Annotated in this window: 59 protein-coding genes (2 of these 59 cut by a window edge); 34 read left to right on the forward strand and 25 right to left on the reverse strand. The window is 64.1% G+C overall.

What is annotated here, in order from left to right:
• A protein-coding gene (rsmI, locus tag FJ954_RS02475) for a 16S rRNA (cytidine(1402)-2'-O)-methyltransferase (RefSeq protein WP_015314717.1) crosses the window boundary here: on the reverse strand, positions 1-42 show its start. 855 nt of this gene lie to the left of the window's left edge; only the first 42 of its 897 coding nucleotides appear in the window; it begins with the start codon at positions 40-42; the stop codon falls past the left edge of the window.
• A gap of 167 nt (positions 43-209) precedes the next feature.
• Here rsmI and FJ954_RS02480 point away from each other — a divergent pair, with 167 nt between their 5' ends.
• Both FJ954_RS02480 and FJ954_RS02485 read left to right on the forward strand, forming a co-directional pair.
• Complete coding sequence (locus tag FJ954_RS02480; protein ID WP_015314718.1) at positions 210-395, forward strand: hypothetical protein; 186 nt, start codon at positions 210-212, stop codon at positions 393-395.
• A gap of 7 nt (positions 396-402) precedes the next feature.
• Positions 403-591, forward strand: a complete 189-nt coding sequence (locus FJ954_RS02485; protein WP_140660304.1) for a hypothetical protein — start codon at positions 403-405, stop codon at positions 589-591.
• A 104-nt stretch (positions 592-695) separates the two neighbouring features.
• Here FJ954_RS02485 and FJ954_RS02490 read toward each other — a convergent pair whose 3' ends face one another.
• The 4 genes from FJ954_RS02490 to FJ954_RS02510 form a co-directional block, all read right to left on the reverse strand.
• Positions 696-1,865 (reverse strand): PLP-dependent aspartate aminotransferase family protein, encoded by a 1,170-nt coding sequence (locus tag FJ954_RS02490; protein ID WP_140660305.1) that lies wholly within the window; start codon positions 1,863-1,865, stop codon positions 696-698.
• Positions 1,862-3,301 (reverse strand): pyridoxal-phosphate dependent enzyme, encoded by a 1,440-nt coding sequence (locus FJ954_RS02495; protein ID WP_140660306.1) that lies wholly within the window; start codon positions 3,299-3,301, stop codon positions 1,862-1,864. Before FJ954_RS02495 ends, FJ954_RS02490 begins: the two co-directional genes overlap by 4 nt.
• Before the next feature lie 842 nt (positions 3,302-4,143).
• Positions 4,144-5,487, reverse strand: coding sequence for an FAD/NAD(P)-binding protein (locus tag FJ954_RS02505; RefSeq protein ID WP_140660307.1), 1,344 nt, complete (start codon positions 5,485-5,487; stop codon positions 4,144-4,146).
• A gap of 31 nt (positions 5,488-5,518) precedes the next feature.
• A complete protein-coding gene (locus tag FJ954_RS02510) occupies positions 5,519-6,007 on the reverse strand; it encodes an Rrf2 family transcriptional regulator (protein WP_140619852.1) in 489 nt (162 codons plus the stop codon).
• Positions 6,008-6,639: 632 nt separating this feature from the next.
• On the opposite strand from FJ954_RS02510, the gene tauA reads away from it, so the two are divergent.
• The 4 genes from tauA to FJ954_RS02530 all read left to right on the forward strand — a co-directional run bounded on the left by tauA (position 6,640) and on the right by FJ954_RS02530 (position 9,603).
• Positions 6,640-7,653, forward strand: coding sequence for a taurine ABC transporter substrate-binding protein (gene tauA / locus FJ954_RS02515; RefSeq protein WP_140660308.1), 1,014 nt, complete (start codon positions 6,640-6,642; stop codon positions 7,651-7,653).
• 111 nt (positions 7,654-7,764) lie between these two features.
• Positions 7,765-8,538, forward strand: coding sequence for a taurine ABC transporter ATP-binding protein (locus FJ954_RS02520; RefSeq protein WP_140660309.1), 774 nt, complete (start codon positions 7,765-7,767; stop codon positions 8,536-8,538).
• Positions 8,535-9,395 carry an ABC transporter permease subunit gene (locus FJ954_RS02525; RefSeq protein ID WP_140660310.1) on the forward strand — a complete coding sequence of 287 codons (861 nt, stop codon included), beginning with the start codon at positions 8,535-8,537 and terminating at the stop codon, positions 9,393-9,395. Before FJ954_RS02520 ends, FJ954_RS02525 begins: the two co-directional genes overlap by 4 nt.
• 19 nt (positions 9,396-9,414) lie before the next feature.
• Complete coding sequence (locus FJ954_RS02530) at positions 9,415-9,603, forward strand: hypothetical protein (RefSeq protein ID WP_015314727.1); 189 nt, start codon at positions 9,415-9,417, stop codon at positions 9,601-9,603.
• A 51-nt stretch (positions 9,604-9,654) separates the two neighbouring features.
• Here the strand turns inward: FJ954_RS02530 and FJ954_RS31435 are convergent, their stop codons facing one another.
• Entirely contained in the window at positions 9,655-9,840 is a 186-nt protein-coding gene (locus FJ954_RS31435; protein ID WP_181177732.1) for a hypothetical protein, read from the reverse strand.
• A gap of 309 nt (positions 9,841-10,149) precedes the next feature.
• Between FJ954_RS31435 and FJ954_RS02540 the strand changes: the two genes are divergently transcribed.
• From FJ954_RS02540 to FJ954_RS02555, 4 genes are all read left to right on the forward strand, one after another.
• Positions 10,150-10,518: a septal ring lytic transglycosylase RlpA family protein gene (locus tag FJ954_RS02540; RefSeq protein WP_015314729.1), complete on the forward strand. Its 369-nt coding sequence runs from the start codon at positions 10,150-10,152 to the stop codon at positions 10,516-10,518.
• A 265-nt stretch (positions 10,519-10,783) separates the two neighbouring features.
• Positions 10,784-12,061 carry a polyhydroxyalkanoate depolymerase gene (locus FJ954_RS02545; RefSeq protein WP_140660312.1) on the forward strand — a complete coding sequence of 426 codons (1,278 nt, stop codon included), beginning with the start codon at positions 10,784-10,786 and terminating at the stop codon, positions 12,059-12,061.
• A 159-nt stretch (positions 12,062-12,220) separates the two neighbouring features.
• Positions 12,221-12,835 carry a transglutaminase-like cysteine peptidase gene (locus FJ954_RS02550; protein ID WP_140619860.1) on the forward strand — a complete coding sequence of 205 codons (615 nt, stop codon included), beginning with the start codon at positions 12,221-12,223 and terminating at the stop codon, positions 12,833-12,835.
• A 312-nt stretch (positions 12,836-13,147) separates the two neighbouring features.
• Positions 13,148-13,387, forward strand: coding sequence for a hypothetical protein (locus tag FJ954_RS02555; protein ID WP_140660313.1), 240 nt, complete (start codon positions 13,148-13,150; stop codon positions 13,385-13,387).
• Positions 13,388-13,433: 46 nt separating this feature from the next.
• Here FJ954_RS02555 and FJ954_RS02560 read toward each other — a convergent pair whose 3' ends face one another.
• The 4 genes from FJ954_RS02560 to FJ954_RS02575 are packed head-to-tail and all read right to left on the reverse strand — an operon-like array spanning position 13,434 to position 16,155.
• Entirely contained in the window at positions 13,434-13,802 is a 369-nt protein-coding gene (locus tag FJ954_RS02560; protein ID WP_140660314.1) for a helix-turn-helix transcriptional regulator, read from the reverse strand.
• Entirely contained in the window at positions 13,799-14,329 is a 531-nt protein-coding gene (locus FJ954_RS02565) for a Smr/MutS family protein (RefSeq protein ID WP_140660315.1), read from the reverse strand. Before FJ954_RS02565 ends, FJ954_RS02560 begins: the two co-directional genes overlap by 4 nt.
• Complete coding sequence (locus FJ954_RS02570; RefSeq protein ID WP_140660316.1) at positions 14,326-15,426, reverse strand: murein transglycosylase A; 1,101 nt, start codon at positions 15,424-15,426, stop codon at positions 14,326-14,328. The genes FJ954_RS02565 and FJ954_RS02570 overlap by 4 nt, the downstream gene beginning before the upstream one ends.
• Before the next feature lie 21 nt (positions 15,427-15,447).
• On the reverse strand, positions 15,448-16,155 hold the full coding sequence (locus tag FJ954_RS02575) for a Tim44/TimA family putative adaptor protein (protein ID WP_015314736.1): 708 nt from the start codon (positions 16,153-16,155) through the stop codon (positions 15,448-15,450).
• A gap of 200 nt (positions 16,156-16,355) precedes the next feature.
• On the opposite strand from FJ954_RS02575, the gene FJ954_RS02580 reads away from it, so the two are divergent.
• The 3 genes from FJ954_RS02580 (at position 16,356) to FJ954_RS02590 (ending at position 19,824) form a co-directional block, all read left to right on the forward strand.
• Positions 16,356-16,853 (forward strand): FxsA family protein, encoded by a 498-nt coding sequence (locus tag FJ954_RS02580; protein WP_140619896.1) that lies wholly within the window; start codon positions 16,356-16,358, stop codon positions 16,851-16,853.
• A 276-nt stretch (positions 16,854-17,129) separates the two neighbouring features.
• The gene (gene secB / locus FJ954_RS02585) at positions 17,130-17,630 is read left to right on the forward strand and encodes a protein-export chaperone SecB (RefSeq protein ID WP_015314738.1); all 501 of its coding nucleotides are present in this window, start codon (positions 17,130-17,132) and stop codon (positions 17,628-17,630) included.
• A 553-nt stretch (positions 17,631-18,183) separates the two neighbouring features.
• The gene (locus FJ954_RS02590) at positions 18,184-19,824 is read left to right on the forward strand and encodes an ABC transporter substrate-binding protein (protein WP_140660317.1); all 1,641 of its coding nucleotides are present in this window, start codon (positions 18,184-18,186) and stop codon (positions 19,822-19,824) included.
• Between the two features lie 941 nt (positions 19,825-20,765).
• On the opposite strand, the gene FJ954_RS02595 is transcribed toward FJ954_RS02590, so the two are convergent.
• Positions 20,766-21,149: a hypothetical protein gene (locus FJ954_RS02595; protein WP_246681006.1), complete on the reverse strand. Its 384-nt coding sequence runs from the start codon at positions 21,147-21,149 to the stop codon at positions 20,766-20,768.
• A gap of 210 nt (positions 21,150-21,359) precedes the next feature.
• Between FJ954_RS02595 and FJ954_RS02600 the strand changes: the two genes are divergently transcribed.
• Positions 21,360-22,265, forward strand: a complete 906-nt coding sequence (locus FJ954_RS02600; protein ID WP_140660318.1) for a DNA-processing protein DprA — start codon at positions 21,360-21,362, stop codon at positions 22,263-22,265.
• Positions 22,237-22,902 (forward strand): hypothetical protein, encoded by a 666-nt coding sequence (locus FJ954_RS02605; protein WP_140660319.1) that lies wholly within the window; start codon positions 22,237-22,239, stop codon positions 22,900-22,902. The genes FJ954_RS02600 and FJ954_RS02605 overlap by 29 nt, the downstream gene beginning before the upstream one ends.
• Positions 22,903-23,302: 400 nt before the next feature.
• Here the strand turns inward: FJ954_RS02605 and lepA are convergent, their stop codons facing one another.
• Positions 23,303-25,108, reverse strand: a complete 1,806-nt coding sequence (gene lepA, locus FJ954_RS02615) for a translation elongation factor 4 (protein WP_140660320.1) — start codon at positions 25,106-25,108, stop codon at positions 23,303-23,305.
• A 207-nt stretch (positions 25,109-25,315) separates the two neighbouring features.
• On the opposite strand from lepA, the gene FJ954_RS02620 reads away from it, so the two are divergent.
• From FJ954_RS02620 to msrA, 4 genes are all read left to right on the forward strand, one after another.
• The gene (locus FJ954_RS02620) at positions 25,316-26,398 is read left to right on the forward strand and encodes a pilus assembly protein TadG-related protein (RefSeq protein WP_140660321.1); all 1,083 of its coding nucleotides are present in this window, start codon (positions 25,316-25,318) and stop codon (positions 26,396-26,398) included.
• A gap of 179 nt (positions 26,399-26,577) precedes the next feature.
• Positions 26,578-27,282 carry a DUF1223 domain-containing protein gene (locus FJ954_RS02625; protein ID WP_140660322.1) on the forward strand — a complete coding sequence of 235 codons (705 nt, stop codon included), beginning with the start codon at positions 26,578-26,580 and terminating at the stop codon, positions 27,280-27,282.
• A 117-nt stretch (positions 27,283-27,399) separates the two neighbouring features.
• Positions 27,400-27,675, forward strand: coding sequence for a hypothetical protein (locus tag FJ954_RS02630; RefSeq protein WP_140660323.1), 276 nt, complete (start codon positions 27,400-27,402; stop codon positions 27,673-27,675).
• Positions 27,676-27,898: 223 nt separating this feature from the next.
• Entirely contained in the window at positions 27,899-28,624 is a 726-nt protein-coding gene (gene msrA, locus FJ954_RS02635) for a peptide-methionine (S)-S-oxide reductase MsrA (RefSeq protein ID WP_015314746.1), read from the forward strand.
• A 69-nt stretch (positions 28,625-28,693) separates the two neighbouring features.
• On the opposite strand, the gene FJ954_RS02640 is transcribed toward msrA, so the two are convergent.
• Together FJ954_RS02640 and FJ954_RS02650 are read right to left on the reverse strand one after the other, a co-directional pair.
• A complete protein-coding gene (locus FJ954_RS02640; protein ID WP_140660324.1) occupies positions 28,694-29,698 on the reverse strand; it encodes a cytochrome d ubiquinol oxidase subunit II in 1,005 nt (334 codons plus the stop codon).
• 241 nt (positions 29,699-29,939) lie between these two features.
• Complete coding sequence (locus FJ954_RS02650; RefSeq protein WP_140660326.1) at positions 29,940-31,301, reverse strand: cytochrome ubiquinol oxidase subunit I; 1,362 nt, start codon at positions 31,299-31,301, stop codon at positions 29,940-29,942.
• Positions 31,302-31,537: 236 nt separating this feature from the next.
• On the opposite strand from FJ954_RS02650, the gene FJ954_RS02655 reads away from it, so the two are divergent.
• Both FJ954_RS02655 and FJ954_RS02660 read left to right on the forward strand, forming a co-directional pair.
• Positions 31,538-32,464, forward strand: a complete 927-nt coding sequence (locus FJ954_RS02655; protein WP_140660327.1) for an ABC transporter ATP-binding protein — start codon at positions 31,538-31,540, stop codon at positions 32,462-32,464.
• Positions 32,461-33,240, forward strand: a complete 780-nt coding sequence (locus FJ954_RS02660) for an ABC transporter permease (RefSeq protein ID WP_015314751.1) — start codon at positions 32,461-32,463, stop codon at positions 33,238-33,240. Before FJ954_RS02655 ends, FJ954_RS02660 begins: the two co-directional genes overlap by 4 nt.
• 27 nt (positions 33,241-33,267) lie before the next feature.
• On the opposite strand, the gene FJ954_RS02665 is transcribed toward FJ954_RS02660, so the two are convergent.
• Positions 33,268-34,305 carry a phosphatidylglycerol lysyltransferase domain-containing protein gene (locus tag FJ954_RS02665; protein WP_140660328.1) on the reverse strand — a complete coding sequence of 346 codons (1,038 nt, stop codon included), beginning with the start codon at positions 34,303-34,305 and terminating at the stop codon, positions 33,268-33,270.
• A 158-nt stretch (positions 34,306-34,463) separates the two neighbouring features.
• Positions 34,464-34,652, reverse strand: coding sequence for a hypothetical protein (locus FJ954_RS02670; protein WP_140619882.1), 189 nt, complete (start codon positions 34,650-34,652; stop codon positions 34,464-34,466).
• 95 nt (positions 34,653-34,747) lie between these two features.
• Between FJ954_RS02670 and FJ954_RS02675 the strand changes: the two genes are divergently transcribed.
• Positions 34,748-35,935 (forward strand): NAD(P)/FAD-dependent oxidoreductase, encoded by a 1,188-nt coding sequence (locus FJ954_RS02675; RefSeq protein WP_140660329.1) that lies wholly within the window; start codon positions 34,748-34,750, stop codon positions 35,933-35,935.
• A gap of 32 nt (positions 35,936-35,967) precedes the next feature.
• Here the strand turns inward: FJ954_RS02675 and FJ954_RS02680 are convergent, their stop codons facing one another.
• Positions 35,968-36,192 carry a hypothetical protein gene (locus FJ954_RS02680; RefSeq protein ID WP_015314754.1) on the reverse strand — a complete coding sequence of 75 codons (225 nt, stop codon included), beginning with the start codon at positions 36,190-36,192 and terminating at the stop codon, positions 35,968-35,970.
• A 133-nt stretch (positions 36,193-36,325) separates the two neighbouring features.
• Positions 36,326-38,329, reverse strand: a complete 2,004-nt coding sequence (locus FJ954_RS02685; RefSeq protein ID WP_140660330.1) for a PhoX family phosphatase — start codon at positions 38,327-38,329, stop codon at positions 36,326-36,328.
• Positions 38,330-38,591: 262 nt separating this feature from the next.
• On the opposite strand from FJ954_RS02685, the gene FJ954_RS31440 reads away from it, so the two are divergent.
• Positions 38,592-39,089, forward strand: coding sequence for a hypothetical protein (locus FJ954_RS31440; protein WP_181177733.1), 498 nt, complete (start codon positions 38,592-38,594; stop codon positions 39,087-39,089).
• 117 nt (positions 39,090-39,206) lie between these two features.
• Here the strand turns inward: FJ954_RS31440 and FJ954_RS02695 are convergent, their stop codons facing one another.
• Entirely contained in the window at positions 39,207-39,869 is a 663-nt protein-coding gene (locus FJ954_RS02695; protein ID WP_140660332.1) for a response regulator transcription factor, read from the reverse strand.
• Positions 39,866-41,257, reverse strand: a complete 1,392-nt coding sequence (locus FJ954_RS02700) for a sensor histidine kinase (protein WP_140660333.1) — start codon at positions 41,255-41,257, stop codon at positions 39,866-39,868. The genes FJ954_RS02695 and FJ954_RS02700 overlap by 4 nt, the downstream gene beginning before the upstream one ends.
• Before the next feature lie 168 nt (positions 41,258-41,425).
• Here FJ954_RS02700 and FJ954_RS02705 point away from each other — a divergent pair, with 168 nt between their 5' ends.
• The 4 genes from FJ954_RS02705 (at position 41,426) to FJ954_RS02720 (ending at position 44,822) form a co-directional block, all read left to right on the forward strand.
• Positions 41,426-41,767 carry a hypothetical protein gene (locus FJ954_RS02705; protein WP_015314759.1) on the forward strand — a complete coding sequence of 114 codons (342 nt, stop codon included), beginning with the start codon at positions 41,426-41,428 and terminating at the stop codon, positions 41,765-41,767.
• An 8-nt stretch (positions 41,768-41,775) separates the two neighbouring features.
• The gene (locus FJ954_RS02710; protein WP_140660505.1) at positions 41,776-42,480 is read left to right on the forward strand and encodes a phosphatase PAP2 family protein; all 705 of its coding nucleotides are present in this window, start codon (positions 41,776-41,778) and stop codon (positions 42,478-42,480) included.
• Positions 42,481-42,751: 271 nt separating this feature from the next.
• On the forward strand, positions 42,752-43,030 hold the full coding sequence (locus FJ954_RS02715) for a helix-turn-helix transcriptional regulator (protein WP_015314761.1): 279 nt from the start codon (positions 42,752-42,754) through the stop codon (positions 43,028-43,030).
• 61 nt (positions 43,031-43,091) lie between these two features.
• Positions 43,092-44,822, forward strand: coding sequence for a SulP family inorganic anion transporter (locus FJ954_RS02720; protein WP_140660334.1), 1,731 nt, complete (start codon positions 43,092-43,094; stop codon positions 44,820-44,822).
• On the opposite strand, the gene FJ954_RS02725 is transcribed toward FJ954_RS02720, so the two are convergent.
• Together FJ954_RS02725 and FJ954_RS02730 are read right to left on the reverse strand one after the other, a co-directional pair.
• A complete protein-coding gene (locus FJ954_RS02725; RefSeq protein ID WP_181177734.1) occupies positions 44,812-45,417 on the reverse strand; it encodes a DNA-3-methyladenine glycosylase in 606 nt (201 codons plus the stop codon). The two genes, FJ954_RS02720 and FJ954_RS02725, sit on opposite strands and share 11 nt — an antisense overlap.
• 6 nt (positions 45,418-45,423) lie before the next feature.
• On the reverse strand, positions 45,424-46,320 hold the full coding sequence (locus FJ954_RS02730; RefSeq protein ID WP_140660336.1) for a LysR family transcriptional regulator: 897 nt from the start codon (positions 46,318-46,320) through the stop codon (positions 45,424-45,426).
• Positions 46,321-46,451: 131 nt separating this feature from the next.
• Between FJ954_RS02730 and FJ954_RS02735 the strand changes: the two genes are divergently transcribed.
• From FJ954_RS02735 to FJ954_RS02745, 3 genes are read left to right on the forward strand one after another with little or no spacing between them, the layout of a single operon-like run.
• On the forward strand, positions 46,452-47,645 hold the full coding sequence (locus tag FJ954_RS02735; RefSeq protein WP_140660337.1) for an MFS transporter: 1,194 nt from the start codon (positions 46,452-46,454) through the stop codon (positions 47,643-47,645).
• Complete coding sequence (locus tag FJ954_RS02740; protein WP_140660338.1) at positions 47,642-48,115, forward strand: cyclophilin-like fold protein; 474 nt, start codon at positions 47,642-47,644, stop codon at positions 48,113-48,115. The genes FJ954_RS02735 and FJ954_RS02740 overlap by 4 nt, the downstream gene beginning before the upstream one ends.
• A gap of 37 nt (positions 48,116-48,152) precedes the next feature.
• Positions 48,153-49,169: a zinc-dependent alcohol dehydrogenase family protein gene (locus FJ954_RS02745; RefSeq protein WP_140660339.1), complete on the forward strand. Its 1,017-nt coding sequence runs from the start codon at positions 48,153-48,155 to the stop codon at positions 49,167-49,169.
• 29 nt (positions 49,170-49,198) lie between these two features.
• Here the strand turns inward: FJ954_RS02745 and FJ954_RS02750 are convergent, their stop codons facing one another.
• Positions 49,199-50,059, reverse strand: a complete 861-nt coding sequence (locus FJ954_RS02750) for an ATP/GTP-binding protein (protein ID WP_140660340.1) — start codon at positions 50,057-50,059, stop codon at positions 49,199-49,201.
• 114 nt (positions 50,060-50,173) lie between these two features.
• Here FJ954_RS02750 and FJ954_RS02755 point away from each other — a divergent pair, with 114 nt between their 5' ends.
• On the forward strand, positions 50,174-50,977 hold the full coding sequence (locus FJ954_RS02755) for a helix-turn-helix transcriptional regulator (protein WP_140660341.1): 804 nt from the start codon (positions 50,174-50,176) through the stop codon (positions 50,975-50,977).
• Between the two features lie 22 nt (positions 50,978-50,999).
• Here FJ954_RS02755 and FJ954_RS02760 read toward each other — a convergent pair whose 3' ends face one another.
• Together FJ954_RS02760 and FJ954_RS02765 are read right to left on the reverse strand one after the other, a co-directional pair.
• Positions 51,000-51,944, reverse strand: a complete 945-nt coding sequence (locus FJ954_RS02760) for a CHAD domain-containing protein (protein ID WP_140660342.1) — start codon at positions 51,942-51,944, stop codon at positions 51,000-51,002.
• Positions 51,941-52,414: a CYTH domain-containing protein gene (locus FJ954_RS02765; protein ID WP_015314767.1), complete on the reverse strand. Its 474-nt coding sequence runs from the start codon at positions 52,412-52,414 to the stop codon at positions 51,941-51,943. The genes FJ954_RS02760 and FJ954_RS02765 overlap by 4 nt, the downstream gene beginning before the upstream one ends.
• Before the next feature lie 91 nt (positions 52,415-52,505).
• Between FJ954_RS02765 and FJ954_RS02770 the strand changes: the two genes are divergently transcribed.
• The 3 genes in view from FJ954_RS02770 to FJ954_RS02780 are tightly spaced (each overlapping or abutting the next) and all read left to right on the forward strand, a layout consistent with a single transcriptional unit that may run on beyond the window.
• Positions 52,506-53,225: a CerR family C-terminal domain-containing protein gene (locus FJ954_RS02770; protein ID WP_015314768.1), complete on the forward strand. Its 720-nt coding sequence runs from the start codon at positions 52,506-52,508 to the stop codon at positions 53,223-53,225.
• Positions 53,222-54,175 (forward strand): HlyD family efflux transporter periplasmic adaptor subunit, encoded by a 954-nt coding sequence (locus FJ954_RS02775; RefSeq protein WP_015314769.1) that lies wholly within the window; start codon positions 53,222-53,224, stop codon positions 54,173-54,175. Before FJ954_RS02770 ends, FJ954_RS02775 begins: the two co-directional genes overlap by 4 nt.
• A protein-coding gene (locus tag FJ954_RS02780; protein WP_140618109.1) for an ABC transporter ATP-binding protein crosses the window boundary here: on the forward strand, positions 54,172-54,493 show its start. It continues 599 nt past the right edge of the window; 322 of the gene's 921 nt are visible here — the first part of the coding sequence; its start codon is at positions 54,172-54,174; the stop codon falls past the right edge of the window. The genes FJ954_RS02775 and FJ954_RS02780 overlap by 4 nt, the downstream gene beginning before the upstream one ends.

The raw sequence follows: 54,493 nt of genomic DNA on the forward strand, positions 1-54,493 counted from the left end.
CTGCCCGACCACATAGCTGCGCTTGCCCGTTTCGCCAGTCACCGATGCCGTCTCCGTTCAGCCCTGTTTGGCCTGCCAAACCCATTTGGCATGGCTGGCGCCGGCTTGCAAAACTCACACCGATGTAAGGCAGTCGCCATTCCTTCGCCACAGTAGGGAACGAAACCGGTTTTGGCAGATTTAGCCCCTGATTCCCAAGGGAGGACAGGATGGACAGCCTGACGATACAGGACGCTTTCGAGCCCTACTATGCCGGCCGCGGCCGAATTGCCGCACGCCAGGACAAGCGGCTGCCAGCCCGGGACGACACCAGCCTGACCAAGCAGGCCGCGATTGCCTTGCCGACGGATGTCAGGCTTTCCGACAACAAACCCGACAGCACGACGGAGCACTGACCGGACGATGCCCAATCGCTTCGATATTTTCATCACCCGTCTCGAAACGAAAAACGCGCGCCACGGCGTGCCGCTATCTCCCATAGGCGACCAGCACCGAGGGCGCCGCGACAAGGACGACGCCAAGCCGGTGCGCTCCGGAGAGTCCCACGCCGAGAAGGATCGCGGAAAGCATCGCCACAAACACGACGCCTGATCCGGTTCAGATCGGCGAGACGACAGTTCATCGTCGTGGGCGGAGCAAGGCGCGACGCAGCGCATGCCCGCGAGCAACACGGGCCTCGGTCAGCCGAAAGGCACTCAGCCCCCCAGCGCCCGATCCAGATCGGCGATCAGATCGTCGCCATCCTCGATCCCCGCCGACAGCCGTACCAGCGAATCCGATATGCCGATCTCCGCCCGCTTCTCGGCGGGAATGGAGCCATGCGTCATCAGCGCCGGGTGCTCGATCAGGCTCTCCACCCCGCCAAGACTTTCGGCCAGCGTGAACAGCTGCGTGCGTTCGAGAAAGCGTTTGGTGCCGGCAAGATCGCGATCGAGCACAGCCGTGATCATGCCGCCGAAGGCATGCATCTGCTGGACCGCGATGGCGTGCTGGGGATGGCTGGCGAGGCCGGGATAGATGACGCGGCGCACATCTTTTCGCGCTTCCAGCCACTGCGCGATCTTCAGGCCGTTGGTGGAATGACGCTCCATCCTCAGCGCCAGGGTCTTCAAACCGCGCAACGCCAGAAAACTGTCGAACGGGCCCGATATGGCGCCGATGGCGTTCTGCAGGAATTTCAGCCGGTCGGCCAGATCCTTGTTGTCGCCGACCACGGCGACGCCGCCGACCATGTCGGAATGGCCGTTCAGATATTTCGTCGTCGAATGGACCACGATGTCGATGCCGAGCTCCAGCGGCCGCTGGATGTAGGGGCTGCAGAAGGTGTTGTCGGCGACGGACAAGATCCCCTTGCGCTTCGCCAACGCCGCGACGCCTTCGAGATCGACGATGCGCAGCAATGGATTGGTCGGCGTCTCGACCCAAAGCATTTTTGTTTCCGGCCGGATCGCGGCTTCAACCGCGGCCAGATTGGTGAAATCGACGAAAGAAATCCGCAGATTGGCCGAGCGCTTGCGCACCCGCTCCATCAGCCGGAACGAGCCGCCATAAATGTCGTCGGTGGCGACGATATGCGCGCCGGAATCGAGCAATTCGAGCACCGTGGCGATCGACGCCAGGCCGGAAGCGAATGCGAAAGCCGCCGAGCCGCTTTCGAGATCGGCCACGGCGCGCTCGAAGGCGAAGCGCGTCGGGTTCTGGCTGCGGGCATATTCGAAACCCTTGTGCAAGCCGGGCGACTGCTGGCCATAGGTCGAGGTGGCGTAGATCGGCACCATCACCGCACCGGTGAGCGGGTCGTGGCTCTGGCCGCCATGGATGGTGCGCGTCGAAAACGCCAGGCGGTTCTTTCCGGATGTTGTCATCGTGCGCGCCTCAGATGGTTGATCAGGTCGATGCGGGTAATCAGGCCGACGAACTCGTCGCCGTCGAAGATGATGGCAACCTCGTTGCGGTCGAACACCGGCAGCAGCGCGTCCAGCGTCTGGCTGGCCTGCAGCGTGTGCAGGTTCGAGGTCATGGCTGTGCGCACCGGGCCGTTGAAGCGCTCCCAGCGCCCGTCATAGGGGCCGTCGACATGGGCAAGGATGTCGCTCTCGTCGACGATGCCGACGAGTTTGCCGTTGTCGAGCACCGGCAGTTGCGAGACATCGGAGCGGCGCATGCGTCCATAGGCGTTGAGCAGGCTCTCGTCCGGCCCGACATAGACAGTGTCGCCGGTACGGTGAGTGCGCATCACGAGGTCACGCAGGTCGCCATGCTGTTCGTGTTCGGCCAGTCCCTGTTCCGCCAGCCAGAAATCGTCGAACACTTTTGACAGGTACTTGTTGCCGCTGTCGCAGACGAAGGTGACGACGCGCTTGGGCACCGTCTGTTCGCGGCAATAGCGCAGCGCCGCCGATAGCAGCGTCCCGGAGGAAGAACCGGCCAGGATGCCTTCCCGGGACAACAGATCCCGCACCGCCAGCATGCTCTGCTTGTCCGTGATGGAATAGGCCTTCTTGACCAAAGACAGATCGGCATTGGGCGGCACGAAATCCTCGCCGATACCTTCCACGGTCCAGCTTCCCGCCTCTTCCATCTTGCCGGTCTTGATCAGCGGCGCCAGCACCGAGCCGACCGGATCGGCCAGCACCATCTCCGTCTTCGGCGACACCTCGGCGAAGTAGCGGCCAAGCCCGGTCAGCGTGCCGCCCGAGCCGACGCCGACCACCACCGCGTCGACATCCCCGTCAAGCTGCGAGAAAATCTCCGGGCCGGTGGTCGTCTGATGCGCCAGCGGGTTGGCCGGATTGGCGAACTGGTTGGCGTAGAAGGCGCCGGGCAGTTCGGCGGCGATTTTTTCCGCCATGTCCTGGTAATATTCGGCATGGCCCTTGCCGACATCGGAACGCGTCATGCGCACTTCCGCGCCGAGCGCGCGCAGATGCTGGATTTTCTCGCGCGACATCTTGTCGGGCACGACCAGGATGATGCGGTAACCCTTGGGAATGCCGACCTGGGCGAGGCCAAGGCCGGTATTGCCGGCTGTCGCCTCGACGATGGTGCCGCCGGGCTTCAGCTTGCCCTGTTTTTCGGCCGCTGCGATCATCGACAGCGCGATACGGTCCTTGATCGAGCCGCCAGGGTTCTGGCTCTCGAGCTTGATGAACAGCCGGCATTTTCCGGTGTCGAACTTGGTCAGCTCGACGATGGGCGTCTGCCCGATCAGATCGAGCAACGACGCATAGGGCGGCCGGAGGCGCGAGAGCGCCCTATCCGAGGAGGCACTGTCGGCCGTGGTTTTTCTATGCTCACTCATGTCGGAGCCTCCATGGGTCAACCCTAGCGTCTTTTCCAGCCGATCGCAGTTGGAAAGAAGATAGATCGTGCCAATCCGGTGGCCAGACGGGGAATGAAATTCCATGGGGCCGTCATCCAGGCGAGGCGAGGCGGTGCCGACCGAAACGCCAGCGAGACAGCGCCAAGCCGTCGGACTGGACGGCGGCATGATCCGGTCCAGCGAAGGCGTCGCAACCTGATCACCGGCCAGCAGAATTTTTCCGGCGCCGAGACCGCGCGCGCCGTGTGTGAGGCATTTGGGCTGAACGCCATCCCTCCGGCTGGTAGCTGGAGGGACTTCAGTCTTAGTTGAGCAATAGCTAATATATATGTAGCTTGGTCGTGCGGGGGACGATCCCAATCGAAGCCTAACCCGCGATGGCCGGTGCGATCTGCTTCCAACCCAAGCATCCCCGCACCGGCCATTCTTTTGGTCCGAGGGCATAGGAAAGCACTGGCTCGAAACCGGGCTGAGGAGGCATTGGGTCACTCGACGGAAGGAAGATCGCGCCTTTTGGCAGGCCGATTCGCATCCCCATTACCGCGGTCCATATCAAGCCACGTATATCTCGATTGACTAAAGTAATGGAACGTCCAATGGACAAGCACGGAACGTTCGAAGACCCCTCGGACCAAGGCCTGCTAGCGCGCAAGACTTTAGTCCTGCCGTTTTATAGTTAAGAACGGAAGTTGTTCAGACCGATATAGGGCCGCTCAGGACGAATACCAGACTACGCCCAGCCGAATATGGTGCGATCACGGAAGACGCTCGCGGCTTAAGGCGGGCACCACTTGCCAAAGACAATCGCCGCCTGGGATTGTCTACCCCAGCAACCGCTTGCTCAGCCTGGCGCACTGGACTCGGATATCGGGAATGGCGTCGATCTCGAAGAAGGTGCCGCGCGTCAGCGGGCCGACGGCGAGAATTTTTCGCGAAACGGTGCCATCGGCGGCGATGATCTCGCAATTGGCCGAGACGTCGAGGCCGATGCGCAGCGGGTCCGGCCGCGCCAGGCCGCGGTCGACCAGCGAGCGCACCACGCTGTTCGACGAGGTCGAGATGTCGCGCACGATACCGGAGCAATCATAGATGCGGGCGACGCCGAATGTTTCGAGGCGCTGGGTGTGGCGCGACTGGACCTCCACCGCGAAACCGTCGCCCGGCGTGACGGCGACGACGCGCCCGGCGAGCGGCCGGATGCGGCCCGATTGCACGGCCTCCGTCACCCTGGCGTAGACCTCCGGTGCCATGCGGTGACGATGGATGTCCCACCAGGCCTTGGTGTGCTCGACAAAGCGGCGCTTGGCCGAGGCCGGCCAGTTCTGCCAGATCTTCTGGTTGAAGGGGCGCAGGCCGTCCACCACGTCGCGCCAGTCGACGCCGGCCTTCTGGTTCTGACGGATGAGGTCGCGGAACCAGCCGACGAAATAGGAGAGCTGGGTGCCGAGCGGGATGTCGGCGACGTCGAGCTTGATCGGATTGCCCTTGCGGTGCGGCGAGGGCAGCAGGCCGCGCCGCGACACCGCGATGATGTCGCCGCGATGGCCGCGCTGCTCCAGGGAAAGGAATGCATCGACCATGCTCAAGCCCGTGCCCAGCACCAGGATCCGGCTGTCTGGATCGAGCGCGGTGTCGGCTTCCGAGCCCATCCGGATCGCGTGGCCCTGCGCGGGCTGTTCGTCATGGCCGGTGGCGAGCACGGCAAGATGGGCGACCACGCTGGTGCCGTTGGCGAGCGCCACCTCGACCCCGGACGCCGTCGGCGTGATCGACAGGCTCTCCTCGCGGATCAGGCGCAGCCGGCCGGTCTCGCGCTCGCGCGTTTCCAGGTCGTCGAGCAATTCCTTGAGATAACGCGCATAGAGGCTGCGCGGCGCATAGACCGGAGCCTGTTCCGGTGTCGCAAGCCCCCGCTCCAGCAGCCAGCGCCAGAAATTGCCGGGATCGTCGGCATAGGCGCTCATGCCTGCGGCGCTGACATTCAGCACATGCGCCGACAGCAGCGTCGAATAGGCAATGCCCTGGCCAAAATGCGGGCGTTTTTCGATCAATGTGACGCGCAGGTCCGGATTGGGCGATTTGAGCAGATGCGCGGCCAGCACGACGCCGCTGGCGCCGCCGCCGACGATGATGATGGAACGGGTCGGGTTGGTTCGCCCGGTCATGCGCAAGCGAGCCCCATGCGAAGTGCCGGCTTCAGGCCTGGACCTTCACCGCGACCGACAGGTCGTTCCGCACCACCGGCAGGTCGTCCCTCGCGACCGGGAGGTCGTCGGCAATGTCGCGCATCTCGGCGAGGCTGCGCTGGTCGAGCACCTCGGCGATCGCCTGCCGGACTTCCAGCATCAGATGTCGGACTTGGCATGTCGCCTCGTTGCAGTCTTCACAGCGCTGATACTGTGTGCGGCTGGCGCAGGGGATCGGAGCCAGCGGCCCGTCGAGGACGCGCACGACGTGGCCGACCTTGATCTCGTCGGCGGGCCGGGCCAGGCGATAGCCGCCCTCCTTGCCCTTCCGGCTCTGGACGAAGCCGGCATTGCGCAGCTCGCCCAGTATAGCGTCGAGGAATTTCTTCGGGATGTTGTTGCCGGTCGCGATATCGCCGACGAAGGCGAGCCGTCCGGCCGGCATGTGCGCGAGATGGACGAGCGCCTTGAGGCCGTACTTGCCTTTTTTGGTGAGCATGAACCGAACGTTTCTCTGTCGTGCGATGGCCTTAGGCCATCCGTTGCGAAACGCCTCGCGTGCCTCCCCGCCGCGCCGAAGCCTCCATGACACATAAATTCCAGTGACATGATATACAAGCCAATTGCGGTTGATCTTGCTTGATTTTCAACTCGTTGCGGCGATTTTAGGCCCGCCTTGTGATTTCGAGGACACAGACGCCAGGGTTGCTCGCATGACGGCCCGCGGCTGGGAACCGACGACGCCAGCGATCTCCACCATACGCTTGGGATGGCCTGTCATCGGCACCTCGCTCCTATGTTCATAAGGTTACTATACTTAAGTGCCGGCACGTGGAACCTCATTCTAAATTCCGTGCCATTCGAAGCATTAGTTGCTGGAGATCGGGAAAACCCGGAATTCTGGTTTGAACCTCTCTGTATCTGCAACGGTCGAGGTCGAGCCCTCGGGCAAAGTTGATGGGCTCGCCGCTCTTGGACGACGGCAACCGTCACTTCCGCCGTGGCGGCCCGCCGCCAGTGGCTTTTTTCCAACAAGCTCTCCTTCCTTGGAAGGATTTAACTCTACAAGAACCATGGAATTAGCGAACTATGGACATGCAATCCGGTTTTCCCTTTTCATGGAGCCCTTTGATGCCCACCATTTCGCGACGCATTCTCCTTCTGTCGTCGGCCGCCCTCGCCGGCGCCGCCTTCCTCAGCCCGGCGGTCGCCGAAGACCTGAAGATCACCATCGGCTACCAGACGGTGGTCGAACCCTCGAAAGTGCCGCAGGCCGACGGCGCCTATGAAAAGGCGACCAAGGCCAGCATCGACTGGCGCAAATTCGATTCCGGCGCCGATGTCATCGCCGCGGTCGCCTCTGGCTCGGTCGATATCGGCTATGTCGGCTCGAGCCCGCTGGCGGCCGCCGCCAGCCGCGAACTGCCGATCCAGACCATTTTCGTCGTCGGCCTGATCGGGCAATCCGAGGCGCTGGTCGCCCGCAACGGCGCCGGCATCGAGAAGGTCGCAGACCTCGCCGGCAAGAAGGTCGCCGTGCCGTTCGTGTCGACGACGCATTACAGCCTGCTTGCCGCGCTCAAGCACGAGAATGTCGATCCGAAATCGGTCCAGATCCTCAACCTGCGGCCGCCGGAAATCGCCGCCGCCTTCGCGCGCGGCGACATCGACGCCGCCTATGTCTGGGACCCAGCGCTGGGCCAGATCAAGACATCCGGCAAGGTGGTGCTGGATTCCTCGCAGGTCGCCGCCTGGGGCGCGCCAACCTTCGACGCCTGGATCGTGCGCACCGACTTCGCCGAGAAGAACCCGGAAGCCGTGCGCGACTTCGTCAAGGTGACGGGCACCGCCTATGCGGACTATCTCGCCAAGCCCGACGCCTGGTCGGTGTCGTCGTCGCAGGCCGTCGCGATCGCCAAGCTCACCGGCGCCAAGCTGGAAGAGGTGCCGGAGCTGCTCAAGGGTTATGTCTTCCCCACCCTGGAAGAGCAGGCATCCGGGAAGTTCCTCGGCGGCGGTACGGTCAGTGCGATCGCGGCGGCATCCGCCTTCCTCAAGGAGCAAGGCAAGGTCGACGCGGTGCTGCCGGACTATTCGAAATACGTCACTTCGAAATACGTCACCGAGGCGCTGGCCTCGAACTGACGCCTCGCACACGCGGCTCTCCTTCCCTGACGCCGCGTGTTGCCTGTCTCGAAGCCGCAGACGAGGCGCGGTTTTGGGGCCGGCGGATATTCTTCCAATCGGCGAGGGCCCATGCCGCATCTCGTGCTCGACAAGATCTCCATCCACTATGACGGCCAGCCGGCACCCGCCGTCGAGCACGTGTCGATCGGCGTTGCCAAGAACGATTTCGTCGTCCTTGTCGGCCGCTCCGGCTGCGGCAAGACCTCGCTGCTCAACGTCGCCGCCGGCCTGGTCATACCGGCGCGCGGCAGTGCCACGGTCAATGGCAAGCCGATCACCGGGCCCGGTTCGGACCGGGCCGTGGTGTTCCAGAACGATGCGCTGTTTCCGTGGCTCACGGCGCGCGAGAACGTCGCCTTCGCGCTCAGGCTGCGCGGAGCGAGGCCAGCCGAACGGGCGCGCCGCGCCGATGAACTGTTGGCGCTGGTCAAGCTCGCTGAAGCCGGCGACAAACGCATCTGGGAGCTGTCCGGCGGCATGCGCCAGCGTGTCGGCCTTGCCCGGGCGCTCGCCGCCGAACCCGAATTCCTGCTGCTCGACGAGCCGCTCGGCGCGCTCGACGCGCTGACGCGCGAGCGCATGCAGACGACGCTGCTCGACCTTTGGACGGCAAGCCATGCCGGCGTGCTGATGGTGACGCACGGCATCGAGGAGGCGCTGGTGCTCGCCACCCGCATCGTCGTGCTGGCGCCCGGCCCGGGCCGCGTGGTGCGAACCTTCGAGCCGAGCTTCTCCAGGCGTTACGCGGCAGGCGAGCCCATTCGCGCCATCAAGGCCGATCCGGCCTTCGCGGCGGCGCGCGGCGAACTGACCGACGCGATCTTCGAGGGAGAGGCGGCATGACAATTTCCTCCTACACCGAACGGCCCGGTTCAAGGACAGACGAAACCGACGGCCTGTCGGTGCCCTGGTCGAGGCCACGGGCGAAACGGACGGGCGTTTCGGCCCGCATGGTCAGCGCCGCCACCATCCTGGCGGTGCTCGCGCTCTGGACACTGTCGGCCCGCCTGCAACTGGTGTCGCCGGTGTTCCTGCCCTCGCCGCTTGCCGTGTGGAACAAGTTCATCGTGGTTATCAGCGACGGCTTCGTCGACGCGACGCTGCCGCAGCATGTCGTCGCCAGTCTGGGCCGCGTCTTTGCCGCGCTGGTCGCCGCCATCCTGGTCGGCGTGCCGGTGGGGCTCGCCATAGGCATCAGCACGGTGGGGCGCGGCATCTTCGATCCGCTGCTCGAATTCCTGCGGCCGATCCCGCCGCTGGCCTACCTGCCGCTGGTCATCATCTGGTTCGGCATCGGCGAGCCGTCGAAGATCCTGGTGATCGCCATCGCCATGCTAGCGCCGGTCGCGCTGTCGACCGCCTCGGGCGTCCGCGGCGTCTCGCGGGAGCGCGTCAACGCCGCGCGTTCGCTTGGTGCGACTCGACGCCAAGTGGTCCGCCACGTGATCCTGCCCAGCGCCCTGCCCTCGATCCTGACCGGCCTGCGCATCGCGCTCGGCGCCGGCTGGTCGACACTGGTCGCGGCCGAGCTGGTGGCGGCAACGCGCGGGCTTGGCTTCATGATCCAGTCGGCGGCCCAGTTCCTCGTCACCGACGTGGTGATCATGGGGATATTGGTGATCGCCGCCATCGCCTTCGTGCTCGAATTCACCATCCGCCGCATCGAGCGCGTGCTGGTCCCATGGGCGGGGCGGGAATGATCGGAAAAGGAGAATGACGATGACCCATTCCACCGCCGTGTTGTTTGCCCATGTCGGCGCCTGGCTGCTCGGCCTTGCGTCCGACGAGAACGCGGCAAGTGACGACAGCCCGCGCTCGCCGGCGCCGGTCCATCTCCGCGCCGGGCGCGATCGCCTGCCACCTCGCGACGAGAGTTTTTACTGGGCCTGGCAGTACTGGTCGCAGTGAACGCAGTCGCCACGGGCGGCGCGCTCAGCAGCGGGCGCGCTTGCTCGAAAATCAACCATGCCCACGGTTCGCCCATACCAGGCCGGCCAGGCCGACCAGCATGGCGGAAAGTCCGATATAGAGCCATTGCGATTGGCCGGTCATGAAGCTGCCGCCGACCACGCCGATCCCTTGCAGCGACCACAACGCACCGATCGCCAGCACAATCAACGCCAGCAGATTTTTGGTCAGTCTCATTGTCGGATCTCGCTTTCCCAGTCGATCGAGAGCGGCGCCACAGCCGCGATGAAAGAGCCAAAGGAAGTGGCTCGATCCCAGCGGTTTCTACTTGGAGATTAATCCCGGATCTTGTCAAACGGATCTCGGATATCGGCACGAACATCATCGATAACTGATGAAATCTGGTCCGAAAATCCCTGACAAACTGTTACCCCCTGACTCCAAACGTGTGATCTTGCCATGGAACCGCCAGATCACTGCCGCATTTCCTGCCTTATTTCCCACCTAACGGCTTGGGTCTGTCAAAAACGGAGCCATCCCCCAAATATGAAGACCACGAAACAGACCGCGCTTGTCGCGGTAACGATCGCTGCTGGCCTGATGGTCGGCGCCTCCGCCACTTCGGCAACCGCCGCCGCCGGCCAGTGTGGCCGCGCTTCCTGGTACGCGCTGCACTCGAGGACCGCATCGGGCGAGCGTATGAACCCCTCGGCGATGACCGCCGCCCACCGCACGCTGCCTTTCGGCACCAAATTGCGGGTCACCAACAAGAACAACGGCCGCAGCGTCGTCGTGCGCATCAACGATCGCGGTCCCTTCATCAAGGGCCGGGTGCTCGACCTGTCGAAAGGCGCCGCCGGCCAGCTCGGCTTCATCGGCTCCGGGCAGACCTCCGTCTGCATGGCGCGCGTCTGATCTGATCGTCTCCTGACCATGATCCCTTCCCGACCGCAGGACCATCATGGTCAGGTCGCCGCGAAAGCCTGACACATATCCTACACATTTCGGCACTGCACATTGAGCCGGCTGGGCCGGCCGTGCCGGGTTTTCAAGGCTTTCGGCGAAAGAAGCATTGGTCACGCCATGTGACGTATTGCATCGCAGCAATTAGTTGTTAACTTCCCCGCGAGACATCTAGGGCTCGGCGCTGATCGTCGTCCCTTCGGTCGCGGGGTAACGTATGTTCTACCAGCTCTACGAAATGAACCACGCGGCCCTGCAGCCGGCGCGGCTCTATGCCGACGCGGTCCGGTTGTTCTACTCCAACCCGCTCAACCCCGTTTCGCATACGCCCTGGGGCCGTTCGATCGCGGCCGGCGCCGAACTGTTCGAGCGCACCACGCGCCGCTACGGCAAGCCGCGATTCGGCCTGGCCAAGACGGTGGTCGACTGGAAGAGCGTCGCGGTCACCGAGAAGACCGTCTGGTCGAAGCCGTTCTGCAATCTCGTCCGGTTCGAGCGCGCCGTTCCCCCCGGGCGCAAGGCCGACCCGAAGCTTTTGATCGTGGCGCCGATGTCGGGCCATTATGCCACGCTGCTGCGCGGCACGGTCGAGGCGATGCTGCCCTATGCCGATGTCCATATCACCGACTGGGTCGACGCCCGCATGGTGCCGCTGGCCGATGGCAGCTTCGATCTCGACGACTATATCGACTACGTCATCGACATGCTGCACACGCTGGGTCCGGACACGCATGTGATGGCCGTGTGCCAGCCTTCCGTGCCGGTGCTTGCGGCGGTGGCGCTGATGGAGGCGAAGGGCGATCCCTTCGTGCCTTCGACGATGACCCTGATGGGCGGGCCGATCGACACCCGCCGCAACCCGACCGCCGTCAATCTGCTGGCCGAGGAAAAGGGCATCGACTGGTTCCGCGACAACGTCGTCATGCGCGCGCCCTGGCCAGTGCCGGGCTTCGGCCGCGAGGTCTATCCCGGTTTCCTGCAGCTTTCGGGCTTCATGAGCATGAACCTCGACCGCCACATCATCGCCCACAAGGAATTCTTCATGAACCTTGTGAAGCACGATGGCGACAATGCCGAAAAACACCGCGACTTCTATGACGAATATCTGGCGGTGATGGATCTGACGGCGGAGTTTTATCTGCAGACGGTGGACACGGTCTTCGTGCGCCATGCGCTGCCCAAGGGCGAGATGACGCATCGCGGCACCAGGATCGATCCGTCCGTCATACGCAACGTTGCCCTGTTCACGGTCGAGGGCGAGAACGACGACATTTCGGGTCTTGGCCAGACCAAGGCGGCGCAGGATTTGTGCGTCAACATTCCCGCCGACAAGAAGGCCCACTACATGCAGCCGGCAGTCGGCCATTACGGCGTCTTCAACGGCTCGCGCTTCCGCTCCGAGATCGTGCCGCGCATCGTCGACTTCATCACCAGCTATGGCCGCCAGAACCGCGTCGCGGTGAAGCCGAAGCTGGTCCGCACCGCCAAGCGGTAGGCGGTTTTGAAACGGAACCGGACGCGGGTCCGATTTTGTTGCACAAGTGCCGCTCTGCCTCCCCGCGGGTAACCATGCTGCAAATCAGGCCGATGTCGTAATTGACACGGAGTGTAAATCGCCCTTAACGTTTCGTTAACAACAGGGCGAGCGGGGACAATGAATTCCTCAACCATGCGAAGGCTGCGCGTATGCGCGGCAGCAGGGCTGGCGTTAACGGGGGGCTGGATGGCACCGGCCTGGGCTTCGGGCGCCATGGCGACCGGGGGCCTCACCTCGCAGCCGATCGGCCACTACGATTTCTGCAAGCAGCGTCCGGGCGAATGTTCGATCCGCCCGGCCAATCTCGCGCCGGCGGTGCTGACCGACGGGTTGATGCGCAAGCTGGTCAACGTCACCGCCAGGGTCAACGCCGCCGTCAAGCCGATGAGCGACATGGACATCTACGGCAAGGACGAGGTCTGGGCCTATCCGGACAAGGGCGTCGGCGACTGCGAGGACTATGTGCTGGAGAAGCGGCGCCAGCTGTCCCGCATGGGCATGTCGCTCGCCGATCTCCTGATAACCGTGGTCCGCAAGCCCGATGGTGAAGGCCACGCCGTGCTGACGGTGCGCACCGACGGCGGCGACTATGTGCTGGACAATTTGACCGACAAGGTCAAGTCCTGGGACCAGACCGGCTACCGCTTCCTCAAGCGCCAGGCGATCGACAACACCGGCCGCTGGGTCTCGATCCGCGGCGGCCAGCAGGTTCTGGTCGGCTCGGTGCAGTAGGGCCATAGCGGGGCACCTGCCTGAGGCGGCGCCACCCCGGCGCTGCCATACCGTTACATTCTGCACGTTGCGAAGCTCGCAGATCGCGGCATGGATCCTCGGGGCTGCGCGTCCGCTTCGCTCCCGCTCTGCCCGTGGATGATGAACCGTGGAGGTTCCGCAATCTATGGGGCTTCTGCCATTGCCGCACTGCCTTGACCCACGGCTCCCTTGGGGGCCTCCAGAAAATTTCCGCATCCCTCCGTGAACCATTTCCGTTCGCCCGGCGACACATAGCCGTGAACGATAGAAACCAAATCATGGAGACTTCAAATGACTGCTTTTCTGCGCAACACGCTTCTCGCCGTCGCCGCCGTTTCGGCGCTCACCGGATCAGCTCTGGCCGGACAGACCATTCCAAGCTGCGCCAACAGCAACCTCAACGATTTGTGGGCCGGCCGCTGTTGCGGCGAGGCCGGCGCGTCGGACTGCCTGGGCGGTGGCAATGGCGGCCAGGGCCATGGCGACCATGGTCGCGGCGGCAATGGCGGCAGCACGGCCGGCAAGAATTGATCGCACCACGGCTGCCCGCTGGCTGCTCGCCGGCGGGCACTGTCTTCTACGATCGCCGGCCCAATGCGGCGCGGATCGACGCGGTGATGCGCAGAAGCTCGGCCTCGTCGAGTTTCTCGATGGTTTCGGCCAGAAGATTGGCAAGTTCGGTGGCGGCGGGGGACAGGCCTGACGTATCGAGTTTCACCCGCGGATGCGAGGTTTCGGCCAGCCGCGCCAGCTCCTCGGCATCGTCCCAGATGATGTTGAAATAACCGATGATCTTCTGGATCAGCGTCCAGGTCGGCGCGCCGCGCCGGCCGTGCTCCAGCGCCGAGAGATAGGCGGCGCTGACGCCGATCGCCGCCGCCATGTCCTTCTGGCGGACGCCGCGCTCGGCCCGCAGCGCCCGCAGCCGCTCGCCGAACGGCGTCATGAGCGCGCCCGCCGCAGCCTGATATAAAGCGCGCCCGAGCCGCCATGGTTGCGGGCGGCATGGTCGTGGCTGGAGACCAGCGGCCGGAACGCCGGTGTCGACAGCCAGGCCGGGACGGCGCGCCGCAAGATGCCATCGCCGCCCGAGGAAGACCCCTTGCCGGTGATGACCAGCACATAGCGGACGCCGCCGGCATGCGCCCGGTGCAGGAACGAGAACAGCAGCGAATAGGCCTCGTCCTGCGTCATGCCGTGCAGGTCGACGCGGCCCTCGATCGGCAGCCGGCCTTTTTGCAGCTTGTCCAGCGTCGGCTCGTCGAGCCGGTGCGTGACATGCTGGATTTTCGGTTTTGCAACAGCCGTCGCGTTGGCGGCGGGCTGGACCGGCTGCGCCGGCGCCGGCCTGGCATCGACGGCCATGTCCGGAATGTCGACCGCGGCGCGGCCCTTGAGCGGCTTGGCGGTGCGCGCCACCAGGTTCCACAGCACCCGGTCGTCGTCGCTGAGTTTATCGCCGCGCTTGCTCATCTCGCGCCCCCGGCCAGCGCTCGCGGCACCAGCGCATAAAAATCGGCGGCGTCGCGCACCACGCCGGCGATCTCGCCGGCGGCATCGCCCGAGCCGGCGAACAGGTCCCCACGCGCCGGCCCTGTTATGGCCGAGCCGGTGTCCTGCGCGATCATCAGCCGCCGGAACGGGTTTTTGTCGAAGGCGGTGAGCGTCGGCGCGTCGATGTAAAAAGGCGTGCCGAATGTGTGCAGCAGCCGGTCGACGGCCATCGAGCGGCCCGGCGTCAGCGGCACCTTGGCGGCCGCGATCGGGCCAAGCGCGGCATCATCCACTGCAGCCTCGCGGAAGAAGATGTAGGAGCGGTTCTGCCACAGGATCTCGTCGACCCGCCCAGGATGCGTCTTGAACCAGGCGCGGATCGACTGCATCGTCACGTCGGCCAGCGGGATTTCGCCGAGCCCGCCCAGGATTTTGCCGGGCCCCGTAAAGCGCTGGCCTGACTTGGCGGCGTAGGTGACGCGGCAAAGCCGCCCGTCCGTCATGGCAAGCCGGCCCGCGCCTTGGACATGGATGAAGAAGGCATCGACCTTGTCGGCCAGCCAGGCAATCTCCAGCCCCTGGCCGGCGAGCACGCCACGCTCGATCGCGCCACGGTCGGGATATTCGGCCAGGCCGTCGGCGGTCCGGCGCGCGAAGGCGAGGTAAGAATCCATCCCGGCGGGCCGGTTGGCGTCGTCGACATCGACGAGATCGGCCGGCCGCGACAAGAGCGGCACGCGGAAACGCTCCGTCCGCACCGGCGAGGCCTCGACTTGCGGTTCGTAGAAACCGGTGACGAGGCCGGCGCCAGTTTCGGGCCGGACCAGCATGGGGACAAAATGGCGCTCGAAGAAGGCGCGCGCTTCGGACGAACTGGCGGCGGGGGCTTCGCGGGCCTGCGCATAGGCCTCGGCGAAGGCGCCGAAGTCGACGCCCAGCGCGCCGCTGCGATAGGGTTTTACCGGCACATGGAAGGCGGACCGGGCAAAGGCGGCGAAAGCCGGCAGATGGTCGTCGTCGCCCCAGCCGGGCAGGTCGCCGAAGGACCTTTCAACAAGGAGAGGCGACAGCGACACCGGAGCCTGCCTTTGCCGGACTCAGTCTTCTTCTTCGGTGGCGACGAGCTTCCAGTTCGGATCGCGCGAGCGTGTGTCGCGGGCGAAGGTCCAGACATCCTTGACCTCGGCCACCGTCTCGGGATCGCCGTCGATGACCGTACCGGCCTGGTCGCGCGTCGCCGAGATCAGCTCGCTGATGATGCGCAGCGTCACATGCGCCTCGCCGCCCTTCATCTCGGCCGAGACGATGTCGGCCTTGTCGATGCCGACGAAGGAGGACTGGATCTTTTCCGACTTGGCCTCGCGCTCGCCGATCGCGGCGACGAAGCCGTCATAGACCTCACGCGACAGAAGGTTCTTCAGCGTTTTGCGGTCGCCGTCGGCATAGGCCATGACGATCATTTCGTAAGCCATCTTGGCGCCGTCGACGAACCCCTTGGGATCGAAGGACGGGTCATTGTCCTTGATCGCGCGCAGGCCCTTGTTGAGATCGGTGTCGGGCTTGGCGAAGGCGTCGATGGCCGTGTAGGCGTCGGCCGGCGCCGGCTCGCCGGGCGCCCGCTTGCGCGGCAGCGAAACGACATTCTCGGGCTTCTGCGTGGCGTCCTTGTCGGTGCGCGCCGCCGTGTAGGGGTCGAAGGGCGGCCGCTCGCTACCGGTCCGGCGGCCCAGCACGTTGCGCAGCTGGAAGAAGATCACCACCGCCGCGATCAGGAAGAAAATCGTGCCGAAGTCGAAGAAGCCCATATTTTCCGCCAATCAATCCCTGCCTCTAGGCCGGACCGTCCAGCCCAGCAGGCCGCGGTCGCATAGCGTTCACCATTCAAAGCATATAGAACGCAAGGCGCAATCATTCAAATCAAAGGCAGGCATACCTATCTAACAGCCTCCGTGCCAGCGGCGATTGGCCGCCAGCGGGACAAAACAATCGAATGATCGGTAAAGACTTGCGCATTTCGCTGCTTCCCCTCTTTCTCCTCGCGCTTCCGCTGCTGGAAATCGCCGGTTTCGTCGTCGTCGGCCGTGAGGTCGGCGCGCTGGCGACGGTCGGACTGGTGCTGGCCTCGAGCTTCGCCGGCGTGCTTTTGCTGCGCCACCAGGGTTTCGGCGTCATGAGCCGCATCCGCGCCGAGATGGCCGCCGGCCGCGACCCCAGCGGCCAGCTCGCCCACGGCGCCATGATCGTGGTCGCGGCGGTGCTGCTGATCATTCCCGGTTTCATCACGGACATTGTCGGCCTGCTCCTGTTCCTGCCGCCGGTGCGCGACCTTGCCTGGAGCAGGCTGAAGGGCCGCATCGTCGTGGCCAGCAATTTCTCCACCGGCGGCTTCCGCCGGCAGCGCGACAAGGTCATCGACCTCGACGACGGCGACTATTCGCGCGAGGACGACCTCAAGCGCGGCCCCGACCACAATTCGCCGTGGCGGCGGCTGAAGGACGATTGAGACTGCATCGATATTCAGGTGATGCCGGTCTGCAAAGGGCGGCTTCCTGCGCTTCCGGTGCTCACGTACTTCAAGTACGCTCCGCTCCGGTTCTCGGAAACCACCCTTTTCGCCTCGGCCTGACCTGAATCTCGATGCAGTCTGGGTCCGCTCCGGTCACACGGCGGCAAACCTTGTCTTGTCATGCCGGCCATGGTAGCGAACGCCCGATTTCATTCGGTCAGCCCCGATTCAATTCGGTGAGCGAGACTGCCCAGGGGAAAAGGATAGTGGCTCATGGCCAGCAATGATGACGCGCCGGTCGGCGCCAATGGCAACGGCAACGCGGCACAGCCGTCGCTCAACGTGCTGGCCCAGTATGTGAAGGACCTGTCCTTCGAAAGCCCCGGCGCGCCCAACTCGCTGCGCGGCCGCGACAAGGCGCCCGGCATCGCCATCAACGTCAACGTCAACGCCAACCCGCTCTCCGACAAGCAGTTCGACGTCAATCTGACGCTGAACGCCAAGGCCTCGTTCGACCAGGAAGTGCTGTTCAACGTCGAGCTGGTCTATGGCGGCGTCTTCGCCATTTCGGGTTTCCCGCAGGAGCACATGCTGCCGATCCTGTTCATCGAATGCCCGCGCCTGCTGTTCCCCTTCGCCCGCCAGATCATCGCCGAGGCGACACGCAATGGCGGCTTCCCGCCGCTGATGCTGGACCCGATCGACTTCGCGCAGATGTTCCAGCAGAAGCTGGCCGAAGACCAGGCCGCGTCCTCCAAGACCCAGGTGAGCTGATCCTCGGCTGACAGGCATCGCTTGAAAAACCCGGCCTCGCGCCGGGTTTTTTGTTCTGGTGGATTGACCGATCGCGCCATGGGTCGACCCCCACTCCGTCGAGCTTCGCTCGACACCTCTCCCCCGATCGACGGGGTAGAGGAAAGGCGCGACCTCGCCAAGCGCGTTCCTTCCTCTCCCTCCGGAGGGGGGAGAGGTGGCTCGGCGAAGCCGAGACGGAGTGGGGGAAGCCGCTGGTGAAACGCGAAGCCGCAGGCAAACGCATCGCTCTTGCTCGCAATCCGACCGATCCCCTGCGGGGGAGATGGCTAGCAGACAAGAGGTGGTGCGCCCAGGTCCGTCCACCCCTGCGGAGCATCGCACAAGTCCTGCGGATTCCAGAACATTCCGCCGCGTCACCCAGCCCTATCATTCCCTCTCAGGCAATGGCGCCCCGGCGGTCGCAGCCGCGCCGCGTCGGCTTGTCCGCCGGGGCGAGCCTGTTTCCGTGCAGGCCGTCGTCCCAAAACCGCTGGGCAATTTTGGGCATGCACCAACAAAAGAGGGAACGACGATGAAATTCATGCTGACCGACCGCAAACTTCACCCGCGCGCCAAACCTGTCGCCGACGATTTCAGGACGGGCGGCATCAGCCGCCGCGAATATCTGGCGCTGATGGCCGGCCTCGGCGTCAGCGCCGCCGGCGCTTTTGCGCTGGGCGGCATCGCCCCGACGCCCGCCCGCGCCGCCGAGCCGAAGAAGGGCGGCACGCTGCGCGTCGCCATGAACGTCAAGGGATTCAAGGACCCGCGCACCTTCGACGGCGTCGAAATGTCCAATATCGCGCGCCACTGCAACGAATATCTGGTGCGCTGGAACACCGATTTCTCCTTCGAGCCCTGGCTGCTCGAAAAGTGGGAGATGAGCGACGACGCCAAAACGCTGACGCTGCATGTGCGCAAGGGCGTCACCTGGTCGAACGGCGACGCCTTCAACGCCGACGACGTCGTCCACAATCTCACCCGCTGGTGCGAAGCCGGCGTTGCCGGCAATTCGGTCGCCGCGCGCATGGGCGCGCTGGTCAATGCCGACACCAAGAAGGTGGTCGATGGCGGCATCGAGAAGGTCGACGACTACACCATCAAGCTCAACCTGCCGAAGCCGGACATCTCGCTGATCGCCGGCATGGCCGATTATCCCGCGTTGATCATGCACCGCTCCTATGAGGGCGACGGCGACCCGATGAAGGCGCTCGCGATCACCACCGGGCCGTGCGAGCTGGTGAAATGGGACGCCGAGACGGCCGCGGAGGTCAAGCGCAGGGACAAGCCCTGGTGGAAGGGCGAGTTCTACCTCGATGGCATCCAGTGGATCGACTACGGCTCCGACCCTAACGCCATGCTGTCGGCCTTCGAATCCGGCGAGATCGACACCGATCACGAGACCGCCTCCGACGCCGTCTCGCAGACCGACAAGATGGGGCTGAAGAACTCCGAGATCGCCACCGGCTCGACCATCGTCGCCCGCTTCAATGTCGCCAACGCGCCCTATGACGACGTCAAGGTACGCCGCGCCGCACAGCTCGCGGTGGACAATTCCGCCGTGCTGAAGCTCGGCCTCGATGGCCGCGGCAAGCCCGCCGACAACCACCATGTCGGCCCGATGCACCCCGAATATGCCGATATCGGTCCGGCCAAGCGCGATGTCGAGGCAGCCAAGAAGCTGCTCGCCGAGAGCGGCAAGGCGGACCATGAATACGACCTGATCTCGGTCGATGTCGAATGGCAGAAGAGCACCGGCGACGCCATCGCCGCGCAGATGCGCGAGGCGGGCCTCAAGATCAAGCGCACCGTGCTGCCCGCCGCCACCTTCTGGAACGACTGGAGCAAGTTCCCCTATTCCTGCACCGAATGGCTCGGCCGCCCGCTCGGCGTCCAGGTGCTGGCGCTGGCATATAAATCGGGCGCCGCCTGGAACGAGAGTGCCTACGCCTCGAAGGAGTTCGACGAACTGCTCGACAAGGCGCTCGCCATGCCCGACCCCAAGGCCCGCAAGGAGATTATGGCCAAGATCGAGCAGAATTTGCGCGATTCAGGCATCATCATCCAGCCCTACTGGCGCTCGGTCTACCGGACCTACCGCAAGGGCATCGAAGGCTGCGAACAGCACCAGGCGCTGGAGCAGCACTTTGAGAAGGTTTGGATTGAAAGTTGAGGTTTTGGCCAGTCGTGGTTCCTCTCCCTCCGGAGGAGGGAAGAGGTGGCGCTGCGAAGCAGCGACGGAGTGGGGGACGGCGTCCGCAAAGTCAAAATCGAGTCGGGATTTGGGGATAGCGGCTAGTCCAGCGTGCGCCTATCGCAGGTCGGCGCTGACTTTCCTGTCGCGGGCGGAGGAAGGTACCAACCTGCGAAGGTCAGCACCGGGAATTCCGGCGGGGCGGAGCGCCTTTGGCCCACACTCAAATCATTCAGGGAAGATGGCCGGCGCGCATGCCGGTGAGACAATTGCCTGAGCCCCGCGCCGGCCACTAGCGACCTTACAAAGGTCCGCCGCCCGATTTGTGTACCGGCCCCGCGCCGCGCGATCAACCGAGGCGGATGCTTGGTATGAATTCGTACCAACCCTGCCGTGGGATTTGTCGCGGGAGAGCGATGGGCGGCAGCAGGCCTGCCCTTTCCCGGGAACGTTCTAGCGCGGGCAGACCGACACTGGACACGCGACAGCCGTCACGGCCGAAAGCCTCTCGCGCTTGCTCAGCGTCGGCTTCGCATAGATCTTTTTCACGGATAGTCCCCCAATTGCCCGCCTCCAATGACGCATGTGTGGAGCTGATGTCAATACGGCGGCCGTGGTTCGGGGGGACCGTTACTATTGCCGAGGTCGGCGCCGCCCCTCACTGTCCTGCCGGACGTTCGTCGTTCGAAAACCCAAGCAATTGGCTTTTCGTCCGCTGCGCGACCACTTCTCAACTCCCCGTAAACGGGGCGAGAGTAGCTGGCCGCAACGCCGGCGCTTTTCTTGCAACGATGGCGATTGGCGAAAGTGTCAATGACAGCGCCCCTCTCCCCGTCCCTATACGGGGAGAGGATGCCGGCAGGCAGGTGAGGGGCGGCGCCGGCGCCTGGAGCCGAGCCGCTAGGCGTGCCGAGAACCCCTTAGCAAAGTCCAGATCCAGCCGGCGAAGGTCGCCACCAGGAAGGGATAGCCTGCCGCCGGCAGGGCACGCTGGCCTGTAGTCCCGCCGCATTGCCGAACAGAAGCAGGCTTTCGCCGGCGAGGAAGGTCAGGAACCCTGCCACGACGCAATCATTGCCCAGCCGCCGGTATTTCATGGTGGGCAAGGCCGTCGCCATGACGAGCGCCACGCCGTCGATCGCCCATAGCGTTTCGCGCAGCGCATCGCTGGCGACAAAGGTGCCGGCAAGGCCGAAGATGCCGCCGATGGCGAGGCCGAGAGAGACGATGGTGTCTGAGGTGAGCGCATGTGAGGTCTCCTCGGAGGCGGGAGGATCCGTCAGGGCGAGGAGGGTCAATCGCAACGGGAGGCGGGGACACCAATGCCTCTGTTTGAGCTTTCTATTCCGAGTTGTCCCCTAGTTATCTCAAGCGTGGCCTGTTTTGAGATAAGCGTAACGGGCTGTTATTGCTTGCTATTTAAAATAGCCTGTGTATGTTCCTGTTTTGTTCCAAAAAGTAGCCTTGACGAGATTCCTAACGAATGTCTGAACAAAGGTACTAGATACGATACCATGAGCGCCGTCGCACAATTTGATTTTGGATCCTTAGAGCCCATTTCTCCATGGGTCGAAATGGGTGCATATGAAGCCCTTTGGCTTGAGCAGGGCGCGACATTTAAGTCCATTTCAGAAAAATTCGACACGTCGCCTTACTCAATACCGTCAGACTTTGTTCCAACTCGTGATGCGCTGAAATATGCGGACCTGGCAGACGAGCGAATACGAAGTTTCGGTCCTACCCCTTACGGTGTTCGCATTCATGGTGCTGGCGAGTATCCTAAGAAAATACGGGTGGCCAAACATCCAGTCGAATTGCTGTATTATCAAGGATTTTGGGCACTATCTGAACGCCCCTCTATAGCGGTGGTAGGTACCAGGAATCCAAGCTCCGACGGAATTTCAAGGGCTCGCCGAATTGTCGAGGCGCTCATTGCCCACAAAATAATTCCGGTATCAGGGCTTGCAAAAGGAATCGATACTGCTGTCCATCAAACCGCGATCAATCTGAAGTCTCCTACAATAGCGGTAGCTGGGACCCCTATTTCGTCCGCCTACCCAAAAGAAAATGCTGATCTTCAACATCAGATAGCCCGGGAGCATCTGCTTATTTCTCAGGTTCCAGTAGTCGCATATCGAACAATGCCTCTCTCAAAAACCCGAACCTTTTTTCCAGAGCGAAACGTTACTATGAGCGCGTTGACTGACGCGACTGTGATCGTTGAGGCTGGCGAAACCTCCGGAACCTTGATTCAGGCCAAAGCCGCCCTTGAGCAAGGCCGCCCTCTCTTTATCCTTGAAAGCTGCTTCTTACGAAACGATATTACTTGGCCGCATCGATTTGAAGAATTGGGTGCTATAAGAGTCTCTGATATCGAAGATATTTTCGCAAATGTCAGTTCGATTTACCAAGATAGATAATCTGACAAGGAGCCAGCATCGATTTCTCGATGAGAACGATGATTGTTCATTCATCGGCGAGTTCACTGCAAGAAAAGGCTATAGTCACAGCGAGACCAATAATCGAATAATTAGCTTTAAAATGAAGCCGAGTATTCGACTGCAAGCTCCATATCGCTATAAGCATAAGGGCAGCGCAATTGATTATTGGGCTCGACAGCTATCTTCCGCAATGCCCGTGTCGGAAGCTACAAAGGCCATATGGGTGCCTATTCCGGGAAGTTGTCCCGTGGGTAATCCGGAGTATGATGATCGTTTGCTCCGTCTGCTGCATCGCGCTTATAGCAATCGAATTCAGATCGTGGAGTTGCTCAGCCAGTTAGCTCAACGAGTTGCCGCACATGACTCTGACGCGCGACCCACTCCAGAAGTGCTAATCGACAATTGGGTCACCGATTTCTCGCTCCTGCCGGTAGGCAGATACAATTTTGTCGTTTTCGATGATGTTTTGACTCGTGGTGCTTCCTTCAAAGCCGCAAAGCGCGTGCTCTCGAACCAATATCCTGGGTCTGCCGTTTCTGGCGTGTTCCTCGCCCGGACCGTTCACGACGATGGCCCAATGTTTGACTTTGAAATTTTGGCTGGTTTTGATGAGTGACGTTGCAAGAGGCAAAGACCGCTAGAAGACGAATCGCGCTATGTTCACTTTCTGTTCGAATGTGGCGGATATGGCAAAGAACAGAGGTGACGACTATCGCAGGGGTTCGGTAACCGGCAGAACGCAGTTTCAGCACAAGAACGGACGACTGGCAAAAGCGCGACGAGCGAACCGGCCAATTCATGGAACGCAAGTCCACGGAAGGTCCGCTAAAAGGCGTAGCGAAAGTGCCGGACGGCCGGGACACCGAGAACTCCTGACATGCACTGTGGGCGCATAGCCTCCACCGCACCGCCGCGCTGGCGGGGGGCCCGCTGCCTCCGCAGCTCCCCCGCTTTCGAAGCCTGCCATCGATTCACTGGATCGATGGCTTGGCGCGCGTTGCGCGCCAACCGGCTTCTCAATCGCCCATCTTCAGCGCCTGGATAAACGCCTCCTGCGGGATATCCACCTTGCCGAACTGGCGCATCCGCTTCTTGCCCTCTTTCTGCTTGTCGAGCAGCTTGCGCTTGCGCGAGACGTCGCCGCCATAGCACTTGGCGGTGACGTCCTTGCGGAGCGCCGATATGGTTTCGCGGGCGATGACCTTGCCGCCGATGGCGGCCTGGATCGGGATCTTGAAGAGGTGATGCGGGATCAGCTCCTTGAGCTTCTCGACCATCTGGCGGCCGCGCTTTTCCGCCGCCGTGCGGTGCACCAGCATCGACAGCGCGTCGACCGGCTCCTCGTTGACCAGGATCGACATCTTCACCAGGTCGCCCTCGCGGTAGTCGGTCAGGTGATAGTCGAACGAGGCGTAGCCTTTCGAGATCGACTTCAGCCGGTCGTAGAAGTCGAAGACGACTTCGTTGAGCGGCAGGTCGTAGATCAGCATGGCGCGTTTGCCGACATAGGAGAGGTCGGCCTGGATGCCGCGCCGGTCCTGGCAGAGTTTCAATATGCCGCCGAGATAGTCGTCGGGCGTCAATATGGTGGCGCGGATCCACGGCTCCTCGATGGCCGAGATCTTCACGACGTCGGGCATGTCGGCCGGGTTGTGCAGTTCCTTCATCGAGCCGTCATTGAGGAGCAGCCGGTAGACGACCGAGGGCGCGGTGGCGATCAGGTCGAGGTTGAACTCGCGCTCCAGCCGTTCCTGGATGATTTCGAGATGCAGCAGGCCAAGGAAGCCGCAGCGGTAGCCGAAGCCGAGCGCGGCGGAGGTTTCCATTTCATAAGAGAAGGAAGCGTCGTTGAGGCGCAGCTTGCCGACGGCGGCGCGCAGATCCTCGAAATCGGCGGCGTCGACAGGGAACAGGCCGCAGAACACCACCGGCTGCGCCGGCTTGAAGCCGGGCAGCGCATGCGCGGTCTGGCGCTTATCCTCGGTGATGGTGTCGCCGACGCGGGTGTCGGCCACTTCCTTGATTGAGCCGGTGAAGAAGCCGAACTCGCCGGGGCCGAGCTCGTCGACATTGATGCGGGCGGGCGTGAACACGCCGGTGCGCTCGACCAGGTACTTGGCGCCGGTGCCCATCATGCGGATGGTCTGGCCCTTCTTCAGCACGCCGTCGATGACGCGCACCAGCACGATGACGCCGAGATAGGCGTCGTACCAGCTGTCGACCAGCATCGCTTTGAGCGGCGCCGTGGCATCGCCCTCGCGCGGCGGCGGCAATTGGTGGACGATGGCTTCCAGCACGTCGGGAATGCCGAGGCCGGTCTTGGCCGAGATCAGGACGGCGTTGGAGGCGTCGATGCCGATCACCTCCTCGACCTGCTCGCGGATGCGCTCGGGCTCGGCGGCCGGCAGGTCGACCTTGTTCAGCACCACGACGATCTCGTGGTTGTTGTCGATGGCCTGGTAGACATTGGCCAGCGTCTGCGCCTCGACGCCTTGCGAAGCGTCGACCACCAGCAGCGAACCCTCGCAGGCGGCGAGCGAGCGCGACACTTCATAGGCGAAGTCGACATGGCCGGGCGTGTCGATGAGGTTGAGGATATAGTCCTCGCCATTGTTGGCGCGGTATTTCAGCCGCACGGTCTGCGCCTTGATGGTGATGCCGCGCTCGCGCTCGATGTCCATCGAGTCCAGCACCTGCTCCTTCATGTCGCGCAGCTCCAGCCCGCCGGTGGACTGGATCAGGCGGTCGGCAAGCGTGGATTTGCCATGGTCGATATGGGCGACGATGGAAAAATTCCGGATGTGGTCGAGGGGCGTGCTCATGCCGCGCGCTTTAGCAGGGGCGGCAAGCGGCGGCAAGGCTTGGCGCCCAAGGGCTGCCTTGCCGCTCACAAAGCGGTGAGATCGGCGAAAAAATCGAAAAACCCGGCCTACGGGCAAAGAATGCATAAACTTTGATCGGTCACATTAGAGCTTGGTTCGCCGGCTCGTGGTAATTGCACGCTCGCTAATGTCTGTCGGGGGTTTGAAATGTTCAGGATTTTGCGCGGCTTTGCCCGCTCCCGCAGCGGGTCGATGATGCCGCTCTTCCTGGTGAGCCTGATGCCGTTGATCGCGGTGATCGGCTTCTCGGTCGACTATACCGGCGCGGTCCAGACCAAATCCAACCAGCAGCAGGCGCTGGATGCCGCGATCCTGACGATCACCACCATGGACACCACGTCGACGCTGGCGCAGCGCCAGACGCTGCTGCAGGATTCCTTTGCAGCCAACGGTGGACAAGGCACCGCGACGCTGACCAGCTTCGTGGCCGGCACCGCCACCACCGCCACCACGGCGCAGGCCACGGCAAGCTTCGCCATGCCGACGGTTTTCATGTCGATTGCCAGGATCAACACCGTACCGATCGCCGTCGCCTCGGCGGTCAGCAAGCCGCCGGCGCTGGTGAATGCCACCTTCAAGGTCACCGGCGTGTCGGGTTACTGGAACAAGACGATGACGCTCTACGGCATGCAATTCGGGGCAACGACGGCCAAGCCGCTGATGACGATCGACTATGTCTATGGCAAGACCGGGGACCCGAAGGGCTATGGCACCACTACCACCAGCGTCCTTACCACCGATTCAACCGGCAAGACCGTCACCACGGTGGCTCAGAAGCAGGTCTGCAAGCTCGTCGACGCCAACACGCCCGCTGGTGCGGTGATCCAGACCGACAAGTTTCTCACGAAATATTACTGTGTCGACACGATGTACCCCGCCAATGGCACAGGCGCATCCATCGACGTCAGCCAGATGGGTAACCTCTCTCTGCAGATGTATGTGCCATCAGGTAATCCGCAGTATCTTAAGACGAATGATACGGCCACCTCGGACCGGCTCTATAACGGCGTCATGAATCCGCAGACCAACAAGGTTGACTATACTGAGACCGCGAGCGGCCAGATCATCGATATCTTCAGCATCGTGCCTTGCGGCGCGACAAGCTACCAGGCCTGGGAAGACGGCGGTAACTCGGTCCCGGCGCCGGCCGCCAACGCCGACTTCTTCTACAACGTCACCGGCAAATGCGACTACAACAAGCGGCCCTCGGAGACGGCACTGACGCAGTGACGTGGACGATCTCCCCCACGGGGGGATTGGATGCGGCGACCGTGTTCGCCAATCTCTGAGGCCCGCAGGGCAGAGCGCTCTTCAATCACAAACCGGTGAGCGCTGTAACGAAGCGGTCGGTGGCGGCGAAGTGGGGACATGAGCGGCGCATCGTGGCGTCGTCCCCACGGAGCAAGCCGATGTCGCCAGTCCTATCAAGCAGGTTTTTCGCACTGTCCGGCCTCGCCGCGCTGGCGCTCGCCGGATCGCTTGCCAACGCCCTCGCCCAGCCGCTCACCGTGGTCGAGCTATTCACCAGCCAGGGCTGCTCGTCCTGCCCGCCGGCCAACGCCAACCTCATCAAGGTCAAGGACCGGCCCGGCGTGCTGGCGCTGTCGTTCAACGTCACCTACTGGGATTACCTCGGCTGGAAGGACACGTTCGGCAAGCAGGAATTCACGCAGCGCCAGGTGTCCTATGAGCCGCCGCTCGGCCATGACGGGCCATTCACGCCGCAAGTGGTGGTCAACGGCCATGCCGACGTCGTCGGCGCCGCACCCGGCGAGATCGAACATCTGATCGCGGCCACGGCCAAGACCGGCGGTCCGTCGCTGGCGCTCGAGGGCGGCAAGGTCGCGATCGGCGCCGGCGCCGCTCCGGGCGGCCATGCCGATGTCTGGCTGGTGCGCTACACCAAGGGTGTCGTCGAGGTGCCCGTGGGGCGCGGCGAGAACACCGGCCGCACCTTGCCGCATGCCAATGTCGTGCATGCGCTGACAAAACTCGGCAGCTGGAGCGGCGACGCCAAGACGCTCGATCTGCCGGCGGCCTCGGGCGGCCTCAGCACCGCCGTGCTGGTGCAGTCGCCCGGCGGCGGACCGATCCTGGCCGCCGCCGCCAACTAGATCGCGTTCGAGCAGAGATTTGCCAAACAGAGATTTGCACCGCCGCATGAGCAGCGGTGCAAGAGCCCGGCCGCCCAAACCGGCGTGCCATCAACCCGTAAACCCAAGGAACCGACCATGACCACTTTCTCCCGCTTGACGCTGCCGGCTCTCGCCCTCGCTTTGTGCTCCACGGCGCTGTTTGCCGGCGGCATCGCCCGCGCCGACGATGCCATCAATGCAATGAAGCCCGCCGCCAACGCCATGGCGCCGGCCGCGGACGCCATGAAGCCGGCAACCGACGCGATGAAGCCGGCCGACCCGATGGCGACCAACGCCATGAAGCCTGCCACGGATGCGATGAAACCGGCGACCGATGCGATGAAGCCGGCAACGGATGCCACCGCCAATTGAGATTGGTGCGTGGCCTTCTGTCCCTGGCGGGCTCCCTGTCCAGCCGGGGACAGTTGCTGGAGCAGCCCCGGGAAAGGCTTGAAGCGGTTTTGCTTCGGCAACGGGGTCGAAACAGAAAGTCCGGAGGCGCACGCGAATGTGAGCCTCCGCCGCAACTCAGCATCGCGCCACCGTAGCTGATCCAATAGACTGATCCCAAATGGAAGCCATGAGGAGTGCAACCATGACCACTATCAACAAACGTTCGACAGGCTTTGTCCGGGGGGCGCTCGCCGCACTCGCCCTTGCCGTCGCGGGCGCTGCTTTCTGGCTGACGCCAGCCATCTCCGCCGAGGATGCGGTGAAGATCCCACCGCCGGCGATCGACGAAAAGGCGGCCACCGGCACGGAGAAGGCGATCTTCGCCGGCGGCTGCTTCTGGGGCGTGCAGGGCGTGTTCCAGCACGTCAAGGGCGTCAGCAAGGCGGTCTCGGGCTATACCGGCGGCGCCAAGGACGACGCCGTCTACGAGACGGTCGGCACCGGCCGCACCGGCCACGCAGAGTCCGTCGAGATCACCTATGATCCGTCCAAGGTGACCTACGGCCAGCTGCTGCAGGTCTATTTCTCGGTCGCCCACAACCCGACCCAGCTCAACTACCAGGGTCCGGACTCGGGCACCCAGTACCGCTCGACGATCTTCGCCGAAAACGACGCCCAGAAGAAAATCGCGCAGAGCTACATCGCGCAGCTCGACAAGGCCAAAGTGTTCGGCGAGCCGATCGTCACCACGCTGGAGACCGGCAAGACCTTCTATCCGGCCGAGACCTACCACCAGGACTTTTTGACGCTGAACCCGACCTATCCCTACATCGTCTACAACGACCTGCCCAAGGTGGCGAATTTGAAGACGCTGTTCCCGGCGCTTTACAGCGAAAAGCCGGTGCTGGTGCTGTCGGCGAGCAACTGAAATTGCGAGGCGCGCCATTCTGGCCTTTCTCCCGTCATTATACGGGGAGAAAGGCGCTGTCATCGCGCCTCAATCATACGTCAGATCCGTCGCCTTGCCGCCGAACACGCGGTAGGCATAGAACGAATAGAAGATGATGACCGGCAGCACCACCACGGTGCCGGCCAGGATGATCGCCAGGCTTTCGGGCGCCGACGCCGCCTGCCAGATGGTCAGGCGATCGGGCACCACATAGGGATAGAACGACCAGGCCAGGCCGGCAAAGCCGAGCGCGAAGATGGTGGCCAGCGTCAGGAACGGTGTCAGCGAATGGCGATCGTCAGGCCTCGGCAGATGGAAGGTCTGCCGCCACAGCCAGGCAAACAGCAGCGCCGACAGGATCGGCAGCGGCGACAGATAGAGCATCTCGGGCCAGACGAACCATTTGGCGAAGATGCGCGGGCTGGCGAACGGCGTCGCCAGCGACACGGCGGCCATTCCGAGCGCGGTCAGCACCAGCGCGGTGCGCAGCCAGAGCACCGCCTTCTTCTGCAGCGCGCCTTCGGTCTTGTAGATCACCCAGGCGGAGCCCATCGCCGCGTAGGCCGCCGCCAGGCAGAACGCCACCAGCACGCCAAAAGCCATGCCGCCTGGCCCGACATCGAGGCCGAGCACGTAGACGCCCAGCATATAGCCTTGCGCCAGCGAGGCGATGAGCGAGCCAAGGAAGAAAATACGGTTCCAGCGATGTTTCTTCCCCGCCGGCACCTTGGCGCGGAAATCGAAGGCGACGCCGCGCAGGATCAGGCCGACCAGCAGGACGAAGACCGGAATGTAGAGAGCCGTCAGGATGACGCCATGCGCCAGCGGAAAGGCGACCAGCAGCAGGCCGACGGCCAGCACCAGCCAGGTTTCGTTGGCATCCCAGAACGGGCCGATCGCCGCGATCATGGTGTCCTGTTCGGTGTCCTCGGCGGCGGCGAAGAGGATGCCGATGCCGAGGTCGAAGCCGTCGAGAATGACGTAGATCAGGATGGCAAGGCCCATCAGTCCGGCGAAGATGAGGGGGAGCAGGGTCGGCCAGTCATAGGTCATCTTGCTCTCCTCAGGCCCTGACTTCGGTTTGCGAAGCTAGCGCAGCCCCTCATCGCCCTGCCGGGCACTTCTCCCCGTATAGGGACGGGGAGAAGCGGGCTGGCCGCAACGCCGGCGCCATCCATGCAACGTTGGCGATTGGCGAAACCATAGGACTCAGCGCCCCTCTCCCCGTCCCTATACGGGGAGAGGATGCCGGCAGGCAGGTGAGGGGCGGCGCGGGCCTGCAATGAAAACATGCTCACTCCCCCGCGGCCGGCTGCGACAGCGGTGCGTCGAGGACACCCGGCAGCGGCGAGGTGTCGCCGTCCTTGGCCGCCTTCAGCGCCAGGTGCACCAGCACGCCGAGATAGGCGATCAGCAAAAGCACGTAGAGCAGGAGATAGATGGCGAGCGTCAGCGCCACATGGCTGCCGGCCACCGGCCCGACGGCGTCGGCGGTCTTCAGCACGCCGGTCACCAGCCATGGCTGGCGGCCGATCTCGGTTGTGTACCAGCCGGCCAGCGTCGCCAGCCAGCCCGACAGCGCCATCGGCACCATCAGCAGGGCGAGCGGCCTCGGCAGTGTATGCCGGCGCTTGAGGAAGAAGGCCGCCGACCAGGAGACGGCGAGCATCAAAAGACCGGTGCCAACCATGATGCGAAAGCTCCAGAAGAGCGGAAAGACCGGCGGATGGTTGCCGGGATAGTCGTTCAGCCCCGGCACGACACCGTCGGTCGAGTGCCGCAGGATAAGGCTGGCCCCGTCCGGAATCGCGACCTCGAACTTGTTTTCCCTGGCCGCCTCGTCGGGCAGCGCGAACAAAACCAGCGGCACGTTGGGCCCGGTGTTCCAGTTGGCTTCCATGGCGGCGATCTTCTGCGGCTGGTGCTCCAGCGTGTTCAGCCCATGCTGGTCGCCGGCCAGGATCTGGATCGGGATCAGGATCGCCGCGGTGAAGACGCCGGTGCGCAGCGCCTTCCACATCGATTCCGAGCGGTCGCCGTTGAGGTAGCGCAGGGACGACAGGCCGGCGATCAGGAACGATACGGTAAGCCCCGAGGCGAGCAGCATATGCACCAGCCGGTAGGGCATGGACGGGTTGAAGATGATGGCCCACCAGTCGACGGCGTGCGCGACGTTGTCGCGCATCTCGAAGCCGGCCGGCGTCTGCATCCAGGAATTGAGGGCGATGATCCAGAACGCCGACAGCGTCGTGCCGCCGGCGACCAGCACCGTCGCCAGCGTGTGGATGCGGTTGGAGACGCGGCGGAAGCCGAACAGCATGATGCCGAGAAAGGCCGCCTCGAGGAAGAAAGCGGTGAGGATCTCGTAGGCGAGCAGCGGTCCGGCGATGTTGTCGACATGCTGCATGTAGCCCGGCCAGTTGGTGCCGAACTGGAAGCTCATGGTGACGCCCGAGACCACGCCCATGGCAAACGACAGCGCGAACACCTTCACCCAGGTGAAATAGGCGCGCATCCAGGCGGAATCATTGGTCGCGTTGTAGCGCAGCTTGAAGAACAGCAGCACCCAGCCAAGGGCAATGGTGATTGTCGGAAACAGGATATGAAACGAAATATTCGCGCCGAACTGCATGCGCGACAGTATGAGCGGGTCCATGGCGGGCTCCGGCTGTAAATACTCGCGAAGGATAGGCCCGAAGCGGGGTCAGGTCAAAGCGGCCTCCTGCCGCGAGGCTGAACGCCACAGGACAATTTTACCGGATGGACGCGGCGCATTCCCAGCCAGCTCCGCGCTTCGATGTCCAGAACTGGCAGCAGGGCATTGACTTGCGGTTGCACTGGGCGACAACAGGCCTATATCAAGTCACCTCTTTCAGGCAGCCGTTTTCAACCATGCCCTCCATGTTGTCCATTTCCGGGGTCTCCAAGACCTACGCCACCGGCTTCACCGCGCTCAAGGAAGTCAGCCTCGATATCCAGCGCGGCGAGATCTTCGCGCTGCTCGGCCCCAATGGCGCCGGCAAGACGACGCTGATCTCGATCGTCTGCGGCATCGTCAACCGCTCTTCGGGCACCGTGACCGTCGATGGCCATGACATCAACAAGGACTATCGCGCCGCGCGCAGCCTGATCGGGCTGGTGCCGCAGGAACTCACCATCGACGCGTTCGAGAGCGTCTGGGCGACCGTCAATTACAGCCGCGGCCTGTTCGGCAAGCCGGCCAATCCGGCCTTCGTCGAGAAGGTGCTGCGCGACCTGTCGCTGTGGGACAAGAAGGACGCCAAGGCGATCACGCTGTCGGGGGGCATGAAGCGGCGGCTGATGATCGCCAAGGCGCTGTCGCACGAGCCACGCATCCTGTTCCTCGACGAGCCGACCGCCGGCGTCGACGTCGAACTGCGCCAGGACATGTGGGCGATGGTCCGGCGGCTGCGCGAGGACGGCGTCACCATCATCCTTACCACGCACTATATCGAGGAAGCCGAGGCCATGGCCGACCGCGTCGGCGTCATCAACCGCGGCGAGATCATCCTGGTCGAGGGCAAGGCCGAACTGATGCGCAAACTCGGCCGCAAGGAGATGAGGCTGGAGCTGCGCGCGCCGCTCGGCAGCGTGCCCGACGGGCTCTCGCGCTATGCGCTCGAACTGTCGCCGGATGGCACGCAACTCACCTACACATACGACAACCAGAGCGACCGGCCGGGCGTCGCCTCGCTGATCAGGGATCTCGAGGCGGCCGGCATCCAGTTCCGCGACCTCGATACCAAGAACAGCTCGCTCGAAGAGATCTTCGTCAATCTCCTGAGGCAAGAGCCATGAACCTGCGTGCGGCCCCTAATTTTCGCGCGGTCTGGGCGATCTACCGGGTCGAGATGGCGCGTGCGTTCCGCACCGTGCTGCAGAGCATCATCTCGCCAGTCATCTCGACGTCGCTCTATTTCGTCGTCTTCGGCTCGGCCATCGGCTCGCGCATAACCGAAATCGACGGCATCGCCTACGGCGCCTTCATCGTGCCGGGACTGATCATGCTGTCGCTGTTGACGCAGTCGATCTCCAACGCCTCTTTCGCCATCTATTTCCCGAAATTCGTCGGCTCGATCTACGAGCTTTTGTCGGCGCCGGTCTCTTACCTGGAGATCGTCATCGCCTATGTCGGCGGCGCCGCGACCAAGTCGATCATCCTCGGTCTGATCATCCTGGCCACCGCCTCGCTGTTCGTGCCGCTGCACATCGAACATCCGTTCTGGATGCTCGCCTTCCTGATCCTGACGGCGGTGACCTTCAGCCTGTTCGGCTTCATCATCGGCATCTGGGCGAAAAGCTTCGAGCAGCTGCAGCTGGTGCCGCTGCTGATCATCACCCCGCTGACCTTCCTCGGCGGCAGCTTCTATTCGATCCACATGCTGCCAGGCATCTGGAAGACGATCACGCTGTTCAACCCGGTGGTCTACCTGATCAGCGGCTTCCGCTGGAGTTTCTACGGCAAGGCTGATGTCTCGGTCGTCGTCAGCCTCGGCATGACGCTGGTGTTCCTGGCCGTCTGCATCGCGATCGTCGCCTGGATCTTCCGGACCGGCTACCGGCTGAGGAACTGACGCGGCCCTAAAGTCGTGAGAGAGGCCTCAAATGGCCTTGACCAGCCGCAGCAACCCCAGCATCTCGATGTAGGTCCCCTCGCGAAAGGCGATATAGACCGGTTCCTCGGCGCCGTGGAAGCGGCGCTTGAATGCCGCCTGTCCCTGCAGGTTGAACCTGCGGCGGTTGACCCAGGGCGAGTCGTAGGCGCGCTGGAAGGCGTTGCGCCAGAACTCGCTTTCGGCAAATCCGCTCGGGCCGACATCGAGCAGCGGCGACAGGCCGAGCGTCACCACCGAAATGCCTTCCTCGCGAAAGCGGTCGACGGCAAATTTGGTCAGGCCGATCTCGGCATGCGGCGAGGCATCGATATGCTTGCGCTTGAAGGCGGTGGTGTAGCCGATCACCTTGCCGTCGGCGAACATCGGATCGAAATCGAGCAGGGCGACGAGGTCGCCGTCGGGGCCGTGCAGCACGAAACGGCGCATATCGGTGCCGAGCTGATCGTAAAACGGTCGGTTGAGGAAACCCATCTCCCATCGCTTGACGATACGGTCGCCGCGCCAGTTTTGAGACAGCCGGGAGATCTCGTCGAGGTGGATCGTGCGTTTGTCCTCCTCGAACGAAAAGCCCTTCTTCAACAGCCAGCGCTCGGAATAACGCACCGTTTCGTTGCGCTTGCCGGAAAAATCATGGTCGGGCAGAACGAGGCGCGTGTCGATGCCCAGCCGGTTGATCTTGTAGCCAAGGCCGGCAAGGACCTGGGCGGTCTGTTCGCCGATCTGCACGAACCACGGGCCGCCGGCGCTCTCGACGAAGCGTCTGATGTAATCGGGCCGCCGATCCGGCGCCGCCACCGGATCGCCGAGCGCGAAATGATGCCTCATCTTGGTGCCGAAGGCGATGTAACCGTCGGCATCGCCAAAATAGGAAAGCTTGCTTTGCACGGCGGTGGAATAGGCGAGCGAGAAGTCGCCATGACGGCGCACCAGCGCCAGCCGTTCGACATGCGTCAGCGCCCGGCGCTCGACCTTGGGCGAGGCCCCCTCGAGGAGGTTGTCGAAATAGATCCGCAAGGAGGGCATGGTCGAGATTCCGCGTGCCGTCCATGGCGCGACGTGTCCGACGACACGCAAGACGCGCCACGGCGTCTTGATTTTTCGCAAGGTAGCCGAAATCGGGTTGCCGGTTTCGAATGCCTGCGTCCGTGACGAGATCCGCCAGCCCCCGGACCTCGAATCAATCACTTTGCCGCGACCTGATTATCGCCGATGCCGCGGATATGCCATATAGGGCTGGATGTATTCGGACGGAAGCGGGTAATGCGCTCCATGTCGTGGTTTTGACGCGGTGCCGCGACCGGCTGTTTCGGCCGGGCGGAAATGCTCCAGACGCGAAGCCGCCTCGGCGCGGGACCATCGAAAATCGGCATCGAGTTGCCGTTCGGGTCCTGCGCGCGATCAAACTGTTACAGCGGCCTGCGAGCCTTCAGGGGCCGCCGCGAGCGCGAATGGGGTTCGAGAGTGAATGGCTGATACGACAAGCAGATCGATGGTGGAGCAGGCGGTGACGGTCGAGCCGGCGATCGTCGTTGGCGCCGGCGCCGCCGGGCTGGCCGTCGCGAGGGCCTTGATGAAGGCCGGCGTGGCGACGGCGATCCTGGAGAAGGAAAGCCGGCTGGCCGAGCCCTGGCGCCGGCGCCACGAGCAGCTGCACCTCAACACCCACCGCGATCTCTCGGCACTGCCTGGCCTTGCCTATCCCAAGGGCACCCCTGCCTTTCCGCACCGGGACGTCGTCATCCGCCATATGAACGATTTCCATGAGGCGAACCGTTTGCCGGTGGAGTTTGGCGTTTCCGTCGAGTCCATCACGTTCAGGGGCGATCACTGGGTCGTGCGCACCAGCGCCGGCTCGCGCCTGGCGCGCCATGTCGTTGTCGCCACCGGCCGCGACCGGGAACCCTTCACGCCGCAGTGGACGGGCATGCAGGCGTTCGCGGGCCGGATCATCCACTCGGCGGATTTTGGCGATGCCCAGGCCTATGCGGGCAAGAAGGTGCTGGTTGTGGGCGCCGGCAATTCGGGCTTCGACGCACTCAATCATCTGGCCGGTGTCGATACCGCCGCTGTCTGGCTGTCGGCCCGCAACGGCCCCGCCCTTTTGCCCAAGCGCGTCGGCAAGATCGCCGTGCACCGCCTCTCGCCGCTCATGGCGCGCCTGCCGCTGCGCGTCGCCGATGCGGTGATGGCGGTGACGCAGCGCCTGGTATTCGGCGATCTCACCAAATTCGGCGTGCCGCCCGCGCCCGCGGGCGGCGCCAGCCGCCTGACCTCGGACTATACCGCGATCGCCGCCGACGATGGCGCCGTCGATGCCATCAAATCGGGCAGGATCGTGGTGGTGCCCGGTGTACGGGAGTTCACCCGCGACGGCGTCATCCTGGCCGATGGCAGCCTGATCGCTCCCGACATCGTCATTGCGGCGACGGGCTACCGCACTGGGCTGGAGCGGATGGTCGGCAATCTCGGCGTGCTCGACGAGAAGGGCGTTCCGCTCTTCAACGGCGGCCAGGCCGATCCGAAACTGCCCGGCCTGTGGTTCACCGGCATGCGGCCGAGCATCCGCGGCTGCTTTGCCAATGCCGGCATATTGGCCAAGGCGATAGCTGCGCGGATCGCCGGCTCATCCCGCCCCTCCGGCGCCTCACGCTGAGCGACCGCATAGGACAACATTTGCCGTCGGCGTCACGCCGATTTCGGCTCCAGCCGCCGGAAACCGACAGCCTCGGTCAGCATCTCCTCGTCGACCATGCCGGCATTGTAGAGGGCCAGCAAGGTGAGCGCCAATTCACGCGCCTCGACGGATTCGGGATGCGCTTGCCGTCGGCGGCAGGCCTCGTCGAAGACACGTTGCAAGGTGGCCACTTCGTCAGGTTTGAGCAGGCCACGGTCGTAGATCGACTTGGGCATGGCGATGATCTCCTGATCACGATCTAGGGCGCCACGTGTAAATTGCCAATCTTTCCCGAGGCTTGAATATGATATCGCACAAAAGAGAGGCCCCGGATCGCCGGAGCCCCTCTCATTTTTGTCTCGCCCGACCTCAGACGGCGATCTTGCCGCCACCCTGTTTGGTGATGGCGACCACCGCCGGCCGCACCGGCATGTCGGGCCTGAAATCGGGCCAGCGGGTCGACAGGTCCTCATAATAGGAGGGCCGGCCGAACGCTTCCCAATCCTCGCCGCCGTCACCCGGATGCTGGACGGCGACAAAGGCGGTCTGGTCGTCCGGCGCAAACAGCGGGCCGCACATCTCGGCGCCGATCGGCACCCGGAAGAACAGTTTCGAGGTCGCCCGCGCCGATCCTTCCGTGTCCACCGCCCACAGGCCGTCGGTGCGGCCGGTTGCCTTCGGGCCCTGGCCGTCGGTGGCGACCCACAGGCGCCCGGCCGAATCGACCGCGCAATTGTCGGGCATGCCGAACCAGCCATTGGCCGTCGTCGCGGTGGAGAAGGTGGCGCCGACGGCGGCCACCGACGGGTCGCCGCATTTCAGCAGCACTTCCCACTTGCCCTTGGTGGCGGCGAAATCGCCCTCGTCCTCGACGATTTCGATGATGTGGCCGAAGGCGTTTTCGGCACGCGGGTTGGCGGCGTCGACCTGATCGGCCTTGCGCTTGGAATTGTTGGTCAGCATGACATAGACCTTGCCGTTGCTGGCATTGGGCTGGATGTCTTCGGGCCGGTCCATCTTGGTGGCGCCAAGGAGGTCGGCGGCGCGACGTGTCTCGATCAGCACGTCGGCCTGGCCGGCAAAACCGTTTTCCGCCGTCAGCGGCCCCTGGCCGAACACGATCGGCATCCATTCGACCGAGCCGTCCTCCGCGAATTTGGCGACATGCAGCGTGCCGTCGTCGAGCAGATCCTTGTTGGCCGCGCGGTCGCCGGCGTTGAACATGCCCTTGGTGACGAACTTGTAGACATAGTCGAAGCGCTCGTCGTCGCCGAGATAGAAGACCACTCGACCATCCTTGGCGACGATCGATTCGGCGCCCTCATGCTTGAAGCGGCCCATGGCGGTGCGCTTGCGCGGCACCGAGGCCGGGTCGTTGACATCGACCTCGACGATCCAGCCGAAGCGGTTGGGCTCGTTCGGCTCCTTGGCCAGGTTGAAGCGGTCATAGTGCGCGCCCCATTCATAGGCGCCTTCCGGAATGCCGAGGCGCTTGTAGTTGGCGGCCTCCTTGTGGCCCTCCGGCAGCTCGCCGGAGAAATAGCCATGGATGTTCTCCTCGGACATCACATACGTGCCCCAGGGCGTGACCCCGCCGGCGCAATTGTTGATGGTGCCGAACACCTTGACGCCGGACGGGTCGGCATTGGTCTTGACGCGGTCATGGCCGGCAACCGGGCCCGACAGCGCCATCTCGGTGTTGGCGGTGATGCGGCGGTTGAGCTTGCCGTCGCGAATTACCCGCCATTTGCCGCCATCCTTGCGGATCTCGACGATGGTGCCGCCATGGGCGGCCATCTCGACATCGACCTGCTCTTTCGAGAGCGGCGCCACCTCGGCCGACTTCTTGCCGTCCTTCTCGACGATCTTGACGATGCCTGGGAACATCAGATGCGGGTTGGTGTATTCGTGGTTGACCACCAGCAAGCCATGCTCGGCCGAGCCATCGAGCGGGATGTAACCGACATAGTCGTTGTTGTAGCCGAACTGCTTGGCCTGGGCTTGCGCCGACTGCTTCGTCGGGTCGAATTCCGGCGAATCGGCAAACAGCGGATCGCCCCAGCGCAGCAAAACGTCGGCGTCGTAGCCCGGCGCGACGTGGTGCTTATCGTCGATACCGGCCTCCAGCTCGTCGAATTTGAACGCTGAGCCTTCCGCGGCGCGGGCATCGTCGGCGGCGATCATGGCCAGCGGGCTGACGGTGGCGGCGATCGCCGAAACGGCAAGCGAACCCTTGAGGAAGCCACGGCGCGAGAACCGCGCGGCGATGATCTCGCCCATGGTGCGGTTCTCGCTGGGATTGTTGGCCGGGCCTTCGTTTTCCTCGAGCAGGCTGGTGCGGAATCGGGCGTCGGGGGAGCGATGTTCGGTCATGGGAACCTCTGGTGGGTTTTGGCTGGAGCTTCCGGCTTACAGTCGGCTGATCACATTTTCGTGACATGGTATCTCCGCTGCCGCTCGCTCACGAGACCGATTTTTACGCCTCGCCTGGGACTTTGGTCCAAGCTTGCGCCTGCAAAGGTCCTGGGGGACAAACGCAACGGTCGGAGGTCGCTTCCGGTCACCACGTCTTTCGGCGATGTTGTTGCACTGCAACGTTGGGGTGGGCGCGCCGGCTCAATCGACGGAGATCAGTATGCGTGGATCGATCACGGCCCATTGTTGCCGTCTGGCTCTCAGATCGGCGGCCGTCCTGGCGCTGACCATCGCTCCCTATGGAGTCGTCTTCCATGGCTTCGTGCCTGGAATCGATGCCGCGACCGCACATGCCGACAAGGGTGGCAACGGCGGTGGTGGCAACGGTGGGAATGGCGGCAACGGCGGTGGCGGCAACAGTGGTGGCGGTGGCGGCAACAGCGGCAATGGAGGAAACAGCGGCAACGGCAATAGCGGTAACAGCGGCGGCGGGAATAGCGGAAAGGGTAAGGGCCAGGGCAACCAGAGCACAAGCCATGTCAACGCCACGACCGGCGACACGGTCGACGTGGATGGGAACAAGATTACAGTTCAGCACCCGGATGGCTTGACGGAGAAAATCGAGAACGGCCGTTTCAGCATGAAGGATAAGCTCGGCCGCACGATCATCGATCGCCGTGCCACACCGGCCGACGCCAGCCGTCTCAAGGCGCTTTGAATTTCGGCCCTATGAATTTCGCCTTGTGAAGCTGGTCAACAGGCAACGACCAGTTTCACACGTCACCTCCGCCGCCCCCCGGCGGAGGTGACCTCGTTTCGCGGCGTTCCACGATGGCTACGAACGGTCCCTGTCGCGGTCGCGAAACTCGCGCATGATGAGGGCCGCTTCAGTACGATTTCGCACGTTGAGTTTCGACAGCACCCCCGTCATGTGGTGCTTGACGGTCTTCTCCTGCAGCTCCAGGCGTAAGGCGACTTCCTTGTTGCTCAGTCCCTCCGCCACCAGCCGCAGGATTTCGGTCTGCCGGCCGGTGAGTTGCCGCAGCCGGTCCGCCACGCCGTTGGCGGGCTGCAAGGACTGGACGTCGGAAAGCAGCCGGGCCGACAGCATCGGCGAAAGATAGCTTTCGCCGGCCGCCACGTTGCGCAGGATATCGGCAAGCGCACGCGATCCGACGCCTTTGAGGACATAGCCGAGCACCCCGGCGTTCAAGGCCTTGGTCACATCGGCATTCGCCTCTGAAACGGTCAGCATGACGATCTTCTGGGCGGGATGGTCGGCAAGGATGCTGGCAACCGCGGCCAGGCCGCCGCCCGGCATTGAAATGTCGATGAGCAATATGTCGGGCTGCATGGTCGAGGCGATGCGCTCCGCGTCCTGCGCGGTCGCACCTTCGCCGACCATCTCGAAGCCGCCGATCTCCGACAGGCTGCGCGTCACGCCTTCGCGGAACAGCGGATGATCGTCGACAATGGCAATGCGGATGGTGCCGATCATGCTTGCTCCTCGACCGAAAGACGGATCACCAGCTTCGTGCCTTTCGGCCCTGTGAGTGTTTCGAATTGGCCGCCAATGCTTTCAACCCGCTCCCTGAGGCCGGCAAGGCCCAACCCCTCGGCCCGCGCCGGATCGAAGCCCGGTCCGCCGTCCGATACTTCAACGAAAAGCCTACCATTTTTCATGCCTGCACGCACCGCCTGATCCTTGCCCCGTCCGTGGCGGTAGGCATTGTTCAGCCCCTCCTGCACGAAGCGATAGATGCTGATCTTCTCAGAAGCGCCGGGCTCCGGCAAATGTCTCGGCATCGTAAGCGTCACCGATGTGCCCGTCCGGCGCTCATGCTCCTCGACGGCCAGCCGCAGCACGTCCGCCGCCGCCGCCGTTTCTATCTGCGGCAGGACCAGACCGGTGCAGATGCCGCGTATCTCGCGCATCGCATCCTCCAGCGTCTTGCGGATCATGGCGATTTCGGTCGAGCGGCCTTCGCTGCCATGCCCGTCGCCGGTAAACACCGGACTGTCCATGCGCAGCGCGGCCAGCGCCACGAGCTGGGCAGGGCCGTCATGCAGGTCGGCGCCGATCCGGCGCAGATATCTTTCGTTGAGCGCGGTGGCGCGGCGGGACGCCCGCTGCACACGATGCCGCAAGGCGTTGTTCTGGGTCACCAGGCCCTGCAGCTCCGACACCTGGCGGCGCAGCGCCCCGCGCTGATCGTCGATAATGCGGCTGCCGCGCAGGACGATGCCCGACAGTAGCAGAAATGCTGTCAAGGTGGTGCCGGCCACGACCAGCCAGCTCGACAGCAGGGCGGAAGCCAGGGTAGCCTTGAAATCGCTGGCGACCTCGTAGAATTCGGTGACGGCGACCACTTCGCCGGACCAGGGCTCGCGCACTGGATTGTAGATCTCGAGCAACGGCACACCCGCGGCCCGCTCCTTGTCTTCGTTCTCGTCGAACGTATCGAACTGGGCAACGACGCTGCCCTGGAAGGCAGAACGCAGATTGTCGTTCAGGTCGAAGCGGCGACCCGTCAAAGCCGAGTCCTTCGCATAGAGGATCGTGCCGTCGCGGCGCCAGAGCCTGAAGGATGCCAGGCGTTTGCCGAGCGCGCCCTGGCCGAGCGTCTCGTCGAGCGCCTGCTTGACGGATGCGCTGAGCTCCTCGCTCTTGCGCAGGTCGGGCAGCAGCGGCGCAATCACGCTGTCGACATAGAGCGCCGTCGTGGCGGCCGAATTGCGAGTGACGCCGTCCCGGATCTGCGTCGTCACCCAGGTCCCGACGATCACCATGACGACCAGCAGCCCAAAACCGCCGGCAACGACGAATTGCAGGGCAAGGGAAAGCTCGCTCCAGCGCCGCGCCAAGTTCTGAAAAATACGAGTCATGAACCCCTGACCGCCCTTCTATCGACAGGCTGGGCGATTCCGGCACATTGAGCTTCAGTCTCGCCGTTGCCAAGACCCTCCTTTGAACGACGTCGCTTGACGTTCCGGCACGCTTCGGAAACAAGGTCGGCGATATCAGGCAAGAGGCGCTTCGAGGGGGACGGGACGTTGAGTTTTTCGGGACTTCTGCAGCTCGGCTTTTCGACGGTGATCTTCCTGCTGGCGGCGACCGCCGCCAAGCAATGGGGGCTGGCGCCCAGCCTGGGCAAGATCCTGCTGACGCTGGCGCTCTATTCGCTGGGCAATCTGATCATGCTGCGGTTGATCCGCGAGTTCGGCATGTCGGTATCGTTCAGCCTCTCGGCGGTGATCCAGCTGGTTTCGGTCAATGTCGTTGCGCTGGTGTTCTTCGGCGAGCGCGTCAACGCGCTGCAGGCGGCCGGCATCGCGCTGGCAATCGCGGCCGTGGCGCTGATCACGCTTGGGCCCTATCTGCAAGGGCGGATGTAACGGTGCCGATGAAGAACGCCGCGAAAGCTCTGCTCAACCGGGTCGAATTCCCGGTGCTGCTGGCCGGCCTGGTCATCGCCGGTGGGCTGTGGGCGTTCGAGGAATTGATGGAGGTGGCACGGGCCACCACGCCGCACGCCTTCGATACCGAAATCCTGCTTGCATTCCGCCAGGCCGGTCAACCGGCGATCCCGATCGGTCCGCCATGGCTGGAAGGCGCGATGCGCGACATCACCAGCCTCGGCAGCTCCAGTGTTCTGGTGCTGATCACGGCGGCGACGATCATCTATCTGCTGTTGATCCGCCGCCCGGCGACGGCGCTTCTCATGTTCGTTGCCGTGGCGGGCGGCCAGGTGCTGTCGAGCCTGCTGAAAGTCGGCGTCGACCGGCCGCGCCCGGAACTGGTTTCGCATCTCGTCAACGAGACGTCGCTTTCCTTCCCGAGCGGCCATGCCATGCTGTCGGCGGTGACCTACCTCACGCTCGGTTCGCTGGCGGCGCGCTTCCTGCCGGGCCGGACAACCAAGGTCTACGTGCTGTTCCTGGCGGTGCTGACGACAGTGCTGGTCGGCGTCAGCCGCATCTATCTCGGCGTCCACTGGCCCTCGGATGTGCTGGCGGGCTGGTGTGCCGGCTTCGCCTGGGCGATGCTATGCTGGTTGGTGGCGAGGCTTCTGCAACGGCGCAAGGCGGTGAGCGAGGAGCCTGACTGAGTCAGATCAACCTGTTGATGAGGTGCCCTCCGCAGCCCGTCAGTATCAGAACCGTCGACAGCAAGCCTGCCGATATTACCATGGTCTTGAAAACGTTCACCCGCGTACCCCCTGCGTCTGATGCATGCCACCCTACCTGAAATCCCTGGCAGGTATCGAAGAAAATGGGCATCAGGTGTGGTTACGTCTAAAACCGATATGATGATGCTTGAAACATGATAATGATGGTATTATACGTTACGCTAGCAGGCTCAGACGGGGATTCCGGCCGATGATCACTGCCGCGCAGATGCGCGCCGCAAGGGCGCTGGCCGGCATCGACCAGAGGACGCTCGCCGAGCGCGCCGGCGTCTCGCTTCCCACCATCCAGCGCATGGAGGCGAGCGGCGGCGTGGTCAGGGGCGTGGTCGATACGCTGATGAAGGTCATCCAGGCTCTCGACGAAGCCGGGGTGGAACTGATCGGCGAGAACCAGGCCAGCGAGCGCGGCGGCAGGGGCGTGCGCCTCAAGGCCGCCATGCCGCCGGAACCCAAGGCCGGGCCGGAATAAGTCGCGACGGCGACCGCCGACAGTCCTGCCGACGATCCCGCCGCTTTTGCAGGGGCAGTCCATGGATCAATCGCGTCAGGCAGTGCATCAGGCGGTGAAGCCGACATTCTCCGAGCTGTTCACGCCGAAGCTGGTGACGGTCTGGCGGGAGGGCTACCGGCTGCCGCATTTCAAGGCGGATGTCATCGCCGGGCTGACTGTCGCCATCGTCGCGCTGCCGCTGTCGATGGCGATCGCGATCGCTTCGGGCGTGACGCCGGAGCGTGGCCTCTACACTTCCATCGTCGGCGGCTTCATCATCTCGGCCTTGGGCGGCAGCCGCTTCCAGATCGGCGGCCCGGCCGGCGCCTTCATCGTGCTGGTGGCGGCGACGGTGGCGCGCGTCGGCCTCGACGGCCTGCTGCTGGCGACGATGATGGCCGGTGTGTTCCTCATTGCCATCGGCTATCTCCGGCTCGGCACCTACATCAAGTTCATTCCCTATCCGGTCACTGTCGGCTTCACCGCCGGCATTGCCGTCATCATCTTCTCCGGCCAGATCGTCGAACTGTTCGGGCTGACCTTGCCGGGAAGGGAGCCCGGACCGTTCGTGCCCAAGCTGATCGCGCTTGGCGAAGCAGCCGGCACGATCAACCTCGCGGCGACCGTCGTGGCGGCGCTGACCATCGCGACCATCGTCTTGCTGAAGCGCTGGCGGCCGAAATGGCCGGCCATGTTGATCGCCATCGGGCTCGCCTCGCTGGTCGTGGCGCTGTTGGCGTTGCCGGCCGAGACGATCGGCACGCGCTATGGCGGCATTCCGCGCAGCCTGCAATGGCCTGGCATGCCACCCGTCAGCTTCGGCAGGATGCTCGACGTCTTGCCGGACGCCATCGCCTTCGCGCTGCTCGGCGCCATCGAATCGCTGCTGTCGGCCGTCGTCGCAGACGGCATGACGGGCCGGCGGCACCGCTCGAATTGCGAGTTGGTGGCGCAGGGCTTCGCCAATGTCGTGTCCGCTTTGTTCGGCGGCATCTGCGCCACCGGCACCATAGCCCGCACCGCCACCAATGTGCGGGCCGGCGCACACGGTCCGGTCTCGGGCATGGTCCATTCGGGAATCCTGCTGGTGCTGATGCTGGTGGCGGCGCCGCTTGCCAGCTACATCCCGCTCGCGGCCCTTGCCGGCGTCCTGGCGGTGGTCTGCTGGAACATGGTCGAGAAACAAGCCTTCGCCACGCTGCTCAAGGCATCGCGCGGCGATGCGCTGGTGCTGATGGCGACCTTCCTCATCGTCGTCTTCCGCGACCTGACCGAGGGCATCGTCGTCGGCTTCGCGCTCGGCTCGATCCTGTTCATCGACCGCATGGCCAAGTCCGTCGCGGTCGAGGCGGACCTGGCGCAGGACGATGTCGCCGACAGCGTCGGCGGCGCCCGCACCTATGATTCCGCGGAGGCAAGCGACGCCGACACCGTCGTCTACCGCATCTCGGGCGCCTTCTTCTTCGGTGCCGCGTCCACTGTCGGCAGCGTGCTCGACCGCATCGCCGACCAGCGCCGCAACTTCGTGCTCGACTGTTCGGCCGTGCCGCTTTTCGATTCGACGGCGGCCAATGTCATCGAAAGCGCGGCCCATAAGGCGGGGCGCGCTGGCGTGCGCTTCATCATTTCGGGCGCCTCGCCGCAGATCCGGCGCATGCTGATCAATCACGGCGTCAAGCCGCCGCTGGTGACCTATGCCGCGTCGATCCGCGACGCGCGGGACCAATTGGCGGGGAGACAAGAGGCGAAGCAGCCGTCTCTCAACGATTGAGCGATGCCGGGCCGCTGACGAACGGACTTTCCCTGACGTAGAACCGCAGCAGGCGGTCGGCGTCCTTCGAAATGCCGATCCTGATGCCCCGTCCGATCGCGCCGGGCTCACATTCATCGTGGGCGAGCCACAGCGGGCCTTTCCGGCACAGGTCGATCCCGTCGAGCGAACGATCGATCCGCAACGCCGCGGCCAGCCTCCCGGGCCCGCGCGCCAGGTCGCGCAGGCGCTCGACGCCTCGGTTCAGCCGCATGATCGCGACGCCTTCCAGCGGTTCCAGCGCCCGGATCAGCACGCCGGTTCCGACCCCTTTCGTCTCGCTCGAGACATTCAGCATGAAGGAGGTGCCATAGGCGAGGTAGACATAGGCGTGCCCGGCTTCGAGAAACAGCGACCGGTTGCGCTGCGTCATCCCTCGAAAGCCGTGCCCGGCCGCATCACCGACGACATAGGCTTCCGTCTCGACGATGCGGCCGCTGACCCTGCCTTCGGGCAAGTCGCGCACCACCAGCTTGCCTAGGAGAAACCGGGCGAGCGCGGCCGTATCGTCCGGCAGCTCCTCTCGCGCGAGCGGACGGGGAGCGATCATGGTCATGTCTGTCTAGGCGTCCGTGTGGCGCAACGCATTGGCGATCACCGCGAAGGCAGGCGAGTTCTGCCGCCGGGTCGGATAATAGAGATAATAGCCGGGGAATAGCGGGCACCATTCATCGAGCATCAGCACCAGCCGGCCCGACCGGATGTCGCCGGCCACCAAATTCTCCGGCACGTAGCCGATTCCAAATCCGCTCAACGTCGCGTCGATCATCGCGACCGACGAATTGAAGGTCAGCTGTCCGTCGACGCGCACTCTTAGCTCTCGCCCGTCCCTGGCGAATTCCCATGCGTAAAGGCCGCCCGACCGCGACTGGCGGTGGTTGATGCAATCATGCTGGACGAGGTCCTGAGGCGTACCGGGCGCCGGATGCCGAGCGAGGTAGTCGGGGGATGCGACGACGACCAGCCGCCAGTCGGGGCTGATGCGAATGGCGATCATGTCCTTGTCGACACTTTCCCCAAGCCGCACGCCGGCATCGAACCGCTCCTCGACGATGTTGCGGAAGCCGTTGTCGATATTCAGTTCGACATGGATGTCGCGGTAATGCCGCAGCACCGGTTTCAGCTTCGGCCAGACCATCCAGTCCAGCGCATGGTCGGAAAGCGTGATCCGCACCGTGCCCGAAGGCTTGTCGCGAAACGCCATCAGCGCGTCGATGTCGCTCTCCATGTCCTGGATGCGCGGCGCCAATGCCCGCAGCAGCCTCTCTCCGACTTCGGTCGGCGACACATGGCGGGTGGTCCGCGTCAAAAGCCGCAGGCCGAGCCGCGCCTCGAGCTGTTTGATGGTTTGGCTGAGCGTCGGCTGCGACGTTCCAAGTCTGGCCGCCGCCTTGGTGAAACTGCGCTCTTCGGCCACCGCCAGGAACCAGAGCATGTCGTTCAGATCGTCGCGGTTCATGACCTCAAATCCGCCTATTCATATCCAAGATGGATAAGTCCATGCGAATTGCAACGACTAATCGAGGCGGTCGCGGCTGTTTATATACGCGCCAACGAAATCGTCGGAGGGCCCTCGGCGGGCCAAAGCGCATGGAAGCCACCTACGACAGCCAACTGGTCGAGACACCAAGCGCCTGGGGCGCGGTGATCTGTCTTTCCCTGCTCACCTTCGTTCTGGTGGCCTCGGAGTTCATGCCCGTCAGCCTGCTCACGCCCCTCGCCAGGGACCTGGCCATCACCGAGGGCCAGGCCGGTCAAGCGATCTCCGTTTCTGGATTCTTCGCCGTCGTCACCAGCCTGTTCGGCAACGCCTTGCTCTCGAAGCTGGACCGGCGCACGGTCGTTCTTCTCTATACCGTCGTGCTGGTGGTCTCCGGACTGGCGATCACTTTTGCGCCCACCTATCCTGTGTTCATGTTTGGCCGGGCCCTAATCGGCGTTTCGATCGGCGGCTTCTGGTCGCTGTCGACAGCCATTCTGGCCCGCATCGTCTCGCGTGACGATCTGCCCAGGGCGATCGCCATGCTGCAGGGCGGGACGGCGTTCGCGACGGTCGTCGCGGCGCCGCTTGGAAGTTTTCTCGGCGGCCTGATCGGATGGCGCGGCGCCTTCTTCATCGTGGTGCCGATCGGGCTCGCCGCCATCGTCTGGCAACTCGCCGTCCTGCCCAGCATGCCCGCCGAGGAGCCCGTCTCGGCCGGCCGCATGGTCGGCCTTCTCGGCAATCGCGCCTTCGCCATCGGCATGGCGGCGACCACGCTCGCCTTCATGGGCCAGTTCTCGCTCTCCACCTATTTGCGACCGTTCCTCGAAGGCATCACCGGCCTCGACGTGAATACGCTGTCGATGGTCCTGCTCGGGCTCGGGCTGGCGGGCCTCGTCGGCACGTCCCTCGTCGGTTTCGTCCTGCGCTCGCATCTGGGCGCCGTGCTGATTGGCCTGCCGGCCATGCTTTCGGTCATCGCGCTGCTCTTGATCGCGCTTGGGCCCGTCGCGGTCGCGGCCGCGGTCCTGCTCTTGCTGTGGGGATTGTTCACCTCGCCCATTCCGGTGGCCTGGAGCACCTGGATGGCCAAGGTCATCCCCGACGATCTCGAGGCGGGTGGAGGCTTGCAGGTCGCGCTGATTCAGTTCGCCATCACCTTCGGCGCGTTCGCCGGCGGCTTGCTGTTCGACACCGCCGGCTGGTGGAGCCCCTTCGCGCTCGCGGCGCTGCTTCTCCTCGGCTCGACGCTATTTGCCGTCGCCGCGGCGACCTCGACACCCACGAGCCGCCAATCATGACAAAACGACAGCTCAGCCGACGCACACTGCTCCGAGTCGCGCTCGCGCAGGCGGCGGTCCTGCCCGGACAGGCTTTCGGGCAGCAAGGCGCCGGCCCGGCAAGCCAGCAGCCCACGGACATGAAGATCAGGATAAGCTTCAACGGGCAGACGATGACGGCCACGCTGTATGACAATCCCTCGGCACGGGATTTCTACTCCATGCTGCCGCTGGATCTGACGATCGACAATTACGCCGGCAACGAGAAGATCGCCTATCTCCCGCGCAAGCTCACCGTGCAAGGCAGCGGTCCCTTCGGCGACGAACGGCCCGGCGACCTTTGCTACTTCGCGCCCTGGGGCAATCTGGCGCTGTTTTATGCCGGCTACCGCTGGTCCACCGGGCTGATCCGGCTCGGGCGCTTCGACGGCGGCTTCGAGCCTCTGCTGGCACGCGGGAATTTCCCGCTGCGAATCGAGCCCATTCGCTGACATACGCAATCGAAAGCAACTCATAGGAGACGTTCCCATGCGAGGCACCGTTCTTTACAGCCCCGGCGACATCCGTTGCGAGGAAGTGGCCGATCCCGAAATCCTGCTGCCCACCGACGCTATCGTGCGGCTGTCGGCGACCTGCGTCTGCGGATCGGATCTCTGGCCCTATCGCGGCCTGCAGCCGATCGCGGAGCCCGCCCATATGGGCCACGAATATTGCGGTGTGGTGGAGGAGGTCGGCAGCGCGGTCCGCGCCATCCGCCCCGGCCAGTTCGTGGTCGGATCGTTCGCGACCTCCGACAACACCTGCCCCAACTGCCGCAATGGCTACCAGTCGTCATGCCAGCACCGTACCTTCATGACCGGCGCCCAGTCGCCGTTCCTGCGCGTGCCGCTGGCCGACGGCACTTTGGTGGCCCTGTCCGGTCAGCCCTCGGCCGACATGCTCCCGAGCCTGCTCGCCACCTCCGACGTGCTGGGCACCGGCTGGTTTGCCGCCGACGCCGCCAACGTAAAGGCAGGGTCGACGGTCGCGGTGGTCGGGGATGGCGCGGTCGGCCTGCTTGCCGCGCTTTCCGCCAAACAGATGGGCGCCGAGCGCATCATCGTCATGAGCCGGCACGAGCCGCGCCAGAAGCTCGCCTTGGAGTTCGGTGCAACCGACATCGTCACCGAGCGCGGCGAGGAAGGCGTCGCCCGCATTCTGGACATGACCGGCGGCATCGGCGCCGACTCCGTGCTGGAATGCGTCGGCACGCAGGAATCGATGAAGCAGGCGATCGGTTCGACCCGCAGGGGCGGTTACGTCTCCTATGTCGGCGTACCCCACCAGGTGCAACTGGATGGGCAACAGCTGTTCTTCGCCCATGTGCACCTGCATGGCGGCCCGGCACCGGTGCGCCGCTATTTGCCCGAACTGATAGCCCTCGTCACCGAAGGCAAGATCAATCCCGGCAAGGTGTTCGATCTGGTCCTCCCGCTCGAACAGGTGGCCGAAGGCTACAAAGCGATGGACGAGCGGCGCGCCATCAAGACATTGCTGCGGGTCTGACCGGCACCCCGGGCCGTTCGTCACGGCGCTCATTCGATCTTGAGCGCCGCGACCTCGCCTTCGTTCATCAGCGGCACGTAGAGGATCGACTTGCCGTCGGTGCCGATATCGGCGCTGCTCGGCTTGAAATGCGCCACCGCTTCCGGCCCGCCGCCGGTCCTGTATCGGTAGAGCGTGCCGCTCATGTAGGCCGTCGCATAGATGGTGCCGCCAATGGCGATGACGCCGTCGAGGTCGGCGAAGTTTTGGGCGCCCGCCAGCGGCGTCACCGCCTTGCTGGCGATGTCGACCGCCAGCAGCCCGCCGGGCTCGGCCGTGCTGAAGTCGGCCTTGATGCCCTTGCCCCAGGAGGCCACGATCAGCCTGTCGCCATCGGCGATCACGCCGTTGGGCGAGGCCAGCAGCGGATCCTTGACGAACAGTTCCGGCCTGTCGCCGTCGATGCGGTAGATCGCATCCGCCAGCATGTCGGTGACGTAGACCTTGCCCGAGGCATCCGCAGTCATGTCGTTGAGGAAGACCGCGTTAGGGACCACGATGCTGGCGATGAGCTTGCCGCTGGCGAGGTCGACGACACGGATTTTGGTGATGTCGGCGACATAGAGCTTGCCGCCCGATATGGCCATGCCCTTGGGCGCGTCCATGCCGTCGGTCCAGTGCTGGCTCACCATCTTGCCATCCGTTGACAGCAGGCTGAGGTAGCCGTTGCCGTCGGCGTCGCCCGGATTGCCGACGATGTTGGAAACGATGATGCGGCCGTTGGCGGCGTCGAACAGCGCCGATTCAGGCTGTTCGAGGCCCGTTTCGCGCCAGAGCTCGTCGGCCTGGGCGGCCTGGGCGGCGGCAATGCCGATGGCGGCGATGACGGCGGAAGTGACGACAATGTTCATGGCTGCTCTCCTGTGAATGTCGGTGAACAGCTAGGATTTTCGATACTTCTCGGGAAGGCGGATTGAAGCTAGTATCGAATATCGATACGAAACCGCCGGCAAGAGGCGCATCCCATGAACGGCCCGATCTTCGAGGCGCTGAAACGGACACTGAAGGCCAAGGGTGTCACCTATCGTGAGCTCGGCGAACGGATGGGCGTTTCCGAGCCGACGGTGAAGCGCATCTTCCATGAGAAGAACTGCAAGCTCGACCGGCTGGTGGAGATCTGTGCGGCCGCCGGCGTCGAACTGGAAAACGTGCTCGGCTCGATGAACCGCGGGCCGGGGCCGGTCAACCACATCGCGCCCGAGATCGAGCGCCGGCTCGCCGGCCGGCCGGCGCTGCTGTTCGTCTTCGTCATGCTGTCGGAAAAATTCACGCCTGAAGGCATCATGCGCTCGCAAGGCCTGAGCGAGGCCTCGATGTTCCTCTATCTGCGCGACCTCGAGCAACTCGGCCTGATCGCGCTTGGCCGTGGCCTGTCGGCGAAACTGCTGGTCGAAACGCCGATCCAGTGGAATTTCGAGGGGCCGCTCAGGCCGCTGTTCGAAATGACCAACAAGAATTTCATCGGCTGGGCCATCACCCATATCGAGAAGGAGGCGACCTTCGTCAGCTTCTCCAGGCGAATGCGTCCGGAGACGGCGGAGATGGTGCGGCGCGAGGCCGAGGAACTGGCCGACCGGGCGAGACTGCTGGCCCATCACGACCAGCACACCACGCCCGAGGACGGGTTGATCGGCTACAAGTGGACCTTTGCCTTTGGCGCCACGCCGTTCGAGGCGATCATGCCGATCGGGCCGCATCCACGCGACGCCGGGGCGCGGATGGAGGACCAGCCTTCCCCGGCGAAAGGCCGGCGGCCGCTACCAGCTTAGACCGGCCGAGGTCCGCCGCCCATCAGCCGGCACTGGCGGCAAGATCATCAGCGGACGAGGCACCGGCGAGATCGTCGCGTGCCTTGCGGGCGAGCTTTTTCGTCGCGTGCCTGGGGCTGTCGCCGAACAGTTCGGCGGCCTCGGCGAGACAGGCTTTCCTGAGGCTCTTTTCCGAGCGCTTGAGCAGCTTGCCGAGAAGTTTTGTGTCCTCGGGCGGCCCCAGCGGCTCGCTGTCCGCCTCGAGCAGCGCGCGCATGACGAACACATCATGCAGTTCGCCGAGCCGCTCGCCCAGTTCATCCACGGCCTTGCGCCGCGCCTTGATCGGGGTCGGCCACAGCCTGCCCAGCAGCGACAGGTGCATGCCATGCGTCTTGGCCGCCTTGCGCAGGTCATGGAAATCGTCGGCTTCACCGCGCGCGCCGGCCCTGTCGAGCGCCTTCCTGGCGCGCCGCAAGGCGACGCGGGCGCCTTCGGCAAGCACGTCGGCGGCCTGTTCCGGCTGATCAGGCAAAGCAAGGGTTTCGATGCGCTTCAGGCCGTCTTCGCAGGCGGCGGTGGCCGCCCCGATCGCCGCCTTCAGGCCGGCGCCTTCGTGCAGATCATGCTGGCGTGCGATCAACCTGTCGCGCACGGCATCAAGCCCGCCATCGACGCTTTCCCTGGCGAAGCCCGCCCCCAGCCGATCGATGGTTTCGATCAGGGCCGTGGCTTCACGCGGACCGGCAAGCAGCGCCGCGACATTCCGATAGCACTGGTTTTCCGTGGTGCAGAATGTTTCGTTTCCGGAACGAACCAGGCGCAACAAGGCACGCGCGCTTTTCAGCCGCTTGCGGCACTTGTGCAGCCCCTGTTCCGGCCGGGTGTGCGCCGTCTCCAGATGCAGCAGGGCCTTACCGATCTCCTCGGCAAGGATACGCCTGACCTCGCCGGTCAGCGGCAGGCGCGGATCGATACGAAAGCTCATGCGGCGATCTCCGGTATCCCCCCGAGGGCGAGCGACGCGTTGTAGAATTTCTGCTCGCCGGTCACTTCCCGGCCGAGCCAGTCAGGCAGCATTTCGTCCGGAACCTCTTCCGGCGTCTCGAGCTCGGCCACCACAAGTCCCGCCAGTGCACCGCCAAAGACATCGACTTCATAGAGATAGCCGCGATGCCTAACATGGTGACGTGTCTTCTCGATGACACGTCCGATGGCGAAGTCCAGCATCTCCACCGCCTCCGCCAGCGGGATCGGGTATTCGAATTCGTCGCGCTCGCGCGCGCTGCTGCCGAATTTGAGCGTCAGCTTGGCGGAGGCGCCATCACTGATGCGGATGCGGACGGTTCGCCCGGGTGCCGTGGCGAGATAGAACTGGAGAATGCGGATATCCGCTTCCGCCAGATCCCGCCATGCGGTGCTGGAGACCAGGAACTTACGCTCGACTTCCTTGCCCATGGCCGCGCACTAAAGCGGTTGCCGCGCGCGATGGCAAGACAGCGCCGCACACAAGTTGACCTTAATCAATCGATTGATTAAGGTCTTTGGCATGATCAAATTGCCAGATGCCAAGAGACCCCGCCGCGAGACCTCCCCGGCAGAGCCGACGCGCGCCGCGCTTGTCCAGGCGGCGTTGAAACTGTTCGGGCGGCAGGGCTTCGACGGCACCTCGACGCGCGAAATTGCCGCCGAGGCAGGGGCCAATATCGGCTCGATCGCCTATCATTTCGGCGGCAAGGAAGGTCTTCGCGCCGCTGCCGCCGACTTCATCGTCGAGACCATCCAGGGCGTCGCAGGGCAGGCACTGGGCGCTGGCGAGGGGCTCGGCCATGGACAGGCGGCGGCAAGCGATCCTGAGGCGGCGCGCGCGCAGCTCTTCACGGCACTCGAGCGGATGGTCGGCTTCATCGTGGCTCAGCCGCAGGCCGGAGAGATCGTGCAATTCGTGCTGCGCGAGCTCTCGCATCCGACGGCGGCGCTCGACCGCATCTATGACGGCGTCTTCGAGCCGACGCACCGTCGGCTGTGCCAGATCTGGGAGCAGGCCACCGGCGAGCCGGCCGAGAGCGAACGCACCCGACTCACCGTGTTCACGTTGATCGGCCAGGTCATCTATTTCCGCATCGGCCGCGAGGCCGTCATGCGCCGCATGGGCTGGCGCGACATCGGCGCCGCCGAGGCCGCCAAGGTGGTGGCGGTCACCACGGACAATCTCCGCGCCATACTGGCCGCCCGCAAGGGACCAGGGATGAAGGGATCAAAACAATGAGCTTTCTGTGTTCGCTGCCGCTCGCCGCGCAATTGTTCGGTGCCTGCGCGCCGGCGGCACCGCTCGCCGTCGGTTATGTCGAGGGCGATTATGTGCTCCTGGCGCCGATCGAGGTGGCGCAGGTCGAGACGGTGGCGGTGAAGCGCGGCGACCGCGTCACGCCGGGAGCCACCGTGGTGACACTCGAAAATGCCGACGCCAAGATCGCGGTGGCGCAAGCGCAGGCGGCGCTGGCCCAGGCGCAGGCGCAGTATGCCGATCTCCAGGTCGGCAAGCGGCCGGAAGAGATCGCCGTGCTGAAGGCCGAGGTCGACATGACCAAGGCACAGGCCGCCGACGCCAAGCGAAAATTCGACCGCGCCAGCGACCTGTTCAAACGCGGCGCCGGCACGCAGGCTGATTTCGACACGGCTTCCGCGACGCTGGAGACGGCCAATGCGCAGGTCGGCCAGGCGGAGGCCAACCTGGCGGTCGGCGGGCTGCCGGCGCGCGCCGAGACGATCAAGGCCGCCGACAATCAGGTCAAACAGGCGCAGGCGGCGCTGGATCAGGCGCAATGGCGGCTCTCCAAACGGGTGTTGGCGGCGCCTTCGCCCGGCCGCGTCAACGACGTCATCCGCAATCCCGGCGACACGGCGGGTCCGACCGCGCCGGTCATCTCGGTGCTTCCCGACGGCGCGGTGAAGCTCAGCGTCTATATTCCGGAAAGCGCCTTCTCCTCGGTCAAGGTCGGCAGCCTGCTCAGCGTCCATTGCGACGGCTGTGGCCCGGAGGTGAAGGCGCGCGTCAGCTATGTCTCGCCCGATCCCGAATTCACCCCGCCGGTGATCTACTCCCTGGAGAACCGGCAGAAGCTGGTCTACCTCGTCGAGGCGCGGCCGGAGGGCGATGCGGGGCCGCTGCAGCCCGGCCAGATCGTCGATGTCGATCTCGCGGATATGGGAAAATGAACGCCATCGACGTTCACGGCCTGGTCAAGCGCTTCGGCGACAAGACCGTCGTCGACCATGTGACGATGTCGGTCGCCGAGGGCGAGATCGTCGGCTTCCTCGGCCCCAACGGCTCGGGCAAGACCACCACCATCCGCATCATGTGCGGCCTGCTGACGCCGGACGAGGGTGAAGGCACGGTGCTGGGCTTCAACATCCGCACCGACAGCCTCAGGATCAAGCGCGAAGTCGGCTACATGACGCAGAAATTCTCCTTCTACGAGGATCTGACGATCGGCGAGAACCTCGAATTCGTGGCGCGGCTCTACCGGCTGCGGC

This window comes from Mesorhizobium sp. B2-3-15, assembly GCF_006442875.1.
In the GTDB taxonomy this organism is placed as follows: domain Bacteria; phylum Pseudomonadota; class Alphaproteobacteria; order Rhizobiales; family Rhizobiaceae; genus Mesorhizobium; species Mesorhizobium australicum.

Coding starts and splice junctions, on each gene's coding strand:
- FJ954_RS02480 (WP_015314718.1), top strand. CDS start 210: ATGGACAGCCTGACGATACAGGACGCTTTCGAGCCCTACTATGCCGGC.
- FJ954_RS02485 (WP_140660304.1), top strand. CDS start 403: ATGCCCAATCGCTTCGATATTTTCATCACCCGTCTCGAAACGAAAAAC.
- FJ954_RS02490 (WP_140660305.1), bottom strand. CDS start 1,865: ATGACAACATCCGGAAAGAACCGCCTGGCGTTTTCGACGCGCACCATC.
- FJ954_RS02495 (WP_140660306.1), bottom strand. CDS start 3,301: ATGAGTGAGCATAGAAAAACCACGGCCGACAGTGCCTCCTCGGATAGG.
- FJ954_RS02505 (WP_140660307.1), bottom strand. CDS start 5,487: ATGACCGGGCGAACCAACCCGACCCGTTCCATCATCATCGTCGGCGGC.
- FJ954_RS02510 (WP_140619852.1), bottom strand. CDS start 6,007: ATGCTCACCAAAAAAGGCAAGTACGGCCTCAAGGCGCTCGTCCATCTC.
- tauA (WP_140660308.1), top strand. CDS start 6,640: ATGCCCACCATTTCGCGACGCATTCTCCTTCTGTCGTCGGCCGCCCTC.
- FJ954_RS02520 (WP_140660309.1), top strand. CDS start 7,765: ATGCCGCATCTCGTGCTCGACAAGATCTCCATCCACTATGACGGCCAG.
- FJ954_RS02525 (WP_140660310.1), top strand. CDS start 8,535: ATGACAATTTCCTCCTACACCGAACGGCCCGGTTCAAGGACAGACGAA.
- FJ954_RS02530 (WP_015314727.1), top strand. CDS start 9,415: ATGACCCATTCCACCGCCGTGTTGTTTGCCCATGTCGGCGCCTGGCTG.
- FJ954_RS31435 (WP_181177732.1), bottom strand. CDS start 9,840: ATGAGACTGACCAAAAATCTGCTGGCGTTGATTGTGCTGGCGATCGGT.
- FJ954_RS02540 (WP_015314729.1), top strand. CDS start 10,150: ATGAAGACCACGAAACAGACCGCGCTTGTCGCGGTAACGATCGCTGCT.
- FJ954_RS02545 (WP_140660312.1), top strand. CDS start 10,784: ATGTTCTACCAGCTCTACGAAATGAACCACGCGGCCCTGCAGCCGGCG.
- FJ954_RS02550 (WP_140619860.1), top strand. CDS start 12,221: ATGAATTCCTCAACCATGCGAAGGCTGCGCGTATGCGCGGCAGCAGGG.
- FJ954_RS02555 (WP_140660313.1), top strand. CDS start 13,148: ATGACTGCTTTTCTGCGCAACACGCTTCTCGCCGTCGCCGCCGTTTCG.
- FJ954_RS02560 (WP_140660314.1), bottom strand. CDS start 13,802: ATGACGCCGTTCGGCGAGCGGCTGCGGGCGCTGCGGGCCGAGCGCGGC.
- FJ954_RS02565 (WP_140660315.1), bottom strand. CDS start 14,329: ATGAGCAAGCGCGGCGATAAACTCAGCGACGACGACCGGGTGCTGTGG.
- FJ954_RS02575 (WP_015314736.1), bottom strand. CDS start 16,155: ATGGGCTTCTTCGACTTCGGCACGATTTTCTTCCTGATCGCGGCGGTG.
- secB (WP_015314738.1), top strand. CDS start 17,130: ATGGCCAGCAATGATGACGCGCCGGTCGGCGCCAATGGCAACGGCAAC.
- FJ954_RS02590 (WP_140660317.1), top strand. CDS start 18,184: ATGAAATTCATGCTGACCGACCGCAAACTTCACCCGCGCGCCAAACCT.
- FJ954_RS02600 (WP_140660318.1), top strand. CDS start 21,360: ATGAGCGCCGTCGCACAATTTGATTTTGGATCCTTAGAGCCCATTTCT.
- FJ954_RS02605 (WP_140660319.1), top strand. CDS start 22,237: ATGTCAGTTCGATTTACCAAGATAGATAATCTGACAAGGAGCCAGCAT.
- lepA (WP_140660320.1), bottom strand. CDS start 25,108: ATGAGCACGCCCCTCGACCACATCCGGAATTTTTCCATCGTCGCCCAT.
- FJ954_RS02620 (WP_140660321.1), top strand. CDS start 25,316: ATGTTCAGGATTTTGCGCGGCTTTGCCCGCTCCCGCAGCGGGTCGATG.
- FJ954_RS02625 (WP_140660322.1), top strand. CDS start 26,578: ATGTCGCCAGTCCTATCAAGCAGGTTTTTCGCACTGTCCGGCCTCGCC.
- FJ954_RS02630 (WP_140660323.1), top strand. CDS start 27,400: ATGACCACTTTCTCCCGCTTGACGCTGCCGGCTCTCGCCCTCGCTTTG.
- msrA (WP_015314746.1), top strand. CDS start 27,899: ATGACCACTATCAACAAACGTTCGACAGGCTTTGTCCGGGGGGCGCTC.
- FJ954_RS02640 (WP_140660324.1), bottom strand. CDS start 29,698: ATGACCTATGACTGGCCGACCCTGCTCCCCCTCATCTTCGCCGGACTG.
- FJ954_RS02650 (WP_140660326.1), bottom strand. CDS start 31,301: ATGGACCCGCTCATACTGTCGCGCATGCAGTTCGGCGCGAATATTTCG.
- FJ954_RS02655 (WP_140660327.1), top strand. CDS start 31,538: ATGCCCTCCATGTTGTCCATTTCCGGGGTCTCCAAGACCTACGCCACC.
- FJ954_RS02660 (WP_015314751.1), top strand. CDS start 32,461: ATGAACCTGCGTGCGGCCCCTAATTTTCGCGCGGTCTGGGCGATCTAC.
- FJ954_RS02665 (WP_140660328.1), bottom strand. CDS start 34,305: ATGCCCTCCTTGCGGATCTATTTCGACAACCTCCTCGAGGGGGCCTCG.
- FJ954_RS02670 (WP_140619882.1), bottom strand. CDS start 34,652: ATGCCGATTTTCGATGGTCCCGCGCCGAGGCGGCTTCGCGTCTGGAGC.
- FJ954_RS02675 (WP_140660329.1), top strand. CDS start 34,748: ATGGCTGATACGACAAGCAGATCGATGGTGGAGCAGGCGGTGACGGTC.
- FJ954_RS02680 (WP_015314754.1), bottom strand. CDS start 36,192: ATGCCCAAGTCGATCTACGACCGTGGCCTGCTCAAACCTGACGAAGTG.
- FJ954_RS02685 (WP_140660330.1), bottom strand. CDS start 38,329: ATGACCGAACATCGCTCCCCCGACGCCCGATTCCGCACCAGCCTGCTC.
- FJ954_RS31440 (WP_181177733.1), top strand. CDS start 38,592: ATGCGTGGATCGATCACGGCCCATTGTTGCCGTCTGGCTCTCAGATCG.
- FJ954_RS02695 (WP_140660332.1), bottom strand. CDS start 39,869: ATGATCGGCACCATCCGCATTGCCATTGTCGACGATCATCCGCTGTTC.
- FJ954_RS02700 (WP_140660333.1), bottom strand. CDS start 41,257: ATGACTCGTATTTTTCAGAACTTGGCGCGGCGCTGGAGCGAGCTTTCC.
- FJ954_RS02710 (WP_140660505.1), top strand. CDS start 41,776: ATGAAGAACGCCGCGAAAGCTCTGCTCAACCGGGTCGAATTCCCGGTG.
- FJ954_RS02715 (WP_015314761.1), top strand. CDS start 42,752: ATGATCACTGCCGCGCAGATGCGCGCCGCAAGGGCGCTGGCCGGCATC.
- FJ954_RS02720 (WP_140660334.1), top strand. CDS start 43,092: ATGGATCAATCGCGTCAGGCAGTGCATCAGGCGGTGAAGCCGACATTC.
- FJ954_RS02725 (WP_181177734.1), bottom strand. CDS start 45,417: ATGACCATGATCGCTCCCCGTCCGCTCGCGCGAGAGGAGCTGCCGGAC.
- FJ954_RS02730 (WP_140660336.1), bottom strand. CDS start 46,320: ATGAACCGCGACGATCTGAACGACATGCTCTGGTTCCTGGCGGTGGCC.
- FJ954_RS02735 (WP_140660337.1), top strand. CDS start 46,452: ATGGAAGCCACCTACGACAGCCAACTGGTCGAGACACCAAGCGCCTGG.
- FJ954_RS02740 (WP_140660338.1), top strand. CDS start 47,642: ATGACAAAACGACAGCTCAGCCGACGCACACTGCTCCGAGTCGCGCTC.
- FJ954_RS02745 (WP_140660339.1), top strand. CDS start 48,153: ATGCGAGGCACCGTTCTTTACAGCCCCGGCGACATCCGTTGCGAGGAA.
- FJ954_RS02750 (WP_140660340.1), bottom strand. CDS start 50,059: ATGAACATTGTCGTCACTTCCGCCGTCATCGCCGCCATCGGCATTGCC.
- FJ954_RS02755 (WP_140660341.1), top strand. CDS start 50,174: ATGAACGGCCCGATCTTCGAGGCGCTGAAACGGACACTGAAGGCCAAG.
- FJ954_RS02760 (WP_140660342.1), bottom strand. CDS start 51,944: ATGAGCTTTCGTATCGATCCGCGCCTGCCGCTGACCGGCGAGGTCAGG.
- FJ954_RS02765 (WP_015314767.1), bottom strand. CDS start 52,414: ATGGGCAAGGAAGTCGAGCGTAAGTTCCTGGTCTCCAGCACCGCATGG.
- FJ954_RS02770 (WP_015314768.1), top strand. CDS start 52,506: ATGATCAAATTGCCAGATGCCAAGAGACCCCGCCGCGAGACCTCCCCG.
- FJ954_RS02775 (WP_015314769.1), top strand. CDS start 53,222: ATGAGCTTTCTGTGTTCGCTGCCGCTCGCCGCGCAATTGTTCGGTGCC.